Raw genomic sequence first — 57671 nt, forward strand, 5'->3', positions numbered from 1 at the left:
AGAAAAGAATGAAAAATCGGCATCGGTGGGACATATCCCACCGCTGCTTTTTGCTAATTTAAAAAGTTTATACAGCAGCCGCGCCGAGCGTCTGCATCAGTTGGCGCAGGATCATCCGCTGGGGGATTATCTGAAGTTCGTCGCCAGCGTGGTGGAAGCCCAGCAAAAAGTGCTGCACGACCATCCGTTGCAGATGGGTCTGTCCGATGTATTAAAACAGGCGGGCAATCGTCCTCCGCTGGATATTGCGGTATTTCCCCGGGATACCCACTGGCACACCTTGCTGTGCGCACTGATCGAAGAACTTAAACCGGAAGCGGACGGACAGGTGCTGGCGACGCTGGAAAATCTGGAAAAGTCGTCGGCGCAAGAGCTGGAAACCATGGCGGCCGCGCTGCTTAACCATGAGTTCAGCGCCGAAATTAACGATAAGGCTCCGTTTATCTGGGCCGCGCTGTCGCTGTTCTGGGCGCAGATGGCCAGCCAGATCCCCGGCAAGGCGCGCGCGGAGCCCGGCGAACACCGCCAGTTTTGCCCGGTGTGCGGCAGTATGCCGGTATCCGGCGTGGTCCAGCTCGGCGCCAGCAGCGGGCTGCGTTACCTGCACTGCAATCTGTGTGAAAGCGAGTGGCATATGGTGCGGGTGAAATGCAGCAACTGCGAGGAATCGGGCGATCTGAACTACTGGTCGCTGGATAGCGAAAATGCGGCGATCAAAGCGGAAAGCTGCGGCAACTGCGGCACCTATCTGAAAATCCTGTATCAGGAAAAAGATCACCGGGTCGAGGCGGTGGCCGACGATCTGGCGTCGCTGGTGCTGGATGTGAAAATGGAGGATGAAGGTTTTTCCCGCAGCAGCATCAATCCGTTCCTGTTCCCGGAAAGCGCGGCCTGATTTTTGTCGGGGCTTTACTATCCGAAACAGTATGAGGTGTTCCTCATACTGTTTCGGGGGAATCATTATAGTTGATGTGGACTTAAAGATTTTTTACCTGCATTCACATAGCTATCTATGTGAACGCCGTTGGCAGCGGTGCCAAGGAATAAAACCAACACACCTGCAACGTGAAGTATGACGGGGATATAAATTAAAGCCATTTTGAGTAGCGTATGTACAGGACACAAATTATAACAGCCCATACGAGAGTAAAATAAAATCCATAATTAGGCATTAATGTAACAAAGCACACTCCCCCGATAATAATTAATATTATAGGTATGAGATAGGCGAAAGACTGACCAAGCCATTCAATTAACCACTTCATTTCATTAGTATCTTATTAATCAAGAATATAATTTCTTCTTCGCTAGAAGAACCAGCACTGGTTAAGTATATTATTTTTGACATCTCTTGCTCAATCATAAAATAGAGGAGTTCAAGATTTTCTTTGTATAATCCAAAGTAATAGCTTGGGTCAGCAAATTCTAATCGTCTTGCTGATAGTGCTGCATTTTGCATTTTCCCATAAAAGCTTAAAACGTTGACCGCTACCAGACTACTTTTATTGATTATGCTAATATGTGATGTCTTGAAGTCATGAGACTCAGTGATTAGTTTAGCTATTATGGAAGCTACTGATAATTTTGCGAATTTTGATGATGCATGATTAGCTAATTTTTCTGTAATGGTTAACATAATCTTATGCTGCCCAGCCTCACTGATTCTACGGAGCTTCATTTTGAAGTAAATCTCGACCATATCGAGAATAACATCGCTCCTTTGATACACTTGGCGAACAGCAAGCAACATACGAGTATCTTCCTGGCGTAGTGTTTTACAAACGTCCTTATAATCATCAAAGAGACAGGAACTATACCAACTAACTCGTTGTGCTCCAGCACTAACGTTATGCGCAGTGTTAATTGTGTCTTTTTTTATCTGAATGAGAGCTTTTTCAATATTTAGAGCGATAGTTCTATCAGCTTGCATCTTCAGTTTGAGATAAGACATGCGTTGAGAAAACCTTTGATGTAGAATTTATTATAGCCGATTATATATTGAGCTAAAGATGATGCAAGGATAAGGATATGAGAAAATTTAAACTAACCATTACCTATATAATTATTGCATTGATCTATTTTGTTATCCTCGCTGAGATTGTCTTTCGGCTCTTATCTGAAGAGGCATATCTTCTTGTCGCCAAAATTTCTAACCCTTTTAACATTATGAGTTCTTCATTAGATTCACTTATTTTGCTGATGCTATTTTTTTCTATGTTATTGTCATGGCTATCTGTCGTTTTGTTTAATTCGAGTTGCAGGGCAAAAACGCAAAAGCGTTTTTGAACAGCGCTTGCGCTGGTGCCTAAGGGCGAGGAATCGGGCGATCTGAACTACTGGTCGCTGGACAGCGGAAATGCGGCCTGATAGCTATCAAGAGGACGCCGTTTTATAAACTTCGCTGATAAAGTTCGGCAGGTTGCCATTAGTGACCCCACCCGGCCTCCCCCTTATCAGGGGGAGGAACTAACCCATTAAAAATGCTGGTTTCTCGCCCTCCTCTGCGAAGGGAAGGGCGGGGGAGTAGTCTGGTAAAAATTGGCAGCCCCTATGCCGCAACCGCGCTACTTCGTCCGGCGCGCCAGCAGTACGAACGAACCGATGGCCAGCGCATAACAAATAGCGATCACCAGCGCCATGGACAATGCGGAGGTGCCGAACAAACCGGTCAGCGGAACGCTGATGGCGCCGAGGGTAAACATGCTGACGCCGAGCAATGCCGAGGCGCTGCCCGCTTTATCACCCTGGCTTTGCATAGCCAACGCCGAGGCGCTGGGGCCGACGATACCGATAATGATGATGGTAAAGAACAGCGGGATCAGCAGCCATACCAGCGACGCCTGCAAACCGGCGGCCAGCAGCAACAGCAGTGCCGATACGCCGGCGATGAACAGCCCCGCCTTAAGCACCAGCATTTCCCCAAAATGACCGCTCAGCCAGGAGGAGATCTGCGCGGAAAAGATCAACCCTACGCCGTTGATGGCAAAGCACACGCTGAACGCCTGCGGGCTAAGGTGATAAATTTCCTGCAAAACAAACGGGGATGCGCCGATGTAGGCGAACATGCCGGCCCCGGCGAACCCCTGGGCCAGGCAGAGTCCCATAAACTGGCGCTGCGTCAGCAGGCTTCCTACCGATAGAATCAACGTTCCCACGCCGCCGGTCACCCGGCGTTGCGCAGGAAGGGTCTCATGCAGGCGCAAGCTGGAAAGCAGCAGCAACAGAACGGCGATTACCGCTAACGCAATGAAGATACCCCGCCAGTCCATGACAGTCAGCATCGCGCCGCCCATCACCGGGGCGACGATCGGCGCCAGACCGTTAATCAACATCAGCAAAGCGAAAAAGCGGGTTAGATCGTGGCCGGAATAGAGATCGCGCGCGATCGCGCGGGATAGTACGGCGCCGCCGGCGCCGGCCAGACCTTGAATAATCCGCGCCGCCAGCAGGTGGTTGATGTCCTGCGCCAAAGCGCACCAAATAGAGGCCGCCAGTAAGATAAACAGGGAAAACAGCAACGGCCTGCGGCGTCCCAGTTTATCGCTCAGCGGGCCGAAAATTAGTTGTCCTACGCCCAGTCCAAGCAGGCCGGCAGTCAGGCTCAACTGCGCCGCGGCGGTGGTGGTCGACAACTCTGCGGCCAGTTCCGGCAGCGCGGGGAGATAGAGATCGGTACATAGGGGGCCTAGCGTGGCCAATAGCCCTAGTACCAGTGCATAACTTAAACGTGATGGTTGCGTAGCGTTATTCATAGATTGTGGTTTCAGGAAATATGTGATGGAAAATATGCTGATAAAGCTGATTTAGCATATCAGGCGAGGCTTTTTGACTGGTCATTGAGCGAAACGCGGTGCCTTCATACAATACCGCCATAAGTTCAACGCGGGCGGCGAGTTGCGTCGGGCTCAATTGGGGATAGCGCTGTTGCAGCATGGTGGTCGCCTGCTGAAATAGTTTGTTGTCGGCTTCTTGCAGCAGCGTGGCGACGCGAGGATTGCGGGTGGCCTCAGCGGTCACTTCCAGCATCAGCGCATGATCGTCTTCACGGGTTTTTTCATCGCCCAGTAAAGCGCGTTCCGCCAGCGTTTTTGCCATTTGCGAAGAGTGGTCGGCGCTTAATTTGATCAGCTGTAACCGGTTGTTGACGATTTGACTGACAATTTCCTCAATGATGGCGTCTTTGTTGGCGAAATAGCGGTATATCTGCCCCACGCTGAGCCGGGCGTGGGCGGCGATTTGTGCCATGCCCGCACCATGGAATCCCGAACGGCGAAAGCAAAAGCGCGCCGCTGAAATGATCTGATCGCGCCGCGCATTTATTCGTTCCGATTTGGTGATGGTTTTTTGCACAACTCCCCCTTTAATTTCAAGACGCTCACCTTAACAAAAACCTTACTCAATCTTGTCGGAAGAGTTTATCTAACTTCCTTAATATTGAGAATGAACGTTCACTCTCAATTATAGGGCATGATTTCATGCAAGGTAAACGCTTTATTTTCTTATTGGTCTTCTTACTATCCGGCTGTGAGCGGGCGTCAGAACCAGCTCAGGTAAAACCTGTCGTTGAAGTTACGGTACAGACGCTGCAGCCACAGTCCGTGGAGCTGGACAGTGAACTGAACGGCAGAACGACCGCCGCCATGGTGTCCGATGTCCGGCCGCAGGTAGACGGCATTATTCAAAAACGCCTGTTTACCGAAGGCAGCGACGTAAAAGCCGGGCAGGTCTTGTACCAGATCGATCCGGCCAGCTATCAGGCCGCCTATGATGAGGCCGCCGCGGCGTTGAAAAACGCGCAGGCCAGCGTACGGGCGGCGAAACTGAAAGCCGAACGCTATGCCCGTTTGGTAAAAGAAGAGGGGGTTTCGCAGCAGGATGCGGACGATGCGCAAACCAGCTATGAAGAGTATCTGGCGACGGTAGCGGAAAAACAGGCCGCGCTGAAGACCGCGCAAATCAATCTGGCCTATACGCAGATTAAAGCGCCGATTTCCGGTCGTATCGGCATCTCTTCCGTTACGCCGGGAGCGCTGGTAACCGCCAGCCAGACCACCGCGCTGGCGACGATCCGTCAGCTCGATCCCATGTATGTCGATCTTACCCAGTCCAGCAGCGAGCGGCTGGCGTTGCGCCGTTTGCAGAAAAACGAACAGCCGACGGTATCGTTGACGCTGGAAAACGGCGAAACCTACGCCTCGCAAGGGAAGTTGCAACTGTCTGAAGTCTCCGTAGACGAGTCGACCGGCTCGGTTACGCTGCGCGCCATATTCCCCAATGCTGAACACATTTTGCTGCCCGGCATGTACGTGCGGGCTTCGGTTGCCAACGGCACCGATCCGGCGGCTATTCTGGCGCCGCAGCAGGGCATTACCCGTGATGCGAAAGGCAATGCCACCGCGCTGGTGGTCAACGACCAGCAGCAGGTAGAGCTGCGTCAGGTCGTCACCGCTCGGGTGATTGGCAACCGTTGGCTGGTTTCCTCCGGGTTAAAAGCGGGCGATCGGCTGATTATCGAAGGCACGAATAAGGTGGGCGTCGGCGATACGGTAAAAGCAATAGAGACGTCATCCTCCGGCGCCGGGACGAATAGCCAACAGGCAACGGATAAAACAGAGGTGAAAGAGTAATGTTTTCCCGCTTCTTTATTTATCGGCCGGTGTTTGCCTGGGTGATCTCGATTGTGATCATGCTGGCGGGCGCGCTGGCGATCCAGTCGCTTTCCGTGGCGCAATATCCTGATGTGGCGCCGCCTTCGGTGTCAATCACCGCAACCTATACCGGCGCGTCGGCGGAATCGCTGGAAAACAGCGTTACCCAAATTATTGAACAACAGCTCACCGGGCTGGACGGGCTGCTGTATTTCTCCTCTACCAGCAGTTCCAGCGGACAGGCGAAAATTACCGTTACCTTTAAGCAGGGAACCAACCCCGATACCGCCCAGGTTCAGGTGCAAAATAAGGTGCAGCAGGCGTTGAGCCGTTTGCCGACGGAAGTGCAGGATCAAGGGGTTACGGTAACCAAGTCGCAAACCAGCTTCCTGCTGATTATGTCGTTGTACGATACGACCGATAAAGCCAGCGGCTCGGATATCTCCGACTATATGGTCAGCAACCTGCAGGATCCGCTGGCCCGCGTGGATGGCGTGGGGGATGTCAAAGTGTTCGGCGCGCAGTATGCGATGCGTATCTGGATGGATCCTACCCGTCTGGCCGCCTACGATCTGATGCCGTCGGATATTTCCTCGGCGATTGAGGCGCAAAACACGCAGGTATCCGCCGGTAAGATCGGCGCGCTGCCTTCCCGCAGCGATCAGCAGCTCACGGCCACGGTGATGGCGCAGTCCAAGTTGACGACGCCCGCACAGTTCAAAAATATTATTGTAAAAAGCGAATCTAATGGTTCGGTTGTTCGGCTGGGCGATGTCGCGCAGGTGGCGCTGGGCGATGAAAGCTACGATGCCGTCACTCGCCTGAACGGCCATCCGGCGGCGGGGATCGCCGTGATGCTGTCGCCGGGGGCGAACGCGCTGGCGACGGCGGAACGGGTAAAGGCCAAAGTCGCCGAGTATGAAAGCACCATGCCTGACGGATACCGCGTTGCGTATCCGAAAGACAGTACGGACTTTATTAAAATCTCCGTAGAGGAAGTGGTTAAAACGTTATTTGAAGCCATCCTGCTGGTGGTGATTGTCATGTTCCTGTTCCTACAGAATCTGCGCGCGACGCTGATCCCGACCATCGCCGTACCGGTCGTACTGCTGGGAACCTTTGGCGTACTGTCGCTGTTTGGTTATTCCATCAACACCCTTACGCTATTTGGCATGGTGCTGGCGATCGGGCTGCTGGTGGATGACGCGATCGTGGTGGTGGAAAACGTCGAGCGCGTGATGCGGGATGACGGGCTTCCGCCGAAGGCCGCCACCGAAAAATCGATGCGGGAGATTTCCGGCGCGTTGGTCGGTGTGGCGCTGGTGCTGAGCGCGGTATTCCTGCCGATGGCCTTCTTTGGCGGTTCGACCGGGGTGATTTACCGCCAGTTCTCCATCACTATCGTTTCCTCCATGCTGCTGTCGGTACTGATTGCGCTGACGCTGACTCCGGCGCTATGCGCTTCATTGTTGAAACCTACCGAGCATCGCACCGCGAAAAACGGCTTTTTTGCCGCTTTTAACCGGCGCTACCAATCCATGCAGGAACGTTATTCCGGCAAGGTCGCTCATGTATTGCACTCTCCGACGCGCTACATCATCCTCTATGGCCTGCTGATTGTCGGCATGGCTTTGCTGTTTACCCGCCTGCCGTCGGGGTTCTTGCCGACGGAAGATCAGGGCAGCGTGATGGTGCAGTTCACCTTACCGCCAGGCGCGACCGAAGCGCGGACCAGCCAGGTGGGTAAAGCGATTGAACGCTATTTTCTGACCGACGAGAAAGACAATACCGAAGCCATTTTCATTATTTCCGGATTTAACTTCAGCGGTAGCGGACAAAACGCCGGCATGGCGTTCGTCGCGCTGAAAAATTGGGCCCAGCGTCCGGGGGCGGAAAACAGCGCGGATGCGATTTCGAAGCGGGCGACCAAGGCGCTTTCCTCGCTGCGAGATGCGCAGGTGTTTACCCTGACGCCGCCGTCGGTGGATGGGTTGGGCCAGTCCAGCGGGTTTACCTTTGAACTGCAGGCGACGGGCACCACCGATCGCGACAAACTGCTGCAACTGCGCGACGAACTGCTGGCGTCGGCCAACAAAAACGCCAAACTGTCGGCCGTTCGCGCCAACGATTTGGCGCAGATGCCCCAGCTACAGGTGGATATTGATAATGACAAAGCCAGTGCGCTGGGGCTGTCGGTGAGCGATGTCACCGCCACGCTGAGCAGCGCCTGGGGCGGCTCCTATGTGAATGACTTTATCGATCGCGGACGGGTTAAGAAGGTTTATATCCAGGGGGATGAAGATTCGCGCAGCAAACCGGAAGATCTGAATAAGTGGTTCGTGCGCGGCACCAACAGCGACGGCGACAGCGTGATGACGCCGTTCTCCGCTTTCTCCTCGACGCGCTGGGTCTACGGGCCGGAAAGTCTGTCGCGCTATAACGGCCAGGCATCCTATGAAATTCAGGGTTCCGGCGCTTCCGGCGTCAGTTCCGGCGTCGCCATGGATGAAATGCAGGCGCTGGCAAGAGCGCTGCCTAAAGGAACCACCTATTCCTGGAGCGGGCTCTCCTATCAGGAACGGCTGGCCAGCGGGCAGGCGCTTTCGCTGTATGCGATCTCGATTCTGGTGGTGTTCCTATGTTTGGCGGCGCTGTATGAAAGCTGGAGTATTCCGTTCTCGGTGATGCTGGTGATCCCGCTGGGGGTCGTCGGCGCCGTCTTGGCCGCCACGCTGCGCGGACTGGAAAATGACGTCTATTTCCAGGTGGCGCTGCTCACCACCATCGGGCTGTCGGCGAAAAACGCCATCCTGATTGTGGAGTTTGCCGAAGCGGCCTATCAGCGCGGGGCCACGCTGTTTGCCGCCGCGCTGGAAGGCGCCGTCACGCGTTTAAGACCGGTGCTGATGACCTCGCTGGCCTTTATCGTCGGGGTATTCCCGCTGGCGATTTCCACCGGCGCGGGCGCCAACAGCCGTATTTCCATCGGCTCCGGCATCGTGGGCGGTACGCTGACGGCGACCGTATTGGCGGTTTTTCTGGTGCCTATGTTCTTTGTTTTGGTGAGACGCATGTTTCCCGCGCGTGCCGACAAAGCTCTGCCTGGCGTTGACTCATCGAGGAAAGAATAATGCGTAATCGTCAATTTATCATCGCCCTGTTCCCCCTGCTATTGGGGGGATGCGTCTCCCTGGATCCCGACTATCAGCGCCCTGACGCGCCAGTGCCGTCGGCCTGGCCGCAGAGCGGCGAGGTAAAAGGCGAGGCGTCGGACGCCGCGAAAATCCCCTGGCGCTCGGCTCTCGTCGATCCGAAATTGCAGCGGGTGATCGATCTGGCGCTCAGCGATAATCGCGATCTGCGCAAAGCGCTGGCCGATATTGAAGCGGCGCGCGCGCAATACGGCGTCCAGCGAGCCGCACTCCTTCCAACCGTGAGCGCCGGAATGGATGGTTCGCGGGGCAGAACGTTAAGCAGCAGTTCATCGTCGAGCGGCAATGCGACGGCCATCAGCCAGAGCTATAGCGCCAATCTGGGCGTCAGCGCCTTCGAACTGGATTTGTTCGGAAAAACGCGCAGCCTGACGGAGGCGGCATTGGAGAGCTATCTGTCAACGGAGGCGGCGGCGAAAAGCACCCAACTGACGCTGATTGCCGATACCGCCACCGCTTATATCACGCTGGCGACGGCGCGCAGCGACCTGCAATTGTCGCAGCAGACCATGCAAAGCGCCCTGCATTCGCTGGAGGTGACGCGCAACCGGCAGCGCAATGGCGTGGCTTCCGGCGTCGACGTCGCGGAAGCTGAAACCGTGTATCAGCAGGCGCGCGCCGATGTCGCCAACTATACGACGGAGGTGGCGCAGAGCAAAAATGCGCTCGATCTGCTGGCGGGACAGCCGGTTGACGAATCACTGCTGCCTACCGGTCTGGACGCGCTGACGCAGGCGATCGCGCCGGTATCCGCCGGGATCTCCTCCTCCGTGCTGTTGCAGCGTCCTGATGTGCTGGAGGCGGAACATACCTTGAAATCGGCCAACGCCAATATCGGCGCGGCGCGAGCGGCGTTCTTCCCCAGCCTGTCATTGACCGCCAGCGGCGGGGTGGGCAGCAGCGCGCTCTCTTCGTTGTTCAGCCACGGCGCCGGCATTTGGTCGCTGGCGCCCAGTCTGAGTCTGCCGATCTTTGACGGCGGCGCGAACCGCGCCTCGTTGCAGTATGCCGAAGCGCAGAAAAAAGGCTACATCGCCAGCTATGAAAAAGCTATTCAGACCGCGTTCCAGGAGGTGGCGGATGCGTTGGCGCGTAAAGCCACCATTGATGAGCAACTGGCGGCGCAGCGGGATTACACCACGGCGGCGGAACGCAGCTATCAGTTGGCGGATAAGCGCTACCGGGAAGGGGTTGATACCTATCTGAACGCGCTGGACGCGCAGCGGACGCTTTACAGCGCCCGGCAAACGCTTATCAGCATTGAGCAGACCCGGCTGAATAATCTGGTGACGTTATATAACGTGCTGGGCGGCGGGGCGGCTGCGCAGTAAATAAAATCTATTCATTAGGTTACGGGATAGCCGCCGAATTGTGGCGCTATCCCGTTTTTTTTCGCGGGAAACGGGGCTAAACGGCAAGTTGGCGGTACAGCAGAACCAGGGCGGCGATGACGATAGTTACCGAGGTGAAGGCGATCAAACCGCGGCTGATGCGCGACAGTATCTGGTGCCGGGCGGCGTTAAAACGATAACGCATAACGGCGAAAACGGCCATCATGCAGGCGACGCACAGCAGCAGGATACCGCAGGCGAACACTACGCGATCGTCGTCCGCTATGCCCGCGCGAAAAAACAGCAGGCTGTTGATCAGCATGACAAACATGGTGCGTGACCAGGCCATACCGGTGCGTTGTGGTTGTAAACCGGGATCGCGCGTCGATTCCATCGGTAAATTAGTCGAAAATGATGATTGCCGCCAATGCGACCGCAATCATGGTGACAAACAGCGTAACGGTCAGCAACAGCGGGGTATAAGGCATATCGCTTTCCTGACGCATGGCTTTTTCATTGCTGACCCAGCGGCGATACGCCAGCGCGCCAAGCAGGGCGGCGCAGACAATCAGCAGCAGCGCCAGCCCTTGACGCACCATAGGCGAGGCGAGATGAACGGTGAATTGATCCACCGCCACCGCGCCCGCCAGAAACGCCAGCGAGGTTCTGATCCAGGCGAGAAACGTTCGTTCGTTGGCCAGTGAAAACCGATAGTCAGGCGTTTTCCCCTGATGCCACCACGGTGTTTTTTCCTGCTTGGGTGTCGTCATATTTATCGTCTGGGTATAGGTGGAACACTATTTAATTCGTTCAACGGCCTTATATGGCCTGATTGGTCAGCAGGTCGACCTTGCTGGCGTCGGCGACGCGTTTGAGGTAACGGCTGACGTTCGGCCCGAAGCTAATGCTTTTCACTATGGTCAACGAACGCAGAACCGGGAACAGAATAAAGTCGGTGGTGGAAATAGCCAGTTCGGTTGCCAGCAGCGATTCGAGCTCGGTCAGCTTCTGCTGAACGTCGGCGACCAGCGCGGGCGTATCTGCTATCAGCGCTTCCAGATCGCCGAACGCTTTCTCTTCCCGTAGACGATAAGCCTCACGCGCTTCAGGCGTGGACAGCTCTTTGAACTCCGCTTTGGTAAAGCGCGGCACCGCCAGCTTGAATACCGTGCCGGAAGCCGCCTTACACCACGCTTCAACGGCGGCGTCGACCGGGTGGTCGGCGATTAACGGCGTTTGGGTCTTATCGACATAATGTACGATATCCATACTTTCCGGCATGAAACTGCCATCTTCTTTCTGCAGGATAGGCACCACCTTGCGGCCGACCATCCGCGTAGGGGTTTCAACGTCGCCTTCCATAATGACGGATAGTTCAAAGGGTATCGCCTTCAGACCGAAAATCATCCTGGCTCTGACGCAGAACGGGCAGTGTTCATAGATGAAAAGTTTCATTTTTAGCACCTTAATGATGGGAAAACGGCAGAATACGATCTTTATCCGATATAGCCGGTATTTTGCAAGTCGCCGTGTCGGTTTGCATCTATTGGGTATAGTCGGTCAGCCGGAATAATACCTGAAATAAAAAACGATGATGCCTCTTACCTGCTACCGATTTGTGACACATTTTTACCGTGCAGCGCAGACCCGCGTTCGGCTCTACTCCGGCACGCGGCGAATGCCCCGCCCGCGCTTACCATGTCCCCGGTCTAAACACCCTCCCTTGTCAGGAGTAGGATCTCACTAATTAAACCCGCGGGACTAGCTCCCTCCCCTGACAAGGGGAGGGTTGGGGTGGGGTAAGCCGCTTGCGCTCGAAGCGCGTTAAAACGTTTCCCAATTATTATCACAGTGCTGCTTGTCAGGGGAGGATCTCACTAATTAAACCCGCGGGACTAGCTCCCTCCCCTGACAAGGGGAGGGTTGGGGTGGGGTAAGTCGCTTACGCTCGAATCGCGTTAAAACGTTTCCCAGTTATTATCACTGTGCTGCTTGTCAGGAGGAGGATCTCACTAATTAAACCCGCGGGACTAGCTCCCTCCCCTGGCAAGGGGAGGGTTGGGGTGGGGTAAGCCGCTTACGCTCGAAACGCGTTAAAACGTTTCCCAATTATGGTTACTGTGCTGCGAAGAGGACGCCGTCTTACCGGCAAGTAAAGCCTGCGATGGCGGTGTCGCGCTGGGATGGGAAGGCCGCGGCGGGGTCACGGCGGCGTTGCCGGGTAACTGGAATACGGCGACGGACTCCGTTAACTGGCGCGCCTGTTCTTCCAACGACGCGGCGGCCGCGGCGGATTCCTGCACCAGGGAGGCGTTTTGCTGCGTGACGCTATCCATCTCGGTGACCGCCAGGGCGACCTGACCGATGCCGCGGCTCTGTTCCTCGGACGCGGAGGCGATTTCGCCCATTAGATTGGTCACGTGCGTGACCGACTGAACGATGCCGGTCATGGTCTCTCCGGCCAATGCCACCTGGCGGGAGCCGTTATTAATCCGTTCTACGGATTCGGCGATCAGCCCGCCGATCTCTTTCGCCGCCTGGGCGCTGCGCTGCGCCAGATTACGAACTTCCCCCGCGACCACCGCGAATCCGCGCCCCTGTTCGCCGGCGCGCGCCGCCTCAACCGCCGCATTCAGCGCCAGAATATTGGTTTGAAAGGCGATGCCGTTAATCACGCTGGTAATGTCGGCTATTTTTTGCGAACTGGCGGTGATATCGCTCATGGTGACGACGACGTCATCAACCAGATGGCCGCCTTTGTTTGCCAGCGAAGACGCCTCCTGCGCCAGTTTGTTGGCTTGCGTAACGTTATCGGTATTCAGTTTTACCGTAGCGCCCAGTTGTTCCATGCTGGCGGCGGTTTCCTCCAGCGCCGAAGCCTGCTGTTCGGTGCGCGATGAGAGATCGCTATTGCCGGCGCTGATTTCGCCGGCGCCCTGATAAATCGACGTCGCGCTATCGCGAATAATGGTGACGGTTTGGATCAGGCTCTCCTGCATATCGCGTAAATAGGGGATGAGTTGACCAATATTGTTGCGGCCGAAATCGGTGATGGCGTGGTGCAGCTGTCCTGACGACAGCGTTTGGAACTGCCTCTTTATCTGCTCCAACGGCGTCAATAAACAGGAAACCAGATAGCGATCGGTCAGGAATAGTATCAGCAATCCCAAAATCAGGGCGGCTATCAGCACGCGCTGACAGACTTTGACCAACTGATGGATTTGCCGGCTGTTCGTTTCGTCGTTGGCCAGCAGGCGTTCGGCATAGTCTTCTGTCGCTTTGCCGAATGCAATGCTGATCGGCGGGAGGGTGGTTCTTACCGCATACCGGTATTGTTCCACATCCTCCTGTTCAAGCAGCGCCGCCATATTGCGCATTTCGTGGATAATGCTCGTCCAGTGTTGAACGATGTCATTAACCAATTCCGATGACACGCCCACCTGATGCTGGGACTGAAAAAGCGTCAGATCGTTTTGACTGATGTCGATGACATCCATGGCGGTTTTTAGCATATTCCGCGCATTTTCTTTATCGCCGCTTTGATACAGATCGGCAACCATAAATAATCGAACCGCGGTACGAAAATAAGATTCCACCCCATGACTCATAATACTGGTGTTTTTCTTCTGAATCTGGCTGGTTTCCAGTAACTGGCTGACCTGACCAAGGGACGATATCGCCATCCAGGAGACGCCTCCCCAGAGTAATAAGAAAAGCGCGAGGATAGTCAACAAGACTTTACGGATAGTTATATTTCTTAGCAATCGCATAAATGCATCCTGGTTTGTTATGGTTAAACTGCTATTTTTTCATTTAATTTCAAAGTGCTATGAAAGTGACTTTTTACGTTTGAGGGAAGAGGAAAATATTCCGATATCTCATGGAGGTTATCGGCATCAGCATTGATTTGTTTCTTTAATGAAGGATAAATATTTTAAAATAATGATCGCGTGAAGATATTTGGGAAATATATTTAATGTGTGTTCTTAATTGGCACGCTTGTTGAATTTTATTCTGTCGATATATTGGCGGGTTTTACTCGCTTAATACTTCAAGTCGCAGAGCCGCCGGCGTATATGGTTTCGCATCGCCACAGACGCCGGCTCGGTATTCTGTTTTAAGACGACGTCAAGCGCTGTAGCGTCGTCAGTTGGCTGACCGCGTCATGCATGGCGTCCATTCCCTTGGCGGCCTCCTTCAGCCGGCCCATATTGGTGGTTACGTTACGCCGCTCCTGACTGGTTTCGGTGCTCATGGCTGCGATCTGATCGGCGGCGGAGATGCTTTTATTCGCCATCTCTTGCGTGGTGCCGACCGTTTCGGTGGCGACGCGGCGGATGCGCTCAATGGTTTCGACCGCCGAACGGATATTCTGTCTGGTGGCGTCGGCCTGTTCTTTTGACGAGCGGGCCAAACGGCGGACTTCATCGGCCACCACCGCAAAACCGCGGCCTGCTTCTCCCGCCCGTGCGGCCTCCACGGCGGCGTTGAGCGCCAGCAGATTGGTTTGATCGGCAATCGCGCTGATGCCGACCGTAATCTGCGTGATGCCGAGGGAAATCTGCTCCAGTTGGTTCAACTCCTGTTCCAGATTGTTTTGCGCGGTTTGCGTCTGCATTGCCGCCTCGCTAATGGCGCGAATGCTGGATTCCGCGATATCCAGGGTTTCCGTCTGGCGCGATGTGGCGTGCTCCAACTGCGGCAGCGTCGTCAACAACGGGTTGAGATCTTCCTGGTAAGCGACCACCCGTTCGATAACGCCGGACTGGATACCGTGCATGGCTTCCCAGCGGCGCAGCGCCCGTTGGGCATAGTGGCCGGCGTATGCCGCGTATTCGATGGGAAAGTGGGTCATGGCTTTAACGTCGTGGTCGAAAAACGCCAGCGCCGACAGCGTTTGATTAATGGGAACGCCGAAAATTTCGCCGAAGCTGGAGAAACCGGCGGCGGGCACGTTATCAAAAAAGCGGGCCTGATCCAGGCTGGCGGCATTATTCATCCTGCGCAGCACGCAGTCGTTCAACAGCAGCCCCGCGGGTTTTCCTTTATCGGCAAGGAAGCGCTGCCAGTCATGCCGGGTGGACGCCACAAAATCCGTTGCTTGCAGCAGGTACAGGCGGTCGCCGAATTCCAGATCGCAAAAGAAAGCGATGCGGTCGGTCTGAATGGCGGCGATCGAACGAATAAAATATTCATTGTCGACTTTCACCCCAAAGGTTTTTCCTGCCAACTGCTTGCCGATTTGCTCCGGTTTACAGCGTAGATAATCCGACAGTGCGCTGATGATAGGTTGAGGCCGTCCGTTGGCGTCGAATACGGATTTGACGGTGCGGGCCACCGGATCGGCCTCGGCGACCAGCCAGCTTTGCGCTGTGGGTTCGAAATTCTGGCTCTTGAACGGCGCAAAGGATTTGCCCTCGGCCATCTGACAAAAGATCAGCACCGCTTTGCCTTGCAAGACGCCGCTGCTGTCGCCGATATAGGTGGCGCTGAAATCGAGGCTGCCGCCGGCCGAACCGCCGATCGCCATGCAGGGAAAGCGGCCGCTGGCATACCATGCCTGCATCAGAAAGCCTTCGGAGGCCGATAGCCCGTCGCAGTAGATCATGGCGAAAGTGCGATCGGCGGAAAGCGGCATATCGACGTTGAGCCGGTCCAACTCCTGACGAATCGCCGCGACGCGCTGACCGGCGGTGGCCTTTCCTTGAATATGCAGATCGATGACATGCACCTCATGCCGCGAGATCAGTGTTTGCGGCAGCCATAGCCAGCTGCCCTGTTTCCCGGTCATATCGCAATAGGTTGATGTTCCAGGGTGAGAACACAGCGTACCGGTCGATGAGAGGGCGAGCACCGTCAGATTAGCGCTCGAAAACTGCTGCCAGGCGTTATTGACGATGGAGAAATCGGCATCAGGGGGAACAAAGGCCATCAGCAGTCCGGCTTTGCCGGAAATGCCAAGATTGTTCAGCGAGGCGGGTAAGGTTTCACAGTGATAGACGCCGCTGGCGGGCGATTTGGCGCCGAAAATAGTTGCTCCTGCACGGAAAGACGACAGTATTCCCATAGTAGTTCCCTCTCTTCAATTGAATCATGGCTAGAACGAATCATTGAATAAAACGAGTCTACTCTGCGGCATATTTTCTGACTGCGTTACGGCTCACGTTTATCCGCGACATGGGCGGGAGAAGCGCCGGACGCAGGATGGTCCGGCATGGCGAGATAACGAGGCGGGCGGCTTTACCGGTTAGTCGCGAATGAATTTCACGCCGGGCTTTGCGCGTTCGTCCACTTTTAATTCAAACACATCCGGACGGGCATAGTGGCCGACCACATCGAAATCGTAGCGGGCGCGCTTAAGCTCTTCGGTATCGATTTCCGCGGTGAGCAACCCGGAATCATTTTTGAACGGCCCGGCCAGAATATCGCCCAGCGGGCCGACGATCACGCTGCCGCCTTGGATCAACGGCCGGTCTTCGTCCCAGCCCGTTACGCTAATTCCCAGCGCTTTGGGCGAGGGTTGCACCTGGCAGGCGCTGACCACGAAACAACGGCCTTCATGAGCGATGTGCCTCATGGAGCACAGCCATATATCGCGTTCGTCAACCGTTGGCGCACACCAGATTTCCAGCCCTTTGGCGTACATGGCGGTGCGCAGCAAAGGCATGTGGTTTTCCCAGCAAATGGCCGAGCCGATGCGTCCGGCTTCCGTTTCAACCACCGGCAGGGTGGAGCCGTCGCCCTGGCCCCAGATTAGGCGCTCGGTGCCGGTTGGCATCAGTTTGCGGTGCTTCGCCGCCAGTCCCTGCGCGGGTTCAAAAAACAGCGATGAGCAATAGAGCGAACTGCCGGCTCGTTCAATGACCCCGATCACCAGCGATGCGCCGGTGCGGGCGGACAAACCGGCCAGCGCTTCGGTTTCCGCGCCGGGCACCTCGATGGCGTTGTCGAAATAGCGCGCGAACGCTTCCCGTCCTTCAGGTAACCGGTAGCCGAGATAGGTGCCGAATATTTCCCCTTTGGGATAGCCGCCAAGTATGGCTTCGGGCAACACGACCAGCTTTGCGCCGCTGGCGGCGATGGCCTTTTCATAAGAGAGAATGAGCTTCAAGGTATCGGCTTTACCGTTGGGCAACGCGCCGATTTGCAGTGCGGCAACAATGGATTTGGACATGTCAAAAACCTCTGAAAGGACGGATAGACTCGTCATACTTCAAGTTGCATGAGCGTGGGCCGCCTAATTGCCCGGCCTTTCTCTGGGCTTCGCCCCGGCGGATTTGCCGCTGCGTCGGCGCCTTCCTGCGACTCAAGTTATTTAGAGTACAAATAATGATATAGAATGCGCTGTTACCAATAAAGTTCGAATGGTTGCTAATCGATATGAATGATATAAATATCGCCCGAGCCGATTTGAATCTGCTAAAAGTCTTTGAAGCGCTTTATGAAGAGGGCAGCGCCAGCCGCGCGGCAATCCGTTTGCACGTAACCCAGTCGGCGGTCAGCGCCTCGCTTGCCCGATTACGCGAACTCTACGGCGAACAGTTGTTCCGGCGCACCGGCCGCGGTTTAGCGCCGACGCCGTTGGCCAGTCAGTTAAAACCCGTGGTCACGGAAGCGCTGAACCGATTTCGGCAGAGCCTGACGATGGTTTCCCCCCAGCCTGACGGCTATGAGGGGCGCTCGGTGATCATCGGGCTTTCCGATGATTTTGAAATCGCCATCGGCTCCCGGCTCATCAAGATAATGGCTGAACGGGCGCCAAAACTCCGGTTGATTTTTCGTCAGACGCATAGCCAGATAGTGTCGTCCGCCCTGATGGAGCGCAAAATTGATATGGCCATCGCATCCGGGGGCTTTTCCAGCCGGGCGTTGAGTCACGAATGGGTTGGGGAAGGGGAGTATGCCTGCCTGGTCGATCCCGAATTCCATCAGGCGGATGAGGTCATGGATCTGGATCGTTTTGTGGCAAGCGACCATGTTCTGATCTCATCGGGCGGATTTATCGGCATTGTGGATGAGGCGTTGGCGGCCGCCGGCCTGAAGCGCAACATTGCGGCGTCCACCACCCATTTCGCTGCATTGCCCTACCTGCTGAAGGGGTCTTCGGCGATTGCCACCATTCCGGCGCACGCGGCGCGGGCCATTGTCGCAATCAGCGGATTGCAGATGCTGCCTTGTCCGGTCAGCTTGCGCCGTTATCCCATTGAGGTCGGCTGGCGAACCACCGGCTCATTCGACAAAATCGAACTCAAGGTTAAAGGGGCGATCGAAGAATGTTTCAGACAGCCGTAGCCCGCCGCGACGGACTTAGCCTGTTGATAAAGTTAGATGCATCGCCATTAATGACCCCCTCCCAGCCTCAGGAGCCTGACACTCTCCTTCCCCTGTGTCGGGCGCGTGCGACGAGGTTGCATGAAAATGGCGGTATGGTGGCGCACGAAACTGTCTCTGAGTCCGCATAAAAATGTGACTAAGAAAAAGCCCTTGTCAGGGAGGCGCTGAACAGACTCCCTCCCCTGCGAAGGGGAGGGTTGGGGTGGGGTTAGAACCAGAAAGTTGTCGTCAAAATCAGCCGTTGCGCAGGCGAACCGCCAGTCCCTTTAGAAAATAGCGCAGCACCTGATCGCCGCATTCGCGGTAGTTTTTATGGTCCGGCGCACGCAGCATGGCGGTCAATTCCGGTTGCGACAGGCGGAAATTCTGCGCTTGCAGTATCTCCTGAATATCGGTGGTTTTCAGCGCAAACGCCACCCGCAGCTTCTTGAGAATAATGTTGTTGGTGATCCGGCGTTCGATTTTGGGGGCCGGGCGGCTATCGTCTTTACCGCGTTTGTGAATAATCAGGCCGTCGAGAAACGCGCCCATCAGGATATCAGGACAAAGCTGGTAGCCTTCTTCCTCTTCTTTTTTGACGAACCCGGCCATTTGCTGCGGCGTGACGCTGGTGTCCATTAGCGCCAGAATTTCAATCAATTGCCCATTATTCAGATTCAGCATGTAGCGCACGCTACGCAATACGTCGTTATTTATCATTACCGGATTATTCCCGCCGTTTATTCATGGCGGGTAGTATAAAGCGTTCCACGCGCAAACGCAGTAAAGGATACCCCTATAGACTGGGCGTCCCGATCAGTGGAACGTTTCTCTGCCGGTAAAGTGGCCTACCCAGCCCGCCGGGTTGGTAAAGATGCGAATAGCGACAAAGTCAGGATACTCGCCGCAGTCGAACCAGTGGCGCGTATTGGCCGGCACGCGCAGCAGATCGCCCGCTTCACAGGTCAAGCGGAAAACGTGATCGTTAATCGGTACGAAAAAGGTGCCGCTGCCATGAACGAAAAAACGTACCTCATCTTCGCTATGGGTGTGCTCCTGGAGAAACTTTTCCCGTAGCTCCTGGCGCTGCGGGTGATCCGGCGTCAGTCTGATCACATCCGATGAGGTATAGCCTTCCTGCTGCTTGAGCCGTTCAATTTCATCGTGGAAGTGGGCGAGCAGCGATTCGCTGTCGGCATCGTGGCTGATGCCGTTAATGTCCCAATGCTCCAGTTGAATACCGGCGCCGGCCAGCAGGGCGGAGATATCGCCGAATCGGGACAACTGTTGGACAGGCTGGGCGATCTGCGGACGCTGAAAAATTGATAGAGTGGTCATGGTTTTTACCTCAGGTCGTCGTCAATAACACGGTTAACCTTTATCTTTGTGAGGATAAAAAACAAGACGCTTTATTTATATCTTATTCCAGTATTTCACTTACCCGAATGCTACCGCCGTTGCCCCATCTTATGCCCGCCGCGTACGGCTTCTGCCGCAACCTCCGCACGCGTACGGCGCCGCCGGTTTCTTTCTCCCTCATGCGTCCCGGAGGCGCTTAATGCTAGCGATTGTTTTCCTGCGTGTTCAGCGCCTGGCGTAGATCGTCGATCAGATCCTGCGGATTTTCGATGCCGACGGACAGGCGCAGCAAATGCGGGGTGATTCCTTTTTGCAGCCGGATCTTCAGCGGCACCGAAGCGTGCGTCATGGAGAACGGCTGACTAATCAGGCTTTCGACGCCCCCCAGACTTTCCGCCAGCGTGAACAGCCGGGTTTTCTGGATCACCGCGCGGGCATAGCCCTCGTCGCCCTGCAGGCGCACCGAGATCATTCCGCCCGCGGCCGACATCTGCCGCTTCGCCAGCTCATGCTGGGGGTGGCTGGACAGCCCCGGATAATAGACCTGCTCCACCTGCGGCTGTTGCTCCAGCCAGCGGGCGAGGGTCAGCGCGTTGGCGCTGTGCCGCTCAATCCGCAACGCCAGCGTGCGTATGCCGCGCAAGGTGAGGAAACTGCTGAAAGGATCGAGGATGCCGCCCACGGCGTTCTGCAGGTAGGCCAACTGCGACGCCAGATCCGGGTTATTGCCCACCACCGCGAGACCGGCGATCACGTCGGAATGGCCATTCAGATATTTGGTGGCGGAGTGCACCACGATATCGAATCCCAGCGCCAGCGGACGTTGCAGCGCCGGCGAGGCGAAGGTGTTGTCCGCCACGCTGATGAGATGATGTTTTCTGGCGATATCGGCTATCGCCGCCAGATCCGCCAGCTTCAGCAGCGGATTGGTCGGGGTTTCCACCCAGATTAGGCGCGTCTGCGGGGTAATGGCCTGCTCCAGCGCCTGAATATCGGCCGGATCAACGTAGGTGATCTGTAGTCCGGCGGAGCGTTTACGTACGTTTTCCAGCAAGCGCCAGGTGCCGCCGTATAGATCGTCCACCGCCACGATATGGCTGCCGTGATCGAGCAATTCAAGGATCGTTGAACTGGCCGCCAGACCGGAGGCAAAGGCAAACCCCCGGATCCCTCCCTCCAGCTCCGCAATGGCGGCTTCCAGGGCGCTCCGGGTCGGATTGCCGCTGCGGGAATATTCGTAGCCGGTATGTTCTCCCGGCGCCAATTGCGCAAAAGTCGAGGTGGCGTAAATGGCCGGCATCACCGCGCCGGTACTGTCCGGGGTGTAACCAGCGTGGACGGTTTGGGTATCAAAACGGCTCATAACGTATTCCTTGTGAGTCAGAAAATGTGAGTCAGAAAACTTGTGGGTCAAAAAAGAGATTCAGCGCAGCGCCTGCCGCCAGTGGTTCAGTACATCGGTGCGGGTGATCAGGCCGAGAAAGCGTTCGCCGTCCAGAATGATGGCGACATGCCCGCGATCGAAAGTCGCGAGCAATTCATCGTGTGATGCATCCTTATCCAGAGTATTGATCCGTTCGGACATGGCGTCGCGGGCGGTAAGCGAGAAATGCCGCGCATTTTTCTTCAGACTGTTGAGCAGATCCCATTCATCAATAATGCCCACCACGCGATCGTTTTCCAGCACCGGCAGCTGTGAAATGTCGTACAGGCGCATGCGGGCATGAACCACCGCCAGCGTGTCGTCGGGAGCGACCGATACCGTGGCGCCTTCATCGTGCCGGTAGGTGATCAGATCGCGCAGATCGCCGTGCGGCGGACGTTTAATCAGCCCTTGTTCCACCATCCAGTAATCGTTGAACATTTTGGAGAGATATTTATTGCCGCTGTCGCAGACCAGCGTGACCACCCGCTTGGGCTTGGTCTGCGCCTGGCAATAGCGCAGCGCGGCGGCCAGCAGCGTGCCGCTGGAGGAGCCGGCCAGCACGCCTTCTTTACGCAGCAGTTCCCGCGCCGCGCTAAAGGATTCGGCGTCGCTGATGGAGTAAGCCTGTTTTACCTGCCTGAAATCGGCCAGTTCGGGAATAAAGTCTTCGCCGATCCCTTCCACTCGCCAGCTTCCGGCTTCCCCCACCGTACCCTGTTTTAGATAGTCGGTGAGAATAGAGCCTTGCGGATCGGCGAGTACGAATTCGGTATCGGGCGATACCTGCGAAAAATAACGGCTGAGGCCGCCCAGCGTGCCGCCTGAGCCGACGCCCACCACAATGGCGTCAATCTGTTGCTCCAACTGCCGCCATAGCTCAGGGCCGGTGGTGCGATAGTGCGCGTCCGGGTTGGCGGGGTTGTTGAACTGATCGATGTAATAGGCGCCGGGAATCTCTTCCGCCAGCCGGCGGGCGTAATCCTGATAATAATCCGGATGCCCTTTGGCGACGTCGGAACGCGTCAGCAGCACTTCCGTCCCCAATGCCCGCAGATGGAAAATCTTCTCCCGGCTCATTTTGTCCGGCACCACCAGCACCAGCCGGTAGCCTTTCAGCGCCGCCACCAGCGCCAGCCCCAATCCCGTGTTGCCGGCGGTGGCTTCAACGATGGCGCCCCCCGGCTTAAGCCGGCCTTGCTGCTCCGCATGTTCGATCATCGACAAGGCGACCCGATCTTTAATCGAGCCGCCGGGGTTTTGGTTTTCCAGTTTGATGAAAAGCCGGCATGGGCCGGTGTCGAAATGCGTCAGTTCAAGTAATGGCGTATCACCAATAAAATCAAGCACTGAGGTCGAGATTGCCATGTTTTTCCGCCCTGAAATAAATTACCAGGCACCATATTAGATCTGCGGAAAAACCGGACGAACGAAATAAATCACCAATGAATATGCATATATGTAATATAAAATCCTGTTTGGCCGTATAGATGTACGGGGGTTCAGCGGTTTAGACGCATATACTTCCGGCGGAAGCTATACCGATGCGCGCAATTTCCAGCCTTGCGCTTCCTGTTGCCGCCGCCATAAGCGTGAATAGAGGCCGTCCTGCGCAAGCAGTTCCTGATGCGTTCCCTGTTCGACCAACCGGCCGTGGTCGAGCACCAGGATAAGGTCGGCATGACGGATATTTTTGAGCCGGTGAGCAATCACCACGACGGTGCGTCCACGCGCCAGTTCGGTCATGGCGCGCTGAATTTCAGCTTCGGCGGAAGGGTCGACGCTGGCGGTGGCTTCGTCTAATAACAGTATCGGCGCGTTTTTCAGCAGCGCTCTGGCGATGGAAATACGCTGACGTTCGCCGCCGGACAACGATCCGCCGCCTTCATCCAACAGGGTGTCGTAACCCTGCGGCAATGCCTCGATGAAGCGGTGCGCCTGAGCGCGTTTCGCCGCATCGATCGCCTCTTCACGGCTGGCGTCCGGTTTGCCGATACGCAGATTATCCAGCACCGAACCGGAGAACAGGAGAACATCCTGGAAAACCATCGCCACATGTTGATGAAGCTGTTCGGTGCCGATATCGCGCAGATTGACGCCGCCCAGACGGATCCGGCCGTGCCGAACGTCCCATAACCGGGCGATCAAATGGACCAGCGTGCTTTTACCGGCGCCGCTGGGGCCGACGATAGCGGTAAAGCGGTTGGCGGGGATCGTGCATGAGACGTCGCTAAGCGTCAGCGCTTCCTGTGGTATGTCGTACCGATCGTCATAAGCGAAGCCAACATATTCAAAAACGATGTCTTCGCCCTGCGGCGTCAACGGGTGGATGGGTTCCGACAATGCTTTTTCCGCCAGCAGCGATTCAATTCGCGAAAGTGAACGACGCGCGAAGCGCAGCATCAGCGTCGATAGCCCGACATCAAATAGCTGGCGGTATACCGGCAGGGCCAGTATCAGGAACAGGATCAGAACGTCCGGGGACAAGGCGCCGTCGGATAGCCACCAAACGCCGGCCAGCACCAGACTGATGTATCCCATTTCCAGCATAAAACCGTAACCGGCCAGCCAGGGCGCGGGTTTGGACTCAACGGCTAGCGTGGCGTCGTGATGTTCGGTCAGAATCGACTCCAGACGTTTCCAGGCCTGACCAAAGCGCCCGAAGCTGCGGATGACCGCAATGCCCTGTACATATTCCTGCAGGGCGGACTGCGCCGCTACGCCGGAGGCGATCATCCGGTCGCCGGGGCGGGCCGCCATGCGCTGGCTCAAGCTCAGCATCAGCAGCGCCAGCGGGATCCCGGCGCAGGTCAGCAACGCCAGATGCCAGTCTACCCACAGCAGAAAAAGCATAAGAAATATCGGCATGGCCAGGCCGGACACGAACACCCCTAAAAAGTGCGACCAGAGGTGTTCGATCAGTTCCAGATCCGACGTCAGCCGCGCGGCCAGATCGCCCCCGCGTTGACGGTTGAACCAACCCATCGGCAACCGGCCCAGATGGTCGGCGATACGCAGCCGCGCTTCGCCCATCATGGCGTAGGCGCCGCTGAATATCAACGGCATGCCGCAGTAGCCGGCGCCGATGCGCAGCGCCACGCTGGCAAGCATCGCCAGACCATAGCCAACGGATTGCGCCGGCGTATTGACGCCCGTGAAAACGTTGTGCAACAGGCCGTAGAGCGCCATATAGAAGAGCGCGGAAAAAAATCCCTCGGCCACGCACCACGCCAGCCCGCGCACTAATCGCGGGTCGCGGGTTCCCGATAATCTGAAGCCGGATTGTACCAATTCACGAATCATTATTTTTCCTCCCCGGCGGTGGACGCGCGATCTGCCGTTTCGCCGAGCGACCACTCCTCCGCCTGGATATAATCTTTCCACAACCGCTGGTATGCCGGGCAGGACGCCAGCAGCGCATCATGGGTTCCCTGACCCGCCACCCGGCCTTTTTCCAACACCACGATATTGTCGGCATGCATAATGGTGCCCAACCGGTGGGCTATCATTAATACCGTTCTGCCCGCGCATAATTGATTCAACGCCTGCTGGATCAGCTTTTCGTTTTCCGCGTCGATACTGGCCGTGACCTCATCAAGCAGCAGAATAGGCGCGTCTTTAAGCAGCGCGCGGGCGATGGACAAGCGCTGGCGCTCGCCGCCGGACAGGCTGGCTCCCCGTTCGCCCAGCATCGTTTCGTACCCCTGCGGCAACGCGCAGATAAAATCATGCGCCTGGGCGGCTCGCGCCGCGGCCTCGATTTCCGCGTCGCTGGCGCCCGGACGGGCCAATGCCAGGTTGTCACGCACGGTGCCGTGCAGCAGAAATACCTCCTGAAAGACGATGCCCAGACGGGCCAGCAGGGCATCCAGCGGCCATTGGCGGATATCCATGCCGCCGATCGTCAGCTCGCCGGATTCAAATTCATAAAGACGCGCAACCAATTTAACCAGCGTACTCTTGCCCGAACCGCTGGCGCCGACCAGCGCGGTCAACTGACCGGCTCTGGCCTGAAAGCTGACGCCGTTCAGCGCCAATTGCGTGTCGTAACGCTGATACAAGTCGGTAAATTCGATATCGAGCGCGCCGTCGGGGACTGGCGCGTCGGTCCGATCCGGCAAGGGAGGAATGGCGAGGATGCCGTTGATCCGTTCCAGCGCCGCCATGCGCTGCATCTGTTCGCCCATCGCGAACGTCAGCCGCAGCAGCGGGGATAGTACCGCCGGCGCCACCAGCAGAAACATCACGAAGGTCGGGCGATCCAGCTCGCCGCGCGCCAGCAGCCAGGCGCCGAGCGGCGCGACGATGATCAGGTTGACGGATAGCAGCGTGGTAAACAGCGCCCAGCCGCCGGTGCTGTTTTTGGCGTAGGTCTGAACCCAGTCGACGGCGCCGTGGATGGCGGCGGCGAGATCGCCAAACGAGCGCGCGGTCAGACCGAAACTCTTGATGACATGCACCCCGCGGATATATTCGCCGACCTGATTGGCGATCCGCTTTTGCAGGTCGTTCCATGCGGCAATCTGCCGGCGCGACTTCCGCATCATCCACCACTGGGCCAGCATCGCCAGCGGAAGCGGTATCAGCGCGGCCAGCGTCAGCGGCCAGTTGGCGGAGAACAGCAATATCAAGGCGGCAATCGGTATCGCCGCCGCCGCCGCCGCGTCCGGCAGCATATGGGCGAAGAAGCCTTCGAGGCTGTTGACGTCGTCATTCAGCACGCGCCGCAGGCTGCCCGTTCCTCGCCGGGAGAAGAAGGCGAGCGGAATTTCTCCCAGCCGCTTCGCCATGGCGATTTTCAATCGATACTGAATATTAAAGGCGCCGATATGGGCCAGAATATGGCTGACGGCCATAAATGCCCAGCGCAATGCCAGCAGCGCCACCGTCCAACCGATTAGCCGCCAAACCGTCGTCATATCCGGCTGGGGGGAAAAAAGCTGCACGGTAACGAGATAGATGAGCCAGAATGGCGCGACGCTCAGCGCGGCCGACGCAATGGCGGTAATAATGGCGCCGCCGAGCGAGTAGGGCGCTAAGGTGATTAATTGCCAAAATCCTTTGGGCGTAACATCGGCTGAGCGTGTGACGGTTCGATGCATCATAAAGCGCATCCTTATGTGTGAACGTTGAAATGATATTCATCATGGCGGCGGCCCCGCTTCCGGGCTACCCGATTCGGTTCGGTTACCCCCGGATAAGGATAAATTTATGCGGCAGGGTCATCAGACAAGAGAGCGGCGGTTTTTATTGAATGTGAGAATTGCTTGCAATAGCATATTTGGGGTTAAGTCTTATTACGCATTGTCAGCGCATGGGCTCGGTGAAACGTAAAGGGAGCGGTATGCAAGGTCTGAAATCGGCAGAGTTATCGGCTTATCCTGGTTTTCCCTGTCCGCCGGGCATGAACGTGAAAACGCTGGAAATACGTCCCGGCATGGAGTTATCCCTCGTCACTTCCCGCGCCGCGCAGGCGCTGTCTGCGGTTGCGGAAGGGCCGGGCGATGCGGCCCGGATACATTTTAATTGTCAGCTTAGCGGCCAGACGCGGGTTTCCTGCCGCAATCGGCGTCTGGAACTGGAACGCGGCCGGGCGCTGACCACCTTTATTCCCGATGGCCGTTTCCAGCTACAGTGCAGCCCCGACTGGCGAAATATCGAACTGAGGATCTATCCGCAGCTGCTTATGGAACTGACGGGTGAAGATGATAGGGGATGGTATGACCCTCGCCGGGGGGATGACGGTCTGCTTTGCCACGTCAGTGGTCAGAGAATTATTGATTCAGCCGAACGGCTCAGCCGCCTGATGATGAGCGATTCCCCTTCCATATTGCTGGTGCATTCCGCCGCACTGGAATTCCTGGCCTGGAATTTGATGTCCGCCCGCTCCGTCATGCCGAGCGATGAGGGCATCGGCTCCCGTGAGCGCCGGCAGCTATGGCAGGCGCGCGAACGCCTGCTCAGCGATCTGAGTAAGCCGCCGACGATTGAACAACTGGCGCGCGAGAGCGGATTAAACCAGCTAAAGATCAAACGCGGATTCAAGCAACTGTTTGGCGCCACCACCTATGCGCTATTTCAGCGTAAACGCATGGAGCGGGCGCGGGATTTGTTACAGCGTCATAGCGTAACGGAAACCGCCGCTATGCTGGGCTACAGTAATCCATCACATTTCAGCGCCGCTTTTCGTAAACAATTCGGCCTATTGCCGAAGGATGTCCGCCGGCTTTGTCTATGAAGCGGCAATCATCAGGTCAAATATATATCGCGAAGTACAATAAGTTAGATAATTTATTCCGGCTTCGCGCTTTGTAAAAATTATCTGTTTTTGCGGGAGTATGGGCATATCCACTATTTGGATGAGCTTTTCCATTATTGGTATTTTACCTGGTTGCGTAAATCAGGATTAATACATCAATCAGGCTTAATATATTAGAGAGCGAATAGAGGAGGCGACGTATCGCCTTATTTCGCTGATATCAATAACGCCGAATGATCTCAAGCGGCTAATATATAAGAAGAGAGGATTAAATAATGTCCCATTACCGTTGTTGTAGCGACTCCACATTTTATTTAAGCGATTTTTATTGGCTAATAACCGGAGTCTGCTATGAGCAATATTACATCCCTGCCGATACTCGATCTGTCACAGCTTGACGGAGCGCTTGAACATCGGGCCGCTTTTCTGACGAAACTGAATCGCGCCGCCCGCGACGTCGGTTTTTTCTATCTGGTTCATCATGGCGTCAGCGACGCGCTGCAGCAGCGGGTGCAGCAAACGGCGAGAGCGTTTTTTGCTCTGCCGGACGCGGAAAAACAGCGTGTCGCCATGATTCACTCCCCCCATTTTCGCGGTTATAACCGGGCTGGTTCGGAATTGACGCGCAGCCAGCCGGACTGGCGCGAGCAGTTTGATATCGGGGCTGAGTGTCCCGCTGTGCAGCTATCGGCAAAGGATCCCGGCTGGCTGCGGCTACAGGGGCCGAATCTCTGGCCTGCGGCGCTGCCTGAGTTGAAAACCACGCTGTTGCAGTGGCAGCGGGAAATGACCGCGATGTCGTTGCGCCTGCTGCGGGCGTTTGCCGAAGCGTTGGAACTGCCCATCACCGCGTTTGATGCGCTGTATGGCGAAAAGCCTAACGAGCATATCAAGTTGATTCGTTATCCAGGTCAGCCGGACGACGGCAGCCGCCAGGGCGTCGGCTCCCACAAGGATTCTGGTTTTCTCAGCTTCTTATTACAGGATAACCAGCAGGGACTGCAGGTGGAAATCGAGCCCGGACGCTGGATCGATGCGCTGCCGCTGGCGGGATCTTTTGTGGTCAATATTGGCGAACTGCTGGAATTGGCGACCAATGGCTATCTGCGGGCGACGGTTCATCGGGTGGTTTCGCCCGCGGCCGGCAAAGATCGCCTGTCCATCGCCTTTTTCCTCGGCGCGCAGTTGGATAGCGTCGTACCGGTGTATCAATTACCCGACCATCTTGCCGTGAACGCGCTGGGGCCGACCAGCGATCCTGACAATCCCCTGCTGCGTGATGTGGGCTGGAATTATCTCAAGGGCCGTTTACGTTCTCATCCTGATGTCGCCAGCCGTTATTACGGTGATGTCTTGCAAACCAAAGAAAGCATAACTACCTAAAAATAAGGAAGCTCCGTATGAAAAAGCATGTCATTTTCTCTTTGGCAGGGGTGGCGTTATCCGTAAGTATGGCATTTTCGGTTCAGGCGGCGGACGCGCTGCGAGTGGCGGCCGATCCGGTGCCGCACGCCGAGATCCTGGCGCAGGTGAAAAAAATCGATCCCTCTTTGAATCTGAACGTGGTGGAGCTGACCAGCGGCGTTAACGCCAACGAGCTGCTGGCTCATGGGGATGTGGACGCGAACTATTTCCAGCATGTGCCTTACCTGCGCGATCAGGAAAAAGCGCTGGGCCAGGAGTTTGTCGTTGCCGCGACGGTACATATCGAACCGTTGGGCATTTACTCCAGAAAGCATAAAACGCTGAACGACGTGCCTGAAAACGCCACCGTGGCGGTGCCGAATAACGTCACCAACCTCAGCCGCGCGCTCTATTTGCTGCAAAGCCATGGGCTGATAAAGCTGAAGAGCGGCTATAACGATCCGGAAAAAGATCAGGCGACGCCGAAAGATATCGCCGAAAACCCTAAAAATCTGAAGATTACGGAAATCGAAGCGGCGCAAATACCCCGCTCGCTGGATGACGTCGATCTGGCGGTGATTAACGGCAACTATGCGTTGGAGGCCGGGCTGGTGCCGGCGAAAGATTCCCTTGGCCTGGAAAGCGCCAGCAATAATCCGTATGCCAATATTCTGGTGACCACGCCGGCGCTGAAAGACGATCCGCGCATCAAGCAGTTGGCCAAGGATCTGGAGTCCAGCCAGATAGCGGACTTTATCAATAGCCGGTACAACGGCTCGGTTATCCCGGTGGCAGGACAAAAATAATGATCGTCATTGAACAGCTTGGCAAGTATTACTCTGATAACGCCCGGCCCGCGCTGGATAACGTATCGTTGACCATTCCCGATGGTTCAATCTACGGCATCCTGGGGCGAAGCGGTGCGGGGAAGAGCACCTTGATCCGCTGTCTCAATCTGCTGGAACGGCCCTCATCGGGCCGTATTCTAATGGACGGTCGGGATATTACCACTCTGTCGCCGCAGGAACTGCGCCTGCATCGACAACGTACCGGGATGATTTTCCAGCATTTTAATCTGCTGCACGCCCGCAACGTGCAGGATAACGTGGCGGTGCCGCTGGAGATCTCCGGCGTAGCCAGAAAGGAGCGCGCCGCCAGAGTAAAAGAGCTATTGGATCTGGTGGGGTTAAGCGACAAGGCGCGGGCTTTTCCGTCGCAGCTTTCCGGCGGGCAAAAACAGCGGGTCGGGATTGCGCGGGCGCTGGCCGCGCGGCCGCAGTATCTGCTGTGCGATGAAGCCACCAGCGCGCTCGATCCGGAAACGACGGAATCGGTGCTGGCATTGCTGGCGGATATCAATCGTCAGTTAGGGTTGACCATCGTGTTGATTACCCATGAGCTGGCGGTGGTCAAGGCCATCTGCGATAACGCCGCCTTACTGGAAGCGGGACAGGTGGTGGAGAGCGGTTCATTGCGATCGCTGCTCTCCGATCCCGACTCGCGGTTGCGTAAAGCCCTGTTGCCGGATTATGCCGCCGAACGGGCATTTTTGCAGCGTCACGGCGTGGAGGATATTCGCTTATGCAAAGTCGCCTGAGCTGGGAGGATTTCTTCCCGCTGATGCTGAACGCCACGCTGGAAACGCTCTACATGGTGGGGTTGGCCGCACTGTTCACGGTGTTGATCGGTTTACCGGTGGGGGTTGTGCTGTTTATCAGCCGTCATGACGGCATATTGCCGCTGCCGTGGGTAAACCGCGTGCTGGGCGGCATTATCAATATCGGACGTTCATTGCCGTTTGTGGTGCTGCTGATCGCGCTGATCCCGCTGACCCGGCTGATTGTCGGAACCACATTGGGCAGCACGGCGGCGGTGGTGCCCATCACCATCGGCGCGTTTCCCTTCTTTTCCCGGGTGGTGGAAAATGCGCTGGACGAAGTCGATCGCGGGCGGGTGGAGGCCATTCTTTCCATGGGCGGCACCGCCTGGCACGTGGTCAGCAAAGTGCTGTTGCCGGAAGCGCTGCCGGCCATTCTCGCCGGTATTACTCTGACGGTGGTGATGTTGATCGGTTTTTCGTCGATGGCCGGGGTGATCGGCGGCGGCGGACTGGGGGATCTGGCGATTCGTTATGGTTATCAGCGGTTTAACGATCAGGTGATGGCCGGGACGGTTATTGTATTGATTGCGCTGGTACAGCTGGTGCAGTCGTTTGGCGATCGCATCGTACGCTCTCTGGCCTATCGGCGTTAGTTCACCTCGTTATCCGGGCTCTGGATTTCACGCTTAAGGGGGAATGCGGCCGCGCTCAACCCGCTTCGGGCCGGCCTGCCGCCCCGGCCGTCTCGTTATTGTGAACCGCCGGGACAGTCGCCGCTGGTCTGCGCCGCACGGACTGCGGCGGTAGACGTCAAACGCTTTTGGGCAGCGCATCAATATAGGGCTGAATTTCCTCTCTGTTTTTCAAAATAATCTTCGTTCCGGCCGGTTCGTCAGACGCTCTGATTGGCAGACTCAGGCGTTTCAGGGTGTGATACAGGAAAGCCTGTCGGCAGCTTAGCGAAACCTTTCCGTTTTGCATGCCGTAGTCCAACTCCAGAACGCGGCGGTGCGTAAGAGGAAGATCCGGATGCGGCGCTAAAACCAGCGTCAGGATGGTGTTCCACTGTTTGTCTGCGGCGGGATCTATTTCGGACGGCTCAACGCTGTCAATGCGTAAAATACGGGTGAGCACGAAGTCGCAGAATTGCTGTCGCGTGTGGCAGAAAGCGCGAACATGCCAGCGGCACCCATCGTATCCCAGGGCGTGAGGGGAGAGTAACCTCGGCGATTCGTCCATTGAGGCGGTTGACTGATAGCTGGCCTGAATCGCCATCTTTTGCCGAATGGCTTTTACGATGGTTTCGACCGTCTGCTCATTAAGCGCGCGCGATGGATAATGCGCCCAGTCAATTTCGGGCGCTGAGCCGATAAAACTGGCGTCAGGCTCCAATATGCCCGTCTCCGTGGCCAATAACTCTTCCAGATAGCGCTGAGCCGAACTTTGCTGATAAAGCGGGGAGAAATTCGGCGTGGCCGTATAGGTTTTAGCGCTGCGATCGTAAATCAGATTATCAGGCGCGATTTCCATGTATTTGGAAATGTCGAGCGACGCCTGCGGAATCGATAGTCCAAAAAAAGTGGTCAGGTCCGTTCGGTTGATGTTTCCTTCCCAACGAAGTCGAAAATCGATGAATTGGAGACGGCGCTCCAGTCCCCAGCTCCGTCCTTTGGGGGCACGCTCTGGATTGGTTTTAGAACTTTTAGGTATATGCATATAAATAATAGATGGATCTAATTACTAGACGGATATAAAAATTAGTCGTATGATAATTATACGCTAAAGCTGCTTTTCAGTCCATGAGAGGTACTTAGAACCAGAGTCTGCCATCTCTTCGCGAGCAACGCGAGATTATTCTTATTGGGTTCGGTGGTCCATCGCCGGGCTATTGCCATAGATAAATTTTATTAATCCTATGAATGTTGGGAGCTGTTGTTATGCCCCTATTTAGTGCACGGCTGCATCATTTTTATCTTCAGTGGAATAAGTGGTTAATAAGTTTTGTTTCTTTAGGTTGTGTGGGATATGCGCAGGCGTCCGTATCGGATTATGACGCGCTAGTCGTCCAGGCCCGCCAGGGAAATACCGACGCGGCGACGGCGTGGCTCGATCGGCAATCGCGCCAGCGTCTGTTGACGGTAAATGAAGTCGCCGACTGGCTGCAAATCAACGGTTGGGCCGGGAATGATAATGAGGTTATCAGGCTGTGGCAGCGCTATCGCCATGTAGCGGTGTTGCCTAATCGCGCTATCACCGCGGCGGCCAAGTCCTATCGTAATCTCCGTCAATGGCCGCAATCGCTTGAATTATGGCGCATGGCGCTGAAACGTTCGCCGAATGACGACGATGCGCTAAGCGGCCTGGTTATGACGCTCTCTGATGCCGGACAGCGCGAAGAAGCGCTGCATCTGGCGTCAATGCGCGTGCAGCGCGCCCCTAGCGCGGCGCACTGGCGTGAACTGGCCTGGGTGCAGAACGCGGCGGGGCTTCATGAAGAGGCGCTGGTTTCTATTTCTCAGGCGGTGCAACGTTCACCTTATGATGCTCAACTGTTAAGCGATTACAGCGCCGTGCTGGCCGACAATCGCATCAGTAAGCCGGCATTAGCTATTGGCAATCAGGCGGAATTGTCTCCCGCGGCGCTGCGCCAGCGCCAGTCTGACGCCGCCGCCGAATTGGTGCGCATGGCCTTCCTTCCCAGTCCTACCGAACGAGAGCGCTTTGCCGTGGCGGATCGCGCGCTGGCAAGCTATGAAACGCTGCTGACCCGCTGGCGTGCGGAACCTGAGGCGCAGGCGGACTATCGCCGCGCCCGTATCGATCGCATGGGAGCGTTGCTGGCGCGCTACCGCATGGAAGAGGTGGCGGCGGAATATGAAGACTTACGCCGCGCAGGGGATATTCCCGCTTATGCCCGGCTTTGGGCCGCTTCCGCCTATCTTTATCTGCGGCAACCCGCTAAAGCGGAACAGCTTTATCTTGCGGTGCAACGGGACGCGCCGCAGGAAATACGGCGGCTTGGGGAACAAAGCAATCTCTACTACAGCATGGCGGAAAACGGACGGATCGCCCAGGCGCAGCGGCAGGCCAGGCAACTGAGCCGAAACATCCCCTATTATCGTCATCTTTACGGGTCGCCGGTGCCGGCGCCGAATGACGACTGGCTGGCGGCGCAGCGGATCTTGACTCAATCAATATTGTTACGCGACGCGCTCCCGCAGGCGCAGCGGAAGGCCGAGCATCTGGCCGATACCGCGCCGGGCAATCAGGGGCTGCGCATCGATTTAGCGGATATTTACCTGATGCGCGGATGGCCGCGCCGGGCGGAAATGGAATTGAAGCAGGTTGAAGGGTTGGAGCCTCGCAATATGTACCTGGAGACGCGGCAGGGGCTGGCCGCGCTGGACTTACAGGAGTGGCGTCAGGCCGATCTGCTTACGGATGACGTGATTGCCCGCTACCCGGAGGATAGCGGCGTACAGCGGCTTGAGCGGCTGCGCCGGGTGCATCACATGGCTGAGTTGCGTATCAGCGGCGGCCAGGGCATAAAATCCGACAGTCCCGTCTCCGGTTCGCATAACGCCGATATTGATGCCGTGCTCTACAGTCCGCCGTTGGCCGACAACTGGCGCTTGTTCTCCGGGTTTGCGTTTCACCAGGGAGAGTTCAATGAGGGCCGGGGGATTAACCGCCATGTGCGCGGCGGCGTGGAGTTCACTAACCGGAACAATTGGCTGGAAGCGGAAATATCGGGGCAGAACTATGGCCGCGGGCAAAAAATAGGCGCGCGACTTTCCGGCCGGCATGACTTTGACGACAGCTGGCGCATCGGCGCGAGCGCGGAGCGATTGATGGATCGTACGCCGCTGCGGGCCTTAACCAACGGCGTGACGGCCAATGGCGGGCAGGCCTATGTTCGTTGGCGGCAGAATGAAAGGCGGGAATGGCGGCTGACCCTTGCGCCGGGATGGTTTTCCGACGGCAACCGGCGCTTCGAATATAGCCTTGAGGCGAAAGAAAGACTTTATAGCTCCGCTTTCCTGACGTTGGATTTCACCCCTTCGCTAAGCGGCAGCCGCAACAGCAGATCCGACGTTGCTTACTACAGCCCGCGCCATGACGCGGCGCTACTGCCCGCGCTGACGCTCGACCACTTGATTTACCGCCATTATCAGACGGAATGGCATCAGGTAGTGGTGGCCGGGGCGGGCAGCTACTGGCAGAAGGGCGAATCGCGCGGCGCCATCACCACGCTCGGCTATGGTCAACGCGTACTTTGGAACGACGTTCTCGATGCCAGAGTGATGGTGAATTGGGATAAACGTCCCTATGACGGTGTGCGGGAACAGAATTTATCGCTGTCTTTCGATCTTAATTACCGCTTCTGAAGGGCTGATGATGTTTTTGATACCTTTGCGTTGCTTATTGATTATTGCCGCCATGCTGGCTATCACCGCCTGCTCGCAGACCGAGCGTCCTACATTTGTCGCCCCGGCGGAGCGCCCGCGCGCGGCTAACGAACAGGTCTGGCCGGTCAATCATTATGTTGTGCTGTCTTATCATGATGTTGAGGATGATGGCGCGAATCAGCAGTTTATGTCGGTGCGGAGCAGCGCGCTCAATGAGCAGTTTGTCTGGCTGCGGGAAAATGGCTACCAGCCGGTCTCGGTGGACGATATTCTCCGCGCGCGCTCAGGCGGCAAGCCGCTGCCCGCGAAAGCGGTATTGCTTACCTTTGATGACGGCTACAGCAGTTTTTACCGCCGGGTATACCCTTTGCTGAGGGCTTACCAATGGCCTGCCGTGTTGGCGCCGGTGGGGAGTGGTTAGATACCCCGCAAGATCGGGCGGTGAATTTTGGCGGAAAACCGGTGCCGCGCGATCGTTTCCTGTTCTGGCGCCAGGTGCGTGAAATGTCGCAATCCGGTCTGGTGGAGATCGGCGCTCACACCTATGCGCAGCATAAGGGGATGACGGCGAATCCGCAGGGCAACATGGAGCCGTATGCGGTGAATCGCGTCTATGATCCGCTCGCGCGGCGATATGAAAGCGCGGCTGACTATCGCCGGCGGGTTAATGAGGATGTTGAGCTTATCACGCGGCGAATTACCGAAGTGACGGGCAAGCCTCCCCGCGTCTGGGTATGGCCCTACGGCGCGGCGGGAGGAGAAGCGTTGAAAATCATCAAGCAGCATGGCTATCAGATGGCGTTGACGCTTGAGCGGGGGTTGGCGTCAGCCCATGAGCCGTATAACGTTCCGCGTATTCTTATCGCCAACAATCCGGATCTCAGCCAGTTTGCGCAGATGGTGGTTGCTGTCCGGCAGCGGGAAAACATGCGGGTGGCGCATATCGACCTGGACTATGTTTACGATCCCGATCCGGCGCAGCAGGCGAGCAATCTGGACCAGTTGGTACAGCGGATCGCCGATCTCGGCATCAATACGGTTTTCTTACAGGCGTTCGCCGATCCGCAAGGGGACGGAAATATCCGCTCCCTCTATTTCCCCAATCGTTGGCTGCCGGTCAGGGCCGATCTGTTTAATCATGCCGCCTGGCAACTCGCCACCCGCGCCCATGTGGAGGTCTATGCCTGGATGCCGGTGCTGGCTTTTGACTTTGATGATGCGCAGGCGCAGCGCGTTGAAAAAATCGATCTTGCCAGCGGCCAACGGCGTATAGATACGCAGCAGTACAGGCGCCTATCGCCCTGGAATAGCGAGAACCGGCGGCGAATCATTGAAATTTATGAAGATCTTGCCTCTCACGCCTCGTTTGACGGCGTTCTGTTCCATGACGACGCCATCCTAGCGGATGACGAAGATGCCAGCCCTGATGCGCTGCGCGCCTATCAGGCGGCCGGATTCCCGGACTCCATTGCCGCTATTCGTCAGGATCCGCAGCTTTTCTCCCGCTGGACCCGTTTTAAAAGCAGGGCGTTGATTGAATTTACCCAGACGCTGGCGGCGCATGTGCGCGATATCCGCGGACCGCAGATAAAAACGGCACGCAATATTTTTGCGCTGCCGATTCTGGAACCTGAAAGCGAAGCATGGTTCGCGCAGAACCTGGATGATTTTCTTGCCGCCTATGACTGGACCGCGCCAATGGCGATGCCGCTGATGGAGAATGTGCCATTAAAAGAGAGCAACGTCTGGCTGGAAAAACTGGTGCGCGCCGTCGGTCAGCGTCCGGGCGCGCTAAGTAAAACGGTATTTGAGCTTCAGGCCAGGGATTGGCGTACGCCGGAAGAGCGTTGGTTGAGCGCTGAGCAACTGGCCGAATGGATGAAGTCTTTGCAGATTAATGGAGCGCAGAGTTATGGCTATTACCCAGATAATTTCTTGACGGACCAGCCTGAGCTGAACGTTATTCGTCCCGAATTTTCATCAAGTTGGTATCCGCTGCCATGATAGATCGTATTATTGCCCTTTTCATATTATGCCTGGTGCTGAGTATTCCGTTCGGCGTTGCGCTCGTCTTTACCGGTGAAGCGATGCTGTACTTCATTTTCCTCTGGCCGTTGTTTATGTCGGGGATCTGGATGGCCGGCGGCCTGTATTTCTGGTTTCACTATGAGCGCCACTGGCCGTGGGGCAAAGATGTGCCCCCGCCGACGCTGAAGGGGGAACCGCTGGTGTCGGTTTTGATCCCTTGTTACAACGAAGAGCAAAATGCGCGTGAAACCATTGAGGCGGCGCTGGCGCAGCGCTATCAGAACATTGAGGTCATCGCCATCAATGACGGTTCTAAAGACGATACGGCGGCGGTGCTTAATCAGCTCGCCAGTGAGTATGATCGGCTGCGGGTCATTCATCTGGCAAGTAATCAAGGCAAAGCCGTGGCGTTGCAGACCGGTGCCGCGGCGGCAAAGAGCGATCTGCTGGTCTGTATCGACGGCGATGCGCTGCTTGACCGTGATGCCGTGGTTTATCTGGCCGCGCCCCTGGTTGATAATCCCCGGGTGGGGGCGGTGACCGGCAATCCGCGAATTCGTACGCGTTCTACGCTGATCGGACGTATGCAGGTCGGCGAGTTTTCCTCGATCATCGGCCTTATCAAGCGCACTCAGCGCGTATACGGCATGATTTTCACCGTTTCGGGCGTGGTTGCGGCATTCCGCCGCCGGGCTTTGGCTGATGTCGGCTACTGGAGCCCGGATATGCTCACCGAAGATATCGACATCAGTTGGAAATTGCAGTTACGCCACTGGTCGGTATTTTTTGAACCAAGGGCGCTTTGCTGGATCCTGATGCCGGAAACGCTGAGAGGACTGTGGAAACAGCGTTTACGCTGGGCGCAGGGCGGCGCGGAAGTGTTTTTGAAGAATCTGCGCAATCTATGGTCCTGGCGTCATCGTCGTATCTGGCCGTTGTTCTTTGAATACAGCATTTCGACGATTTGGGCCTTTACCTACGCAATCAGCATTGTTCTTTTTTTCCTCGGCCAATTTATTGATATTGACGAAAATATCCGAGTGGAAAATATATTTCCGCCAGCCTTTACCGGCATGGTGCTGGCGGTAACCTGTTTACTGCAATTCTCGATTAGCCTGTTGATTGACAGGCGTTATGAGGAAAATCTGGGTAAATCGCTTTTTTGGGTAATTTGGTATCCGATGGTGTATTGGATGTTAAGTTTATTTACCAGTCTGGTTGGCTTTCCGAAGGTCATGCTGCAAGCGCGGCGTCAACGCGCCCGCTGGGACAGCCCCGACCGCGGTATTGAAAAGGGGTAATCGATGAATTCACCGTTGATATTGACCGAGCGACGCCTGCTCCCGCTGTTGTTTGATATATTGATGACGTTATGTGGCTGGTGCGGGTTTATTTTGCTAATGACCGAGAGTTTGTTGCTAACACTACAGCAATCGCCGTGGGCCGGGCCTCGTCCTATCTCGTCAGAGTTAAATACGTTTTCCCTGTATCTTGCTATTGGCATTTTCAATGCACTGCTGTTAATCGGCTGGGCGAAATACAATCAGTTTCGGTTTCGCATAGAACGCCGTAAACGCTCCGATGATTTAAATTCTGGAGAGGTGGCGCGGAGTTTTTCTATTCATAAAAATCAGATTGATACGCTTAACCATAACCGGGTACAGCATGTCTGGCATGACGAAGACGGACGCCTTGTTCGCATTGAGGCTATCAACGTAACTTGTGGCGCATAATGGGTTATACGCGTGATATTTCAAGTCGCGGAGGCGTTGGCCGCCCTTAATATATAACGCAAACGCACGACCATTATCGGCATAAAATATAACCGCTTTGGTCATTTCATCGCGGTTATATTTTTACGTTTTATTTGAAAAGATAGCGTTATTCTGATTCATCCCGGATAAATAAAATAGAGCGGGGCGAATGCTTATTTTATCAAGGCGCGGTGATAACAATAGAAACCCTGCGATTTTCTGCCCGGCCCTGCGGCGTATTATTGTCGGCGATGGGGTATTTTTCACCTAATCCCTGGGTCGTTAGATTACCGCGAGGTATATTGCCGCTTTCCGCATAAAAATCCGCAACGGTAGCTGCACGTTTGAGAGACAAAAATTGATTATAGCTGCTCTCGCCATAATTGTCCGTGTGTCCGTCCATTCTTGCGTGGAGTAATCCTACCGAAGATAAGGACGAGGCTATTTTTTTTATAGCCTCTTTACTTTGGGATGTCAGCGTTGATTTGTTATTTTCAAATAATACTTTTTCCGATAGGCCTAATGTCCATCCCTCTGGCGTATTTTTAAATCCTTGAGATTGTAATGCGGAAATTTGTGCGCGGGTAAATGTTTGCTGTGGAGACTGACAACCTACAAGTGCAAAAATTGCCACCGTAGCTAATGTTGCTATAAAGCCCGATTTCATAAAATCCTCTGTTTTGATAATTAAGCGTTATGATGGTTCTGTTTTTCCAGATACATATTTTTATCTGCTTCTTCCATTAAAGATTTTAATGTTGAATTATTGTCAGCAATCGCTACGCCGATACTGAGTGTCATATTAATCGTAATTCCATCGGATAAACAGATCGGTTCGCTCATTTTTCTATGAATTTTTTTTATGACGCCTTCAATATAGCTCATGTCTTTGGTTTCAGATAACAGAAACAGCGCGAATTCATCGCCGCCCAGGCGTGAGGGAAGCGATGCTTTGCCCACGCAATCTAATAAACGATTAGCAATAGTAATTAATACTTCATCGCCTACGGCATGTCCGTAGGTATCGTTAATCTCCTTGAAATGGTTGCCATCGATAAAAAGCAGCGCGATCTGAGATTTGCTTTTTTTATCTTTGAGCAGTTTTTCCAGCGTGCCGCAAAATGCGGCCCTGTTGGCTAATCCGGTTAGCGAGTCGTGCCGCGAGCGTTTCAGCAGAGAGTCGTTCTCTTTTAATATCTGCTTTTGCCAATGTTCAATTTCATTGATTAAGCTATTGAAATCTTTACTTAATGTGTCTATTTCCATAATTTTACCCGCCGGCGCCCGCCGGGTGAAATTTCGATTTTCTCTGATATCATGCACTACGTCGGTAATATTTTGCAGATCGATAATCAGGCCGTTATGCAAGCGCCGGGAGATGAAAATTGACAGCACGGAGGATAGAATTACGCATAGGGTCAGCGTGATTAATGAGAAATAGACAAATTGTTTAACCGTGGCATCCGCGCCGGATATCTCGATTTTACCGACTAATTCGCCCCGATGATAAATGGGTTGAATAATCGAGTGCGGGAAAAGCCAACGGATGATCAGTTTATCCGCATTATCCATCGAAAGGCTATCGGCGGCCCGCCATTCCGTTAATTTCTTTCCTTGGGCATCTGTTACGATGGCAATGTTAAATTGGTCCTGCTGGCCGAGATTGTTCAATATTTCTTTGGCGGCGATACCATCCTGAAACACCACGGCGGCTTCTATACTTTGACTTAACGTATAGCCCAGTAATTGCAGGTTTTTTTCAGCATATTGTTTAAATGAAATTAATGAAGCCGCGGTAATCAGCATCCACGATACCATCATCGTAATAACGAGACTCATCGTGCTAATACGAGTCAGGGCAGACCTGAAGGTTATTTTCCTTTCTATATGAGAGGCGGAAATTCCTTTTTTATTCATGATTTTTCATTCTGTGGTCGCGCGAGGATTAAAACTTCAGGGCTGATCCTGATACCGGTTCGGGATAAAGAATCTGAATTTACCGAAAAGCTGACTTTTTTATTAGCGAATATCAGGCAAAACGCGCTACCGGCGATACAGGCCGGATTTTGTTCGGCAATAGTTAATAACGGATGTTCGGGGTGTTGATTAACTATTGTTAATTGTTCTGAAATAGACTCTTTCCCAAAATATATGGCATCGCATCGTGATGGGGAATAATCTTGAGTATTCTTCAGCGTGACGGAATTAAAAATCGTTCTTTTGGGTGTCGCAGCCGGTGGCGGCGCGGTTAGTGAAGAAGAAAAATAAGCCGATGATAGTACGCAAAGAGTGGGCGTTTTATCTGGAACGGGCCAATATGAATAACTGATAATTCCAGCCACGGTTTGATAAACCATGTCCGCCGGCACCTGCGACATTTCGTACTCGATACCGGACGGTTTGGTTTTGGCGGAAGCCATAGCGGTAAACAGTATGCAAAGGGTGAATACAGGCCACTTTTTCACCATACTTAATCCAGTTATGTCAAAAAAAGCATTAATTCGAATAAGCTACAATATATTTAATATCTACTGTTCTATCCAGCGGTTTTTGGGAGCCGGCAGCCGGCGCTGTAGATAAAATAACCGTTCGGAGTTTACTTTCACATTTACATATTCGGTCTTCCTGTTACAGTCAAAAAAAGCCAACCGACATTGCGGTTCAGCTTGTTATCAATACGAAGGGAGATGTCTTATTTGGACATATTAGCGATTAAATTGGCTGTAACGCCGGTTCTGATGCTTGCTGTTTCTTTGGCGGTGAGAAAGTGGGGTGGGTTTGTTGGCGGTTTACTTTCCGGTATGCCGCTGACCTCCGGCCCGGTCGCTCTGTTTCTGGCGATTGAGCAGGGGCCGCAATTTGCGGCTAAGGCCGCCTCCGGCGCGTTATCTGGGCTAGCCGCGGTGTTGCTTACGTACCTTTTCTATCTCGTCGTCACCAGTTCTCTTTCTGTTTTGGCGGCTTGCGTCAGCGCGTTGGCATTTTTTGGCGTGATCTCTTTGCTGTTGCTGGTTTCCAATTCTCCCTTGGGGGCGATAATTATCAGCTTGGCGGCAATCGCGGCCATCATCCGATTAACCAATCGGGGAGGGCGGGAGATCCGAAAATCAACGGTTCCGTTTTGGGATATTCCGATGCGTATGCTGACGTCGACAGCGATGCTGTTCGCTATTACCGGCTCGGCACGGGTAATCGGTCCGCATGTCAGCGGTATTCTTTCGCCCGTTCCCGTCATCGCCTGGCCGTTGACGGTATTCGCGCACGTTCAGGGCGGGCGAAGCGAAATGGCGGCGGTAGTGCGTGGCAACGCGGTAAGTGCGATAGGCGTGATTATCTTTTATATGACGATCAGGGAACTGATCCTCCAGGCTGGATTATTGACGACCTTTGTCGTGGCATTCGCCGCTTCGGTATTAACTACAACCTTGTTGGCCGAAGTTATGCGGCGTTCGGCGAGAGCGGCGTCTTAATATCCGTATGGTATGGGGAACGCCTAAAATCAAGGCGGCGACCGGATGGCGTTCCAACTGATACGGTTTATTCGGAGGGTTAGCCGCTACGTTTTTTTCTCCTGAGCGATAGGTAATGCCGGCCGCGATACAAGAGTAAAGCGAGAAAAATCAGAATGCAGCCTGCCACTTTCTGTGCGGGCATCTTTTCTCCATACCAAATGGCGGAGAGAATAACGGTCCATACCGGCTCCAGCACCATAATAATGGCTGCGTTGGCCACGCTGGTTCGCTTTTGCCCGGCGATTTGCAATAGAAAACGTATCGAAGTGGCGATAATTGCGCTGGACACGAACCACAGCCAAATGCTGCCGTCGATATTGGCGGGCCACTGTTCATAGCATAACGAAATGATTATGCCGCATAGGCTGGTACAAAATAGCTGAATGCAGGTTAAGGGTAATACGGGGATCGTCAGCGCGTAACGGCCGTTGGCGCAAAAATATACCGCCTGGGTTAATGCGGCGGCAAGAAACCAGAATTGGCTGATCGATATCGTCCAGCCATGGGTTAACGTCAGCAGGGCCAATCCGAACAGCGCCAGGGGCAGGGATTCCCAAAAGGGGCGAGTCGGCGTGATCTTGAATATTACCCATGCCGCTAAGGGTACAAACAGCATTGAGAGGCTCATGATAAACGCCCCTTCGCCCAGCGCATCGCTTAGCGATACCGCCAGGATCCACAGCAACATTGACAGCGCTTGCAGACAGCCCACGCCGACGATACCAGGGATGGACGATGGCGTGATGCGATTTTTCCGTCGAAAACAGAAAGGCAGTAAGAATATGCCGGCCAGTAAAAAGCGCAGCCCTATGAAACCGAACGTCGGCATGCCCTGAAGCGACTCTTTGGAGAAAATCCATCCAAAACTGGCAGTTAACGTTGTCGCGATTAATAACAAGTCCGCGCGCCGCTGTTGATTTATCATGACATGCTAACCGCCTCAAACGGGGTCCATAACTTAGGCGTTGATTCCGCTCACCTCTTCGACGTTCGCCCCGATTGACCGTCACAAGCGGTGTTTAAATCTGCTCCCGGCAGATTTGTCACTTACCCCGGTCACTTGACTTCAGTAAGCGCCGGCGATTGATGAGAGACATCCGGTCTTTCACCGCAGGCCAGCCGGTGGCTGGTCAGATTCGTTCCCGGCGAGCTGGTGTTGCGTCGCCGTCTTCGCGCATCTCGAAATCTATTGATAGAGGGGAAAGCGTGGCAAGCAGCGATACCCTGTGTCGCGGCCGTCCCGAGTATCTCGAACTTTAAGCAAATGGTATTACTGCTATAAGGCAGAACAGGCGATAGCCTTTGTAATGCGGCATACCTGCTTTTTACGGAATGGGCATTTTCGTCTCATTACGTCCAATTTGCTCATAGATACCGGCATACGGCATATAGGTCAGTATCTATGAGTATGCTTACTTCGTTTGGGAAATTACCCCCGATTAAGAATACGAAGAAAATCCTGTTTATTCGAGATAAGAGAGAGCGCGTTAGCAATGATTTCATCACTAAAAATAGACGCAATTTCTTTTAATACATCAATATGTTGCGCTTCTTTAGCAATAACGCCGATGGTAATAAACATCACATTGCTTCTATCCCAAATAACGCCATCAGGAAATTGAAAAACCTCAATTCCTGTTTTAACGATGATATTGGTGGCTGATTTTGGCAAATGAGGAAGGGTAATGCCGTTTCCCAGGAACGTAGAAACTTGATGCTCTCTTTCATTAAGAAAAGCAATACAATCCTGATTGACATATCCTTTTTCTTTAAATTTGTTACCTACCATCGATAAAACTTCAGCTTTGTTTTTTGCTTTACAGCCTAAATGAAGATTATCGGGCGTAATATTATCTATCATCATCTGTCTCCTGTGCGATATGGCCTATTTGCCTTCGGGTAAGACATCTTTTAACTATACTCCAGAAGACAGTTCTTCCTCTAGTTGTTCTAATGATTTATTAGCCGTTTCGGGTAATGCTAATACAACAAATATAATAACTAGGTAGTTTATAACGGCAAGAATCAGGAATACGGGACCCAAGCCAAGTTTTGCTTGAAGAACTGGGAATAAATAACTGACGATGGCGTTCATGATCCACATAAAAAATACCGAAATGCCCATGGATAATCCGCGGATTTTTAACGGGAAAAGTTCAGCCAATACCACCCAGGTAAGAAAACCCATGGTGCCTTGCATGACGCCGACAAATAATGCTCCCAGCAGCCAGATAGTCGTGGCTTTTACATCGCCGACCAGATAGTAGTCCGCGGCGGCGATGATCAAATGCAATGTCGCCATGAGGGCAAAACCGGAAATAATCAGCGTTTTCCGTTTAAACCGGTCGACCAGGAATATAACCCCGACTAGCATACCGCCAACAGAGAAAACGCCGTTTAACACGTTACAAATCAACGCCATTCTTTCAGAGAATCCTGAAGTACGGAGTATTTCCGTGCCGTAATACATGATGACATTCACCCCGGTGGTTTGCTGTATAGCCGCCCAGGCGATACCAACCAGCAGTAATTTGAAAATCCAGGGGGTTTTGAGAATGATTGCCAGCATCCCTTGCGAATGCAGCTTCTTTTCCGATTCGATATTAATCAGCGTCACGATATCGTCAAACTCTTTAACCGCCCTTTCTGTCGGCCGAATTTGCTTTAAAATGTCTAAGGCTTCTTCCCGGCGATTTTTGCTAATCAACCAACGAGGGCTTTCCGGCGAACGCCACATGCCGATAAGCAAACCTAAAGCCGGAATCGCCTGGACGACTAACATATAGCGCCACACATCGGGGAGATGCCCCCAAACGTAGCCGATAATGGCGTTGATCGCGAACGCGGCTAATTGGCCGATAACAATCGCCACTTCATTTAATCCGGTGAGTTTCCCCCGCCTCTCGGTTGGCGCGATTTCGGATATAAACGCGGGCGCGGTAACCGATGCGCCCCCTACGGCATAACCGAGCAAAAACCTGGCGAGCAATAGGGTGACGATCTCGGGGGATAGAGCGGACATCATGGCGCCGAATAAGAAAATAAATGATAAATATAATAAATATTTTCGCCGGCCAAAATAATCGGCCAGTCGGCCGCCACAGACGCTGCCAATCGCGGCTCCGATTAAAAGAACGCTCATGACGAGGCCTTCGGTTGTCGGTGTCAGCCCCATACTTTCTTTTAAAGAAGGAAACGCGCCATTAATAACACCTGTATCATAACCAAAGAGCAAGCCGCCGAATGTAGCGACTAATGTTATTTGGTGTAATCGTTTTCTTTGTTGTAGGTTGAGATCCATTATTAGCGACATGTTCTTACCTTTTTATTCAGTTAACCAGGTGATGCCAAATAGCCTCTTCAAACTGCTTAAGCAGTTGCCTTTGATTCCTTGTGAATCAAAGGCGAAGAAGTTTCTTTGGCACTGTGAGTTATTATTCGCCTAAAAATTTATTTATATAAGGCAAATAAATTTGATAAAAAGTTTTAGTTCTGATTACTTACTAAGGTTTTATTTGCTGCGCTTATCCTTTTATTATTGTCTCGTGCTAAATTTTAACCCATCGGCGTTCTTGCGCTGACTGGGCAATAGCTTCCAATACTTGAGAAACGCGTAACCCTTCCTCAAAATCGGGCCACATTTTATCGTCAGCGGCAATGCCGTTGATCAAATCTCTTATTTCGATAGTCTTTTGATCGTTGAAACCAAAGCCATGACCGGCAGAGACGCAGAAGGGGGCATAGTCAGGATGAGACGGGCCGACTAAAATAGTTTTGAAGCCTTGTCTTTCCACCGGATCGTCATGCCGATAGAGTTTCAACTCGGCCATTCTTTCCTGGGTATAGGTAATTGAACCCTTGGTTCCGGTTACCACATAAGTTAATCCCATCTTGCTGCCGCTGGCGATCCGTGAAGTTTCAATCACTCCCATAACGCCGGATTCAAAGCGGACTAACGCGCTCGCTTGATCCTCATTTTCCACTTTGACCCGTTGAGTGGGATCGCGCGGATCGGGGCGTTCTGCGATAACGGTTGCCATATCGCCGGAAACTTCGCTGATATTGCCGATAAGGTAATGGGCCATATTAACGATATGCGCGGCAAGATCTCCCAACGCGCCTAAACCGGCAAATTCTTTCTTGCAGTGCCAGTCGATAGGCGTCTGGGGATTGGCTAAATAGTCTTCGTTATGAGTACCGTAAAAATGCACTATTTCGCCGATTTCGCCATTTTCAATAATTTGTCTGGCTAATTGCGCCGCCGGGTTTTTCATATAGTTAAAGCCCACCAGCGTTTTGACGTTAGCCTTTTTGGCGGCCGCCACCATTTCGCTGGCGTCGGCGGCTGTCAGCGCCAACGGTTTTTCGCTATAGACGTGTTTGCCATGTTTGATGGCTTCAAGCGCGACCTCTTTATGAAGAAAATTAGGAACGCAAATATCGACGACATCGATTCGCGGGTCGCTTACCAGCTGACGCCAGTCAGCCGTATAACGATTAAAACCAAAATCGTTTGCTTTTTTCTCTGCCAATTCCTCACTTATTTCCGCAAGCATTTCCTTCACTATTTTCCCTTTTAGCGGAAAAACGGTAGGCGCCTGCGCATAGGCTATTGCATGACAGCGCCCAATATAACCCGTACCAACTAATCCAATTCTGATTTCTTTCATTAGTTGCTCTCTATCTTATTTTTACTTAACCCGCTAAATACATCGTTGCGGGTAGCCAATAGCCGCAAGGCGAAACATGCCTTGCGGAAACGTAATACATCGTCATTAAATGCCGGCGACTTCGCGGATGTAGCGCCTGGCTTTAACGGCATATTCAAAAGGATTAGCTTTGGCGGGATCTTGTTCTGCCTCCACCACGATCCAACCTTCATAACCAAAATCTTCCAGTAGCTTAAAGACCGGATTGAAATCGATTACTCCGTCTCCCGGTACGGTAAAGGTTCCTTTTTTCACGCCATCAAGGAAACTCAACTTATGGGTGCGAACCTCGGCCACGATCTCATCCCGCACATCTTTCAGATGAACGTGGTTGATGCGCGGCAGGTATTTTTCCAGGATTTGCAGCATCGCTTCCTGTGAGCCTTCCGAGTAGTAGGCATGGCCGGTGTCATAGAGCAGGTAAACGTCGTCATCCACCAGATCCATGAAGCGATCGATCTCCTGGGTGGTTTGAATGCCGGTGCCCATATGGTGATGCAGCCCGACGGTCATCCCTTTTTCCGCCGCGAGATCCGCCAATTCGTTATAACCCTCGGCCACCAGCTGCCATTCTTTATCGTTGAAGCTGGGCCGCCCTTCCAGAACCGGCTTTGGCGTACCCTGGGTGCTGCGCGACTGTTCGGAACAGCCAATGACTTTCGCCCCCATGGCATGAAGAAAATCACGGTGAGTGATAAATTCATCGATGGTTTTGGCTTTTTGCCCGTCGGCAAAAAAGGTACTGAACCAGGCATTACAGATTTGAATACCGCGTATATCCAGCATCGGTTTAAGAATCTTGGGATCCCGCGGATATTTACTGCCGACTTCGCTGCCGGTAAATCCGGCCAGCGCCATTTCGCTGACCGTTTGCTGAAATGTATTTTCCTTTCCTAAATCGGGCATGTCGTCATTGGTCCAACCGATGGGGGCAATGGCGAGTTTGACTTTATTTTTATCCATGATTAATACACCTTGAATAGAGCGATGTTAGAAAAAATATCCCGGGCGTCTGCTCGTGGCGCGTAACAAGTAACAAAAGGGCATGGCGACTTAACGTTGGTAGAAGAACCGGAAGCGGCAGTAAAGAAATACTCAATCAACCCAAGGCTTTTTGGCGACGCGGCCCTGGCGTGTTCGGACGCCGTTGTACTTTGTAATACCCGTCTATAACGGCGGATATGTTTGTGACCAATGACTCCGGTACCGCTCACCCCTAATTTCAGCGTCATCTTCATCCTCCTGCCTGTTAGACGTTAATTCAGAGCTTGGTACGTAAACCGGCGCAGCCCGATAGCCATACTGAGAAACTGTATCGTGGTGCATATCGTTTCAAAGTATCTGCGGCTCCATAAGAATATATCTTTCATAAGAAATTAATGCAGAAAAAATATTCCGTTTTGAGATAAGGATCATAAATTGACGGATATTTTTTGTAGCGAACCTGTTATTTTCTCGTTCTTCCCTAGGGGACAGGTAAAAGGGTGATGCAGTAACGATATGTTTTATAATAATATTATTCGGTTTTGTTTACCGGTATTTTGTTTTTTTTCTCCATGACGGCATCGATAATTGTTAAAAAAACGGCCTGGATTAATGATAAATAATCCCCGTTATGAGGATGGTTATCAGATTTTTTAAAAAACTAAATTTCTATTGGTGTTGTTATAGAATATTTATTTTATTTGTCCGCTGTCAGGGTACAGGTAAGAACGCGACTGCCGCGGCGGCGGCCGGTTAAACGCGGGGATTTGAATAAATTGCGTCATGAAGGAACATAACCATTCCGCTCGGAGCCTGCCAACGTTATTGCCGGGAAAGTGGAAGGCGGCTCGAAAAAATGCAGGAAGCAGGCATCAAGACGCGCAACGTCAGTTGACCGAGAACCGCCGCTTTCGTTGAAACCGTCTCGCCGGCGATATGGCATTGCCGTTATGTCCGTCATACTTCAAGCCGCAGCGCGTTGGCTTTGTTATGCGGCCCATCCATGGACCGGCTTAATCTCAATATTGACGAGCCTTGTCAATATTCTCCGCCAGCATATTAGCCACGGCCTGTATGCTGGCGCTGGCGGATACCTGCGCGCCGCCGACCCGCCACCAGCTGAAATAGCCGTGGATCATGGTTTTCGGCAGCACTTTGACATCGATCAGCGTCGAGACGGTCTGTCGCCTAGCGTCTTCCAGCGCATGATGCAACTCTTCCACCGTAGTGACCCGATAGCTTTTACAGCCGTAACCTTCGGCGACCTTAGCGAAATCCATCGGCACAAAGGCGCCGTCAAGCCGGGATGGGGATTTATCACGGAAACGGAATTCGGTGAAAAAACTTTGCATGCCGTGTCCCAACTGCAGGTTGTTAATGCAGCCGTTCGTCATATTGTCGAACAGCACCACATTGATTTTGCAGCCTTCCTGAATGGAGGTAACCAGCTCGGTATGCGACATCATAAAGGCGCCATCGCCCACCAGTGCGTATACCTCCCGGGCCGGTTCGGCCATTTTAACGCCCAGCGCCGCGTTGACTTCATATCCCATACAGGAGTAACCGTATTCCACGTGATAGCCCTGGGGAGCGGTGGTACGCCAGATACGCTGCAGATCCCCCGGCAGGCTGCCAGAGGCGGCGACAATCACCGCGTCTTCCGGGATGGTTTCATTGACGATGCCCAACACCCGGCTCTGGGTGAGCAGCGAGCCGGTGATACTGTTGAATTCGGCAAAAACGGCCTTGTGGTCCAGAACGTCGTTGACTTCAGGTACAAAATTTTCGCCGGTATAATTAATGGAATAAACGCGCTTCCGTTCCGCCTGCAATTGGTTGCGTACCTCGGTTACGCGATCCCCCCAGTTTGCGCGCCAATCTTCCGATACCAGGTATTGATTAAGGGAGCGCAGCGCCTCGCGCGCGTCCGCGGTGACCTGGCAACCGTCGAGCTTGGTGGCGTCGAAACGATTGATGTTGAGGTTCAGGAACGAAACCGCCGGATTCTGGAAAATCCATTTGGAGGAGGTGGTGAAATCGGTATAACGGGTGCCGACGCCGATAATTAAATCGGCCTCTTTGGCCAGCAGGTTGGCCGCCAGGCTTCCGGTTTCGCCGATACCGCCGACATTCAGCGGATGATCGGAAATCAATACGCCTTTCCCGGCCTGGGTTTCGGCGAAGGGGATATGGTAGCGTTCGGCGAAATCCCGCAGCGCCTGCCCGGCGTCAGAATATTGGACGCCGCCGCCGCAAATCAGCAACGGTTTGCTTTTACGCAGCAATAATTCCTTCGCCTCGTCCAGCATATCCGCCGTGGGTAATCGGCGCTCGATGCGGTGCACCCGTTTTTGGAAGAAATAATCCGGATAATCGTAAGACTCGCCCTGAACATCCTGCGGCAGGGACAGCGTGACCGCTCCGGTTTCCGCCGGATCGGTCAGCACGCGCAACGCGCTGATGCAGGCGCTCATCAGCTGTTCCGGCCGGGAAATCCGATCCCAATATTTGCTCACGGTGCGAAACGCGTCGTTGGTGCTGATACTGAGATCATAGGACTGCTCAATTTGCTGCAGCACCGGATCGGGCTGGCGCGTCGCGTAGACATCGCCGGGCAGCAGCAGCAAGGGAATGCGGTTGGCGGTGGCGGTGGCCGCCGCCGTAATCATATTGGCCGCGCCGGGACCGACGGAAGAGGTGCAGGCGTATATCTGCCGGCGCAAAGACTGCTTGGCGTAGCCGATGGCCGCATGGGCCATGCCTTGTTCGTTACGGCCCTGATGGATGTGCAACTGCCCGCAATCCTGTTCCAAAGCCTGCCCGAGCCCCAGGACATTGCCATGACCGAAGATGGCAAAGATCCCTTTAATGAATTTTGTTTCGACGCCGTCAACTTCGACATATTGATTGTCTAAGAAACGTATCAGCGCTTGCGCCACGGTTAATCTGATTTTGTTCATATTTTCCTTCCGTTGCCCCTGGCCTGCGGGAGATCCCGCCGGTCAGGATAACCTCTGGCCGTAAAGGGATCTGAGAAAGACGTAGGGTTATGGTGTTGTGATTAATCGGGTGATGAAACCATGGCGCTATTATAAGGATTCCATTATTCAAAAAAATGGAAAATAAAATATAAATTTCATTTATGAGAGAATGGTCAAATATTGGAAATTTTGTTCTCCTTGCCGCGAAGGGCGAGCATAAGCCGTTTGGGCGCTCTTTTCTGTTGCTTTGGCGAAAAGCGCGTGCTTTATGCTAATTTTATTAGCACCTTATGTTGTGTGGGTTTTGAACGCAGTTTGAAGTAAAGGTTGCTTATCATAGGGATATGCTTAAAGGCAAAATGAAATTCAGGTGCTGCTATTCCATTATTAAGGGGTAAATGTTTCTATTTTTGGTGTGAAATGAAATTTAATTTTTTAAATCGCCGGCTGTCTGAACGGCTCCATTCCCTGGTTTGCCCGCATGGTTGGACGCGCTTTGCTCGGTTAATGAAACGGGCTGACGCCCGGCGGCAACAGGAACAGGCGTTCGGCGCGTAAATGATGATGGCGTTTAACCAAAGCGCGTCTTGCGCGCGCGCAAGCTTGATGCGTTTAATAAAATGACGAGATATTTTCAATAATAGGTTGATTTGAATTTTTCAATCGTAATAATCAAAGTCAGCGCTTTTGCTGAAATTTACGGTGTGCCGTTTTCATGACAACAACTTCTTCTTCCCAACTCTCGTCACTGCAGGATGATATTCGTAACCGCTACGATACGCTTAGTAAGCGATTGAAGCAGGTGGCGCGCTATATGCTGGATAATAGCAGCAGCATCCCCTTTGATACGATTGCCTCCATCGCCGAAAAAGCCAATGTTCCGCCCTCGACGCTGATTCGTTTTGCCAACGCGTTCGGGTTTGACGGTTTCAATGAAATGAAACAGGTATTTCGGCAGCATATGATGGAAGACACGGTCAGCTACACCGAACGCGCCCGGTTATTTCGCCAGACTGCCGGCAAAGAGGCCGATGCGCCGGAAACGCCGATGGAAATACTGAGCATGTTCAGCATGGTCAACAGTCTGGCGTTGCAGCAACTGCCGGGGCAGATCAAAGAAGAGGAGCTGTCGCGGGCGGTGAAACTTCTGGCGAACGCCAACACTATCTATGTTATCGGACTGCGCCGTTCTTTCAGCATCGCTTCTTATTTGACCTACGCCTTACGGCATCTGGAGCGGCGCGCGTTTCTCATCGACGGTCTGGGCGGCATGTTCGCCGAACAGCTGAGCATGGTGCAGCCTGATGACGTGGTGATCGCCATCAGTTATTCGCCATACGCCCAGGAAGTGGTGGAACTGGTTTCCATGGGGGCGAAAAGCGGGGCTAAGCAAATCGCCATTACCGATAGTCTGGTTAGTCCGCTGGCCGCGTTCAGCGAAGTCTGCTTTGTCGTGCGCGAAGCGCAGGTGGACGGATTCCGTTCCCAAATCTCTTCCATGTGTCTATCCCAGACGTTGATGCTGTCCCTGGCGATGCAAAGCGCCACCCATCTGTCCAGCGATCTGAACGGTACGAAAAAAAGCGGCTGATGCCCCGGTATCGCTCGTCCTGATAGCTAATCATCGCCCCTGGCTAGGGGCGTTCGCACCGTCGGCATCTAGCCTTATGACCCGGATACTCACGCACAGAAGCATCAGCGTTTTGCTAATGCCGTTTGCGGCGGTCAGAGATAGATGGCGCGAATACGCCGGGAGCTTTATGATGGCTAACGTATTGATTAAACTTAAAGAAGTTTGATGGCAAAGTGCGCCGAACGGCGACCGTTCCCACCGTTCAGGTTCCGTGGATAAGCTTGTCGGCAGTCTGAAATTCCCGCTTGCGCGGGAATCTCGGAGCCGTAGGCTGGGTAAGTGTTTATCCTGAAAGCGCTATGGCGCCTTGGGATACTCCGCTGAGTTGATCCAGGCGTGATCTTTTTCCCAGGTAAACTTCCATTTGCGCACCGGGCCGGCCATAACATTCAGATAATAACTGTCGTAACCCGCGAGGGTCGCCACCGGATGATAGCCGCGCGGGACTTTTACCACATCGCGGTCATACACCGGCAAACATTCGTCAAGAGAGCGGTCGTCGGTGTAAACCCGCTGCAGGCAAAAACCCTGGGCAGGATCGAGACGATGATAATAGGTCTCTTCCAGATAGGTTTCATGCTCCGAATTTTCCGTATCATGTTTATGGCTGGGATAGGAGCTGGTGTCTCCTTCCGCGGTAAATACTTCCACCACCAGCAGGCTATCCGCCGGGTCGTTTTCCGGCAGGATATTATGAACCAGCCGCTTATTGCGGCCCTTGCCCCGTTGTTCCACTCCGACATCCACCGGAGCGATAAGCCGCGCCGGTAAATTGCCGTTGCCGGGGGCGCGGCAAACCGCGAGTTCCAAATCGGTCTGCGCGACGATATGCGCCTGGTCGTGATGAGGCACGTAAACCGAATAGGGCGGTATGCGTTCAAAAGGGCTCATACGTTTACCGATATCGCTGAATTCGGCATAACGGGTAGCGATGCTGGCCACTCCGGCCACCAGTACCAGACATAGCTCCTGGTCGCCGCTGTCGAGATCCAGCGTCTGTCCTTTTTTAAGCAGGTAGGCGTCAAAACCGACATAGCGCCAGCCGGCGTTGGCCGGGGTTATGTGCTGGATACGCCCGCTGGCGTCCCCTGGATGGTACTTTGATAGTAATGTGCTCACGCAATCCTCCTGTCCAATTCAACTTCGCCCCAGCGCCTCCGTCCCGATGCCCCGGCCGGACGGGCTTACGGCCGGCTAAGGCGGATGACGGATCGTGGCGAACGTTGTCGAAATTTCTATTTATCACCATATCTTCATGGAATAAATATTTCAAATTAATCTTTATGAAATTTTAATTTAATGGGAGGCGCCGCACAGTTTTGCCGGACAAGCCGAAATGAAGGGAAAATCGGGGGAAGGAGCGGATAGCGCAATTATTGAGACGCTTCGCAAATGGGGCAGTCAAATGACCGCCCCGTAATGCAGAAGCCTGAATCAGTATTACTGATTAAATCGTACCGTCCCAGGAATCCACTTTCTCGCGTTTACGCTCTTCCTCGTCAAACCAGCGGCTAGTGACGCACTTGGTTTCGGTATAAAAGCGCATGCCGTCTTTGCCCAGGCAATGAAGATCGCCGAAAAATGAGTTCTTATGGCCAGAGAAGGGGAACACGCCGACCGGCACCGGAATACCCACGTTGATGCCCACCATGCCGCCGTGAGTCCGTTTCTGGAATTCCCTGGCATAATGGCCGTTCTGCGTGAAGATCACCGAACCGTTGGCGAGCGGATTCCGGTTCATGACCTGCAGACCTTCTTCAAAGTTTTTCACCCGTTTGAAGCAGAGAACCGGTCCGAAAATTTCCTCGGTGCCGATGCTCATCTCCTCGGTTACGCGATCAAACAGCGTCGGACCGACGTAATAGCCGTTTTCAAAACCGTCCACTTGATAGCCGCGACCGTCCAGCACCAGTTCGGCGCCTTCTTCGATCCCTTTGGCGATCCAATTTTCCACCGATTTTTTATGTTCGGCGGAGATAACCGGCCCCATATCCGTCTCTTTGCTGTAACCCGGTCCAACCCTCAGCGCTTGCGCTTTTTCCAAAACGGCCGCAATCAGCCGATCGGCGATCTCTTCCTGCACCACGACCACCGGCAGCGCCATGCAGCGTTCTCCCGCGCAGCCGAAGGCGGCATTGATAATGCCCGCCGCGGTACGGGCGATGGGGGCGTCCGCCAGCACCAATGCATGGTTTTTCGCCTCGCACAGCGCCTGGACGCGTTTGCCGTGCGCCGCCGCTTTGGAGTAAACATGCAGACCCACCGAGGTCGAGCCGACGAAAGAGACGCCGTTGACATCGGGATGAGTCAGGAACAGATCGGCCTCGTTGCGCGAGCAGGTCACAATATTAATGACGCCGTCGGGGACGCCGGCTTCCTGATAAAGTTTGGCGATTTCCATACAGGTAATCGGCGTCATGCTGGCCGCTTTTAACACTATGGTATTGCCGGAAGCGATACACAGCGGAGCCATCCAGCCCATGGGGATCATGGCGGGGAAATTGAACGGCACGATACCGGCGAATACCCCGATCGGTTCGCGATAAAGGGTCGTATCGATTCCCGCCGAGGCGTCCATAAGGCTTTCGCCGGCCAATAGTGTCGGAATGGAACAGGCCAATTCCGTCCCTTCTTTGGCTTTCAGCACGTCCCCATGCGCATCGCCCCAGGCCTTGCCGTTTTCCTTGGCGACCAGTTCGGTTAGGCGTTCTTCATGTTTAATCAGCAGCTCGCGCACTTGAAACATGATCTGCGCGCGCTTGATCGCCGGGGTGTTCGACCAGGCCGGGAATGCTTTACGGGCGGCGGCGATGGCGGCTTTAACTTCATCCTCGGTGCAGCAGGGCGCCTTGGCAATCACTTCGCCGGTGCTGGGGTTATGCACGTCCATAAAGCGGGTAGTTTTGGAATCAAGCCAGCGGCCGCCAACCAAATACTGCAATGTTTTTACTGTAGACATATCCATTCACTCCATATAGTAAAGCTCTCTTTCGTGTGCCAGGCGTCGTCATGCTCAACGGCTTTATATGCCCATCGTCTTTCCAGTCGCAGGCGTATCGGCTGCGTTACTCGGCTCTTCCCTGAACCTCGCCCGTAAAGGGCCAGCGCTTTGCGTTGTTCAAAACGGCAATGTTTTGGTCCCGCCTCTTGAAATCTACCGGGCATACCTTGGCTGCCATGCAGTCCTGCTGCTTATTTGAAAATCCTTACTCTCAGTGCTTCCCGTTTAGTCAGCGACCTGGCTTACCTCTGTATCTATCGGTCTGCGCTTTTTCGTCCGCCGGCCGGCTGATCACGTCTTTCAGCGCACTGGCGACACGGCGCCGGGGTTGGGTAAATGCATCGTGTGCTGTTGACGGCATTATAGGGATGTAATGTTTTATAAAAACCAACTTTAGAATAAAAATTCTATTTATGGGATGTTGATCAAAAAAATGAAATTTCCGTTTCTCAACGCGTTCCACTAAATGATGGAAGCGCCAAATTCCATTTAATCTGTATGTTTTTCAATGTGTTATTGTTTTAATGATGCGTTTGGTTATATTGCTTTGCGCTATTTTTACTTTTTTGAATAACTAGTAATATCAATGGTTTTTAATAAATTGGTCATATAGATGCTAGCAATATCATACTTTTCGTGAGGGTGGTTTGTTTTAATGCGATTGAAAATGAAATTTTTATTCCTCATAATGCTCTCAAACTTTATTCTTGATGAGGGGATTACATATTATGGGTACAGCGCAGCAGCAAAAGACGCTTGATGTCATTTGCATCGGGCGCATCGCGCTCGATTTGTATGGACAGCAAATCGGCTCCCGGCTGGAAGATATGACCACCTTTGCCAAATATCTGGGCGGATCGTCGGGAAATGTCGCTTATGGCACGGCGGTTCAGGGCCTGAAGTCCGGTATGCTGGCGCGGGTGGGCGACGAGCATATGGGCCGTTTCCTGCGCGAGGAGCTACAGCGCGCCGGCGTGGACACCAGCCACCTTATTACGGACAAAGAACGGTTGACGGCGCTGGTGATTTTAGGCGTAAAAGATCAGGAAACGTTTCCGTTGATTTTTTACCGCGATAACTGCGCGGATATGGCGTTGATCCCCGAGGATATCGACGAGGACTACATCGCCTCCAGCCGGGCGGTGGCGATAACCGGCACTCATCTTTCCCATCCCAATACCCGCGCCGCGGTGCTCAAAGCGCTGGAGTACGCTCAGCGCCATGGGCTGCGCCGGGCGCTGGATATCGACTACCGGCCGGTGCTTTGGGGGCTCACCACTCTTGGGGACGGCGAAACCCGGTTTATCTCCTCCGAGCGGGTTACCCGTGAATTACAGGACGTGCTGCACCACTTCGATTTGATTGTCGGCACCGAAGAGGAATTCCATATTGCCGGCGGCAGCACCGATACGCTGACGGCGCTGCGCAATGTCCGCCAGGTTAGTCAGGCGACTCTGGTTTGCAAGCGCGGCGCGCAGGGATGTTCGGTATTTGAAGGGGCGATCCCGGCCGGCTGGGATGAGGTGGCGCTCTTCAGCGGCGTCCGGGTGGACGTATTGAACGTGCTCGGCGCGGGAGATGCCTTTATGTCCGGTCTGTTGCGCGGCTATATGAACGACGAAGGGTGGGAGCAAGCCTGCCGTTACGCCAATGCTTGCGGCGCGCTGGTGGTGTCCCGCCACGGTTGTGCGCCGGCGATGCCGACCCGCCTTGAACTTGACGACTATCTGTCGCGTGAGAAATCGGTGCCGCGGCCGGATAAAGATGTGCGGTTGAATCATCTGCACCGTGTGACTACCCGCAAGCGGCAGTGGCCTGAGCTATGCGTATTCGCATTCGATCACCGCAAGCAATTGGCGGATATGGCCCATGCCGCCGGACGGGATGAGAGCGATATTCCCCGTCTGAAACTGCTGTTGCTGCAAGGGGCGCGGGACGCCGCCGCCGAAGCGGGGTTGAAAAATAACAGCGGCATCCTGGCGGACACGACATTCGGCCAGGCGGCCCTTAACGATATCACCGGCCAGGGCTGGTGGATCGGGCGTCCGATAGAGCTGCCTGGGTCACGGCCGCTGCGTCTGGAACATGGCGACATCGGCTCGCAGCTGGTG

At 54.2% G+C, this 57671-nt stretch carries 44 protein-coding genes and 1 pseudogene (2 of these 45 only partly in view); 17 read left to right on the forward strand and 28 right to left on the reverse strand.

Features of this window, described 5'->3' with window-relative positions; genetic code table 11:
- A protein-coding gene (gene fdhE / locus HC231_RS07405; RefSeq protein ID WP_208230416.1) for a formate dehydrogenase accessory protein FdhE crosses the window boundary here: on the forward strand, window positions 1-895 show its 3' portion. The gene continues 32 nt to the left of window position 1, outside the view; only the last 895 of its 927 coding nucleotides appear in the window; the start codon falls outside the window, past its left edge; it ends in the stop codon at window positions 893-895.
- A gap of 366 nt (window positions 896-1261) precedes the next feature.
- Here fdhE and HC231_RS07410 read toward each other — a convergent pair whose 3' ends face one another.
- From HC231_RS07410 to HC231_RS07420, 3 genes are all read right to left on the reverse strand, one after another.
- A complete protein-coding gene (locus tag HC231_RS07410; protein WP_208230417.1) occupies window positions 1262-1951 on the reverse strand; it encodes a hypothetical protein in 690 nt (229 codons plus the stop codon).
- Between the two features lie 613 nt (window positions 1952-2564).
- Entirely contained in the window at window positions 2565-3752 is a 1188-nt protein-coding gene (locus HC231_RS07415) for a multidrug effflux MFS transporter (RefSeq protein WP_208230418.1), read from the reverse strand.
- Window positions 3745-4245, reverse strand: a complete 501-nt coding sequence (locus tag HC231_RS07420) for a TetR family transcriptional regulator (RefSeq protein WP_343073015.1) — start codon at window positions 4243-4245, stop codon at window positions 3745-3747. The genes HC231_RS07415 and HC231_RS07420 overlap by 8 nt, the downstream gene beginning before the upstream one ends.
- A gap of 230 nt (window positions 4246-4475) precedes the next feature.
- On the opposite strand from HC231_RS07420, the gene HC231_RS07425 reads away from it, so the two are divergent.
- Genes HC231_RS07425 through HC231_RS07435 form a run of 3 tightly spaced genes read left to right on the forward strand, consistent with a single transcriptional unit; the run spans window position 4476 to window position 10191 of the window.
- Window positions 4476-5627 carry an efflux RND transporter periplasmic adaptor subunit gene (locus HC231_RS07425; protein WP_208230419.1) on the forward strand — a complete coding sequence of 384 codons (1152 nt, stop codon included), beginning with the start codon at window positions 4476-4478 and terminating at the stop codon, window positions 5625-5627.
- Entirely contained in the window at window positions 5627-8779 is a 3153-nt protein-coding gene (locus HC231_RS07430; RefSeq protein WP_208230420.1) for an efflux RND transporter permease subunit, read from the forward strand. Before HC231_RS07425 ends, HC231_RS07430 begins: the two co-directional genes overlap by 1 nt.
- On the forward strand, window positions 8779-10191 hold the full coding sequence (locus tag HC231_RS07435) for an efflux transporter outer membrane subunit (protein WP_208230421.1): 1413 nt from the start codon (window positions 8779-8781) through the stop codon (window positions 10189-10191). Before HC231_RS07430 ends, HC231_RS07435 begins: the two co-directional genes overlap by 1 nt.
- Before the next feature lie 76 nt (window positions 10192-10267).
- On the opposite strand, the gene HC231_RS07440 is transcribed toward HC231_RS07435, so the two are convergent.
- The 6 genes from HC231_RS07440 to HC231_RS07465 all read right to left on the reverse strand — a co-directional run bounded on the left by HC231_RS07440 (window position 10268) and on the right by HC231_RS07465 (window position 17365).
- The gene (locus HC231_RS07440; RefSeq protein WP_208230422.1) at window positions 10268-10585 is read right to left on the reverse strand and encodes a DUF202 domain-containing protein; all 318 of its coding nucleotides are present in this window, start codon (window positions 10583-10585) and stop codon (window positions 10268-10270) included.
- 7 nt (window positions 10586-10592) lie between these two features.
- Window positions 10593-10961 (reverse strand): YidH family protein, encoded by a 369-nt coding sequence (locus HC231_RS07445; RefSeq protein ID WP_208230423.1) that lies wholly within the window; start codon window positions 10959-10961, stop codon window positions 10593-10595.
- 49 nt (window positions 10962-11010) lie between these two features.
- On the reverse strand, window positions 11011-11646 hold the full coding sequence (grxB, locus tag HC231_RS07450; RefSeq protein ID WP_208230424.1) for a glutaredoxin 2: 636 nt from the start codon (window positions 11644-11646) through the stop codon (window positions 11011-11013).
- 638 nt (window positions 11647-12284) lie between these two features.
- Window positions 12285-13961 (reverse strand): methyl-accepting chemotaxis protein, encoded by a 1677-nt coding sequence (locus HC231_RS07455; RefSeq protein WP_208230425.1) that lies wholly within the window; start codon window positions 13959-13961, stop codon window positions 12285-12287.
- Window positions 13962-14308: 347 nt separating this feature from the next.
- Window positions 14309-16258, reverse strand: coding sequence for a methyl-accepting chemotaxis protein (locus HC231_RS07460; RefSeq protein ID WP_208230426.1), 1950 nt, complete (start codon window positions 16256-16258; stop codon window positions 14309-14311).
- Window positions 16259-16438: 180 nt separating this feature from the next.
- Window positions 16439-17365, reverse strand: coding sequence for a carbon-nitrogen hydrolase family protein (locus HC231_RS07465; RefSeq protein WP_208230427.1), 927 nt, complete (start codon window positions 17363-17365; stop codon window positions 16439-16441).
- Between the two features lie 206 nt (window positions 17366-17571).
- On the opposite strand from HC231_RS07465, the gene HC231_RS07470 reads away from it, so the two are divergent.
- Window positions 17572-18483, forward strand: a complete 912-nt coding sequence (locus HC231_RS07470; RefSeq protein ID WP_208230428.1) for a LysR family transcriptional regulator — start codon at window positions 17572-17574, stop codon at window positions 18481-18483.
- Window positions 18484-18759: 276 nt separating this feature from the next.
- On the opposite strand, the gene HC231_RS07475 is transcribed toward HC231_RS07470, so the two are convergent.
- The 6 genes from HC231_RS07475 to HC231_RS07500 all read right to left on the reverse strand — a co-directional run bounded on the left by HC231_RS07475 (window position 18760) and on the right by HC231_RS07500 (window position 26391).
- Window positions 18760-19224: a YehS family protein gene (locus HC231_RS07475; protein WP_208230429.1), complete on the reverse strand. Its 465-nt coding sequence runs from the start codon at window positions 19222-19224 to the stop codon at window positions 18760-18762.
- 96 nt (window positions 19225-19320) lie between these two features.
- A complete protein-coding gene (locus HC231_RS07480; RefSeq protein WP_208230430.1) occupies window positions 19321-19842 on the reverse strand; it encodes a 1,2-dihydroxy-3-keto-5-methylthiopentene dioxygenase in 522 nt (173 codons plus the stop codon).
- 223 nt (window positions 19843-20065) lie between these two features.
- Window positions 20066-21226: a trans-sulfuration enzyme family protein gene (locus tag HC231_RS07485; RefSeq protein WP_208230431.1), complete on the reverse strand. Its 1161-nt coding sequence runs from the start codon at window positions 21224-21226 to the stop codon at window positions 20066-20068.
- A gap of 60 nt (window positions 21227-21286) precedes the next feature.
- A complete protein-coding gene (locus HC231_RS07490; protein WP_208230432.1) occupies window positions 21287-22654 on the reverse strand; it encodes a pyridoxal-phosphate dependent enzyme in 1368 nt (455 codons plus the stop codon).
- 168 nt (window positions 22655-22822) lie between these two features.
- Window positions 22823-24589 carry an ABC transporter ATP-binding protein gene (locus HC231_RS07495; protein ID WP_208230433.1) on the reverse strand — a complete coding sequence of 589 codons (1767 nt, stop codon included), beginning with the start codon at window positions 24587-24589 and terminating at the stop codon, window positions 22823-22825.
- Window positions 24589-26391: an ABC transporter ATP-binding protein gene (locus tag HC231_RS07500; RefSeq protein ID WP_208230434.1), complete on the reverse strand. Its 1803-nt coding sequence runs from the start codon at window positions 26389-26391 to the stop codon at window positions 24589-24591. Before HC231_RS07500 ends, HC231_RS07495 begins: the two co-directional genes overlap by 1 nt.
- Window positions 26392-26630: 239 nt before the next feature.
- Here HC231_RS07500 and HC231_RS07505 point away from each other — a divergent pair, with 239 nt between their 5' ends.
- The 5 genes from HC231_RS07505 (at window position 26631) to HC231_RS07525 (ending at window position 31202) form a co-directional block, all read left to right on the forward strand.
- Complete coding sequence (locus tag HC231_RS07505; protein WP_208230435.1) at window positions 26631-27524, forward strand: helix-turn-helix transcriptional regulator; 894 nt, start codon at window positions 26631-26633, stop codon at window positions 27522-27524.
- Between the two features lie 372 nt (window positions 27525-27896).
- A complete protein-coding gene (locus HC231_RS07510; RefSeq protein ID WP_208230436.1) occupies window positions 27897-28928 on the forward strand; it encodes an isopenicillin N synthase family dioxygenase in 1032 nt (343 codons plus the stop codon).
- Window positions 28929-28945: 17 nt separating this feature from the next.
- Window positions 28946-29755, forward strand: a complete 810-nt coding sequence (locus HC231_RS07515) for a MetQ/NlpA family ABC transporter substrate-binding protein (RefSeq protein ID WP_208230437.1) — start codon at window positions 28946-28948, stop codon at window positions 29753-29755.
- Entirely contained in the window at window positions 29755-30546 is a 792-nt protein-coding gene (locus HC231_RS07520) for a methionine ABC transporter ATP-binding protein (RefSeq protein ID WP_208230438.1), read from the forward strand. The genes HC231_RS07515 and HC231_RS07520 overlap by 1 nt, the downstream gene beginning before the upstream one ends.
- Window positions 30531-31202, forward strand: coding sequence for a methionine ABC transporter permease (locus HC231_RS07525; RefSeq protein WP_208230439.1), 672 nt, complete (start codon window positions 30531-30533; stop codon window positions 31200-31202). Before HC231_RS07520 ends, HC231_RS07525 begins: the two co-directional genes overlap by 16 nt.
- Before the next feature lie 157 nt (window positions 31203-31359).
- On the opposite strand, the gene HC231_RS07530 is transcribed toward HC231_RS07525, so the two are convergent.
- The gene (locus HC231_RS07530; RefSeq protein WP_208230440.1) at window positions 31360-32265 is read right to left on the reverse strand and encodes a BrxR family helix-turn-helix transcriptional regulator; all 906 of its coding nucleotides are present in this window, start codon (window positions 32263-32265) and stop codon (window positions 31360-31362) included.
- A gap of 221 nt (window positions 32266-32486) precedes the next feature.
- Between HC231_RS07530 and pgaA the strand changes: the two genes are divergently transcribed.
- The 4 genes and pseudogenes from pgaA (at window position 32487) to pgaD (ending at window position 38719) form a co-directional block, all read left to right on the forward strand.
- On the forward strand, window positions 32487-34937 hold the full coding sequence (pgaA, locus tag HC231_RS07535) for a poly-beta-1,6 N-acetyl-D-glucosamine export porin PgaA (RefSeq protein WP_208230441.1): 2451 nt from the start codon (window positions 32487-32489) through the stop codon (window positions 34935-34937).
- 10 nt (window positions 34938-34947) lie between these two features.
- Window positions 34948-36962 (forward strand): annotated as a pseudogene (gene pgaB, locus HC231_RS07540) (poly-beta-1,6-N-acetyl-D-glucosamine N-deacetylase PgaB).
- Window positions 36959-38287 carry a poly-beta-1,6-N-acetyl-D-glucosamine synthase gene (gene pgaC, locus HC231_RS07545; protein ID WP_208230442.1) on the forward strand — a complete coding sequence of 443 codons (1329 nt, stop codon included), beginning with the start codon at window positions 36959-36961 and terminating at the stop codon, window positions 38285-38287. The pseudogene pgaB and the gene pgaC overlap by 4 nt, the downstream one beginning before the upstream one ends.
- Window positions 38288-38290: 3 nt before the next feature.
- Complete coding sequence (gene pgaD, locus HC231_RS07550; RefSeq protein ID WP_208230443.1) at window positions 38291-38719, forward strand: poly-beta-1,6-N-acetyl-D-glucosamine biosynthesis protein PgaD; 429 nt, start codon at window positions 38291-38293, stop codon at window positions 38717-38719.
- A gap of 202 nt (window positions 38720-38921) precedes the next feature.
- On the opposite strand, the gene yfiB is transcribed toward pgaD, so the two are convergent.
- Genes yfiB through yfiR form a run of 3 tightly spaced genes read right to left on the reverse strand, consistent with a single transcriptional unit; the run spans window position 38922 to window position 41208 of the window.
- Window positions 38922-39407 carry an outer membrane lipoprotein YfiB gene (gene yfiB, locus HC231_RS07555; protein WP_208230444.1) on the reverse strand — a complete coding sequence of 162 codons (486 nt, stop codon included), beginning with the start codon at window positions 39405-39407 and terminating at the stop codon, window positions 38922-38924.
- Window positions 39408-39427: 20 nt separating this feature from the next.
- On the reverse strand, window positions 39428-40657 hold the full coding sequence (gene dgcN, locus HC231_RS07560; protein WP_208230445.1) for a diguanylate cyclase DgcN/YfiN: 1230 nt from the start codon (window positions 40655-40657) through the stop codon (window positions 39428-39430).
- Window positions 40654-41208 carry a regulatory sequestration protein YfiR gene (gene yfiR, locus HC231_RS07565; RefSeq protein ID WP_208230446.1) on the reverse strand — a complete coding sequence of 185 codons (555 nt, stop codon included), beginning with the start codon at window positions 41206-41208 and terminating at the stop codon, window positions 40654-40656. The genes dgcN and yfiR overlap by 4 nt, the downstream gene beginning before the upstream one ends.
- Window positions 41209-41436: 228 nt before the next feature.
- Here yfiR and HC231_RS07570 point away from each other — a divergent pair, with 228 nt between their 5' ends.
- Window positions 41437-42210 (forward strand): hypothetical protein, encoded by a 774-nt coding sequence (locus HC231_RS07570; RefSeq protein ID WP_208230447.1) that lies wholly within the window; start codon window positions 41437-41439, stop codon window positions 42208-42210.
- A 79-nt stretch (window positions 42211-42289) separates the two neighbouring features.
- On the opposite strand, the gene HC231_RS07575 is transcribed toward HC231_RS07570, so the two are convergent.
- The 7 genes from HC231_RS07575 to iolD form a co-directional block, all read right to left on the reverse strand.
- Complete coding sequence (locus tag HC231_RS07575) at window positions 42290-43174, reverse strand: DMT family transporter (protein WP_208231250.1); 885 nt, start codon at window positions 43172-43174, stop codon at window positions 42290-42292.
- A 507-nt stretch (window positions 43175-43681) separates the two neighbouring features.
- A complete protein-coding gene (locus HC231_RS07580; RefSeq protein ID WP_208231251.1) occupies window positions 43682-44113 on the reverse strand; it encodes a PTS mannitol transporter subunit IIA in 432 nt (143 codons plus the stop codon).
- 54 nt (window positions 44114-44167) lie between these two features.
- Complete coding sequence (locus HC231_RS07585) at window positions 44168-45565, reverse strand: sugar porter family MFS transporter (protein ID WP_208230448.1); 1398 nt, start codon at window positions 45563-45565, stop codon at window positions 44168-44170.
- A 235-nt stretch (window positions 45566-45800) separates the two neighbouring features.
- Complete coding sequence (locus tag HC231_RS07590; protein WP_208230449.1) at window positions 45801-46922, reverse strand: Gfo/Idh/MocA family protein; 1122 nt, start codon at window positions 46920-46922, stop codon at window positions 45801-45803.
- A 105-nt stretch (window positions 46923-47027) separates the two neighbouring features.
- Window positions 47028-47924, reverse strand: coding sequence for a myo-inosose-2 dehydratase (gene iolE / locus HC231_RS07595; protein ID WP_208230450.1), 897 nt, complete (start codon window positions 47922-47924; stop codon window positions 47028-47030).
- A gap of 2 nt (window positions 47925-47926) precedes the next feature.
- The gene (locus HC231_RS07600) at window positions 47927-48193 is read right to left on the reverse strand and encodes a hypothetical protein (RefSeq protein WP_208230451.1); all 267 of its coding nucleotides are present in this window, start codon (window positions 48191-48193) and stop codon (window positions 47927-47929) included.
- Window positions 48194-48964: 771 nt separating this feature from the next.
- Window positions 48965-50905, reverse strand: coding sequence for a 3D-(3,5/4)-trihydroxycyclohexane-1,2-dione acylhydrolase (decyclizing) (iolD, locus tag HC231_RS07605; RefSeq protein ID WP_208230452.1), 1941 nt, complete (start codon window positions 50903-50905; stop codon window positions 48965-48967).
- A gap of 736 nt (window positions 50906-51641) precedes the next feature.
- On the opposite strand from iolD, the gene HC231_RS07610 reads away from it, so the two are divergent.
- Complete coding sequence (locus HC231_RS07610; protein WP_208230453.1) at window positions 51642-52517, forward strand: MurR/RpiR family transcriptional regulator; 876 nt, start codon at window positions 51642-51644, stop codon at window positions 52515-52517.
- 339 nt (window positions 52518-52856) lie between these two features.
- On the opposite strand, the gene iolB is transcribed toward HC231_RS07610, so the two are convergent.
- The gene (iolB, locus tag HC231_RS07615) at window positions 52857-53678 is read right to left on the reverse strand and encodes a 5-deoxy-glucuronate isomerase (RefSeq protein ID WP_208230454.1); all 822 of its coding nucleotides are present in this window, start codon (window positions 53676-53678) and stop codon (window positions 52857-52859) included.
- 328 nt (window positions 53679-54006) lie between these two features.
- Window positions 54007-55518, reverse strand: coding sequence for a CoA-acylating methylmalonate-semialdehyde dehydrogenase (locus HC231_RS07620; RefSeq protein WP_208230455.1), 1512 nt, complete (start codon window positions 55516-55518; stop codon window positions 54007-54009).
- 770 nt (window positions 55519-56288) lie between these two features.
- Between HC231_RS07620 and HC231_RS07625 the strand changes: the two genes are divergently transcribed.
- Window positions 56289-57671, forward strand: partial view of a bifunctional 5-dehydro-2-deoxygluconokinase/5-dehydro-2-deoxyphosphogluconate aldolase gene (locus tag HC231_RS07625; RefSeq protein WP_208230456.1) — the 5' portion only. 546 nt of this gene lie beyond the right edge of the window; only the first 1383 of its 1929 coding nucleotides appear in the window; the start codon lies at window positions 56289-56291; its stop codon lies beyond the right edge, outside the window.

This window comes from Brenneria izadpanahii (genome assembly GCF_017569925.1).
Taxonomy (GTDB): Bacteria; Pseudomonadota; Gammaproteobacteria; order Enterobacterales; family Enterobacteriaceae; genus Brenneria; species Brenneria izadpanahii.

Coding starts and splice junctions, on each gene's coding strand:
- HC231_RS07470 (WP_208230428.1), top strand. CDS start 17,572: ATGAATGATATAAATATCGCCCGAGCCGATTTGAATCTGCTAAAAGTC.
- HC231_RS07420 (WP_343073015.1), bottom strand. CDS start 4,245: ATGGCACAAATCGCCGCCCACGCCCGGCTCAGCGTGGGGCAGATATAC.
- iolE (WP_208230450.1), bottom strand. CDS start 47,924: ATGGATAAAAATAAAGTCAAACTCGCCATTGCCCCCATCGGTTGGACC.
- yfiB (WP_208230444.1), bottom strand. CDS start 39,407: ATGAAATCGGGCTTTATAGCAACATTAGCTACGGTGGCAATTTTTGCA.
- HC231_RS07495 (WP_208230433.1), bottom strand. CDS start 24,589: ATGATTCGTGAATTGGTACAATCCGGCTTCAGATTATCGGGAACCCGC.
- HC231_RS07425 (WP_208230419.1), top strand. CDS start 4,476: ATGCAAGGTAAACGCTTTATTTTCTTATTGGTCTTCTTACTATCCGGC.
- pgaC (WP_208230442.1), top strand. CDS start 36,959: ATGATAGATCGTATTATTGCCCTTTTCATATTATGCCTGGTGCTGAGT.
- HC231_RS07440 (WP_208230422.1), bottom strand. CDS start 10,585: ATGGAATCGACGCGCGATCCCGGTTTACAACCACAACGCACCGGTATG.
- HC231_RS07505 (WP_208230435.1), top strand. CDS start 26,631: ATGCAAGGTCTGAAATCGGCAGAGTTATCGGCTTATCCTGGTTTTCCC.
- iolD (WP_208230452.1), bottom strand. CDS start 50,905: ATGAACAAAATCAGATTAACCGTGGCGCAAGCGCTGATACGTTTCTTA.
- HC231_RS07480 (WP_208230430.1), bottom strand. CDS start 19,842: ATGACCACTCTATCAATTTTTCAGCGTCCGCAGATCGCCCAGCCTGTC.
- HC231_RS07430 (WP_208230420.1), top strand. CDS start 5,627: ATGTTTTCCCGCTTCTTTATTTATCGGCCGGTGTTTGCCTGGGTGATC.
- HC231_RS07435 (WP_208230421.1), top strand. CDS start 8,779: ATGCGTAATCGTCAATTTATCATCGCCCTGTTCCCCCTGCTATTGGGG.
- HC231_RS07620 (WP_208230455.1), bottom strand. CDS start 55,518: ATGTCTACAGTAAAAACATTGCAGTATTTGGTTGGCGGCCGCTGGCTT.
- HC231_RS07525 (WP_208230439.1), top strand. CDS start 30,531: ATGCAAAGTCGCCTGAGCTGGGAGGATTTCTTCCCGCTGATGCTGAAC.
- HC231_RS07500 (WP_208230434.1), bottom strand. CDS start 26,391: ATGATGCATCGAACCGTCACACGCTCAGCCGATGTTACGCCCAAAGGA.
- HC231_RS07600 (WP_208230451.1), bottom strand. CDS start 48,193: ATGACGCTGAAATTAGGGGTGAGCGGTACCGGAGTCATTGGTCACAAA.
- HC231_RS07585 (WP_208230448.1), bottom strand. CDS start 45,565: ATGTCGCTAATAATGGATCTCAACCTACAACAAAGAAAACGATTACAC.
- HC231_RS07610 (WP_208230453.1), top strand. CDS start 51,642: ATGACAACAACTTCTTCTTCCCAACTCTCGTCACTGCAGGATGATATT.
- HC231_RS07445 (WP_208230423.1), bottom strand. CDS start 10,961: ATGACGACACCCAAGCAGGAAAAAACACCGTGGTGGCATCAGGGGAAA.
- pgaA (WP_208230441.1), top strand. CDS start 32,487: ATGCCCCTATTTAGTGCACGGCTGCATCATTTTTATCTTCAGTGGAAT.
- HC231_RS07530 (WP_208230440.1), bottom strand. CDS start 32,265: ATGCATATACCTAAAAGTTCTAAAACCAATCCAGAGCGTGCCCCCAAA.
- HC231_RS07520 (WP_208230438.1), top strand. CDS start 29,755: ATGATCGTCATTGAACAGCTTGGCAAGTATTACTCTGATAACGCCCGG.
- HC231_RS07415 (WP_208230418.1), bottom strand. CDS start 3,752: ATGAATAACGCTACGCAACCATCACGTTTAAGTTATGCACTGGTACTA.
- HC231_RS07490 (WP_208230432.1), bottom strand. CDS start 22,654: ATGGCAATCTCGACCTCAGTGCTTGATTTTATTGGTGATACGCCATTA.
- HC231_RS07465 (WP_208230427.1), bottom strand. CDS start 17,365: ATGTCCAAATCCATTGTTGCCGCACTGCAAATCGGCGCGTTGCCCAAC.
- pgaD (WP_208230443.1), top strand. CDS start 38,291: ATGAATTCACCGTTGATATTGACCGAGCGACGCCTGCTCCCGCTGTTG.
- yfiR (WP_208230446.1), bottom strand. CDS start 41,208: ATGGTGAAAAAGTGGCCTGTATTCACCCTTTGCATACTGTTTACCGCT.
- HC231_RS07515 (WP_208230437.1), top strand. CDS start 28,946: ATGAAAAAGCATGTCATTTTCTCTTTGGCAGGGGTGGCGTTATCCGTA.
- HC231_RS07455 (WP_208230425.1), bottom strand. CDS start 13,961: ATGCGATTGCTAAGAAATATAACTATCCGTAAAGTCTTGTTGACTATC.
- grxB (WP_208230424.1), bottom strand. CDS start 11,646: ATGAAACTTTTCATCTATGAACACTGCCCGTTCTGCGTCAGAGCCAGG.
- HC231_RS07510 (WP_208230436.1), top strand. CDS start 27,897: ATGAGCAATATTACATCCCTGCCGATACTCGATCTGTCACAGCTTGAC.
- HC231_RS07590 (WP_208230449.1), bottom strand. CDS start 46,922: ATGAAAGAAATCAGAATTGGATTAGTTGGTACGGGTTATATTGGGCGC.
- dgcN (WP_208230445.1), bottom strand. CDS start 40,657: ATGAATAAAAAAGGAATTTCCGCCTCTCATATAGAAAGGAAAATAACC.
- HC231_RS07410 (WP_208230417.1), bottom strand. CDS start 1,951: ATGTCTTATCTCAAACTGAAGATGCAAGCTGATAGAACTATCGCTCTA.
- HC231_RS07580 (WP_208231251.1), bottom strand. CDS start 44,113: ATGATAGATAATATTACGCCCGATAATCTTCATTTAGGCTGTAAAGCA.
- HC231_RS07460 (WP_208230426.1), bottom strand. CDS start 16,258: ATGGGAATACTGTCGTCTTTCCGTGCAGGAGCAACTATTTTCGGCGCC.
- HC231_RS07475 (WP_208230429.1), bottom strand. CDS start 19,224: ATGATAAATAACGACGTATTGCGTAGCGTGCGCTACATGCTGAATCTG.
- HC231_RS07485 (WP_208230431.1), bottom strand. CDS start 21,226: ATGAGCCGTTTTGATACCCAAACCGTCCACGCTGGTTACACCCCGGAC.